This is a genomic window from Nostoc sp. DedQUE07, from assembly GCF_034530975.2.
GTDB lineage: Bacteria > Cyanobacteriota > Cyanobacteriia > Cyanobacteriales > Nostocaceae > Nostoc.
In genome coordinates, this window is the sequence record NZ_JAVRCC020000027.1 from 57,672 (window position 1) to 106,207 (window position 48,536).

A 48,536-nucleotide genomic window follows, 5' to 3' on the forward strand; every position below is an offset into this window, starting at 1 on the left:
TAACTGTCGAACTACTTCAATGACACTGGGTATTGGAATTCGTTTCGTTCCAACGGAGCGAACAAGAGTGTCATCGACATCAACAAAAATGACCACAGTTGAGTTTTCCGTGCTAAAGCTTGATTTTACTTAAATTTAATCGCCTAATCGAAGAATAACTATAACTGACCAATTCGGCATGATATCCAGAAAGAATAATAATGCTCCCAGTGCGATCGGTTCTTCAAAATTAAAGACAGTTTCAAATAGCTTGCTTTGTTCAAGATAACGGCTAAGATGATCGGCAGCAGATATTCTTTGCATCCACACCAACGGCTTTTGGCTGCTTTACCAGGGTAGATACTGAACTTGACCTTCTAGTTCTCCCTCTTGGCTACACTCTACAAGTACAAGAATATCTTCAATGACTCGCCCGATCGGTGCATCTAGGCTGACTTCGATAACTCCCGGCATCGTCTGACTTTGCCTAACTCGATCGTATGCATAGCGAGTAATTGTAGAAACGTCATGGGTAAGCAGAATACGTCTTTCTTGGGCTGCCCAATCTAGGATAGTTGGATCATCTTTGCCTGATAACCCAACGTCTTGTACACGAACGATGTCGATTTTCGGGCTACGGCGGAATAATCCTCTAACAACTGTATTATCGAAATTTTCATCAGCAAGGAATTTTAACATGCTTCCTGTGCTGCTTTGCGGGCAAGCAAGCGATCGCGTAAGCCTTGTGGGTCAAAATTCGCTTGATTTATTGCCCGAATCTCTTGTGATTGCTGCTGTCGCTGTTGCAAGTAGGCTTCTACTTCCGGTTGATGATTGAGGTAGAAGGCGATCGTAGCGTAAACGTCAGCCAAATTCAGCGACGGATAGCGATAAACAATTTCCTCTGCTGTCGCGCCTTGCTTAAAGACAGCAACCACAGTGTCCAATGTAACGCGGGTTTTACTGACGAGAACTACCCCATCCTCATTCGATTTTAGAGGAGCAACTTCAGGCATAATTGATAGTGTCATGAACGTCTTGCAATTCCATAAATTAATCAAAATAGCTGATTTCGATGTAGACGGCTTCGCTCATATTTTCAACCTACGCTAACACCAAAATGCTTTCTACTTCGCTATCTCCAAACTGGCTGATTATACCAAAGTTATCTCGCAGGATTTGGACAACTTTAGAAGTTGGGCTGTTGCCAATACGGAGATAAATAAATTTAGGTGGATGACCATATAGAAGACTGCGCTGATGAAAATCAGAATCTTTGGAAGCAATTACAAAATCGTGTACTTTAGCGTACTCCCAGATAACCACATCGTCTGTGTTGATTAACCCTAAAGTTTTAACGTGTACTGAATCAGGATACAAATCTACAATCCGTGAAATAATTCGATCAGACAAATTTTCGTCTAGAAGCAGTTTCACAGGGATACCACAAATAACTTCTTCTCACGATCAGCAGCAAAAGCTAGACACGCTTTAATGTCTTCGGAAGTTAATTCCGAAAAATCCTCTAGGATTTCTGCTTCAGTCATTCCACCAGCAAGATATTCCAAAATATCATAAACAGTGATTCGCATTCCCCGGATACAGGGTTTACCACTGCGTTTTCCAGGTTCGATCGTAATAATGTCGTGATAATTCATAAAAAAGTACATAACCTTTCTTTGGCTTTCACAGATCACTCTTGGTCCGTCGGCTCCAACGCAGTATTAGTCTGCTGAAAGAACATCGTTAAACTGCCCATACAAATACCCGATACACTAATCCATTACTGAGAATATATAGCGAACCTCCTCTGCCTACAACACTTTCTGCAATAATTGTTTGTCCTGCCTCATCTGTAAACTTGAGTTGTTTGAGTAGTTTGACCTTGCCATTGTTGTTCAGAGAAAACAAGTCATACGTATCTCGATCGCTATATCCTCCACGAAATAAGGCTCGATTACCAGAAACAGCAAAACCATCACTGCCCGAAATAGGCATATTCCACACTGACTGAATTTTATTATGATGTAAATGAACGAGTGGAAATTCTGTGTAATAGTACAACCAGACATCTGTATCAGATTCCACATTTAATGCATAACAATCACAAATGGAATCTAAGCCATCCGTTGGCTGAAAATCGTATATTTTATTTCCCGTTGAATCCCATGCAACAAGCCCAGACGATCCAATTGGCTCATCCCAACCAAAATTCCCGAAAACTCCTTCATCAAAAAAACTAGTCCAAATGGTTCCGTTTGAAGTTGCTTGAACAGATTGGATGCCATCGCCAAGCAGGATTTCTCGACTAAATTTTCCACCAAGGCTATAAATACGACCGTTTCTTTCAAAATCATTCGGACTTTTGTAATGAGAACGGGCACATACAAGCAGTATCTCTTTTGCAGGAAGAGGTTGAATATCGTGAATGTTAAATTGTTCTTCTGCAATATCGATGTCGAGTGTTAGCCTATCTTCTTGAAAGGCAATTATGCGGTAACGCTGCGGAGTATCTGGAGTCGTTTTTGCAAAGCTTGCCCATCCTGGCTGTTCAGTCCGGTAATCGAGTGGTTTAACAGCAAGCACGACATAGACCATTTCATCGAAACCAACATTGAATGCAACAATGTTTCCGTCGGTTACAACGGAATTCAATTCAGCAATAGGTGATAGCGGAAGCATTTTTTGCAACTGGCGATGGTCACTGAACTAAAATAATGACAGAATTGAGTAAGTCTTTCGGCAAAATTAAGAATTACGAATTAGTAATTAGTCAAACATCTACTTCTGATAATAGAGCTTCCATCGCTTCCCAAGAAATTCCTTGTTGAATATAACGGGGTGCTTCAGGATTATAAGGACTGGCTACTCGGTCAATATTGAGGATGTTTGCCCCATCTGGTAGGACTGGTACATCTGCATCAAATGCTGTAGGGCGCATCAAAGAACTGGAAAAGCCTTTGAAAATAGCAATTGTATCTTGCTCATCGGCAATTTCCACCGTTACAATTAGGACTTCTTGAGGGCGTTTAGCGGTGTATTGTTCCAGTCGCTTACCAATGGAATTCATGTTTTTAAGAGTAGGTTAAGTGGCACAGCGATAGTTACTGTGGTGTGGCTGAACGTCCCTGTTTGCCCAGCTTAATCAGAACAAAATAGCTCAAGTAAAGCACATAAATTACTAAACTAGTTATGCCAAGAAAACCTAAAAACTCAGCCTTGCTGTTAGCATGAAAATATTCTTTGAATAGTAACGGAGCCTCAAACCAGACACGACAATAGGGAGTCTTCAGCATATTGCCAGAAAAAGCACAACCCAAAAAAGGTATAAATGCTAATGCGCCCAAAAAGCAATAAACAGTTGTCGCCCAGCGCCAAGAAGTAAAAATCAATTTCAAAGAACCACTGGTTTGATACTCAATTTCATCGTTGATATCCACCCAAAACCACAGCGATATCGGGATCAAAATCTGAGCTATTAACCCAGAGATAAAGCTAACTGGATACTGGGCAATCATTAAGTAAACCGTGATTGCCACCAAGCTTGATACTCGCCAGTATATAGCCAATAAGCGTTGTATGCCTTCTGCTTTTTGTACAAATGCCCAAATCAGCAGAATTAGCGGAATAATTACCAAGAATAATACTGCCAGTCGGTAATCAATCCAGACGAAAGGTCGAAACCAAATATCATAGTCCATATTTTTTCTCAAACAATAGATAAAAAGAAGTCAGGAGTATGAATAAATTAAGTGCGATTTTATACCACTACCTGAATGTAGACTGCTAAATAAGGCAGGGGTATTAAACCCTTTTATTCAGGAGTCAGTCGGACTCCAATTCATCCTGAATTCTTCTTGATAATAGTTTATTGAATCTCGTATGACTAGAAGTCACGAGTATTACAAAAAATTTATAGGGGCGTACATCTGTACGCCCCTAGTGCCAATTAATTGGTTGTTTAATTTATGAAAATCGCAACTTATCCCTTTGGAAGAAGCCTATTGATTCAAATAAGGAATTTATTTTTTGTTTCCACGACTAAAATCCGTAGCTCCAAATAAAACGCTTGCGAGTGGAGGACATTGGTGAGTTTCCACGTCCTCTACTCTGGGCGTCTTCTTTAGTCAATGCTGGTTGTTTGCTAACCAAGCAACATAAAATCCAGTTACCTCAATTTCTAGTCGTCGTAAACGCGGCATTCAATGGCATCTGGGTTGTCATCACAATACTGTTCTAGAGAATTTTTTGGCTTGCTTTGGCGCTTGTGGGAAGCTTCGGCTTGTAATTCTTCTACTGCATCCCAAGCAGCAGCACACTCTGGTGAGTTGCTACCGTTAATATCACAGACAGTACGCGCTTGTTCCACTTCTTGTTGGATTTGCTCTTGGATGTCGCTTTTTGCTGTTTCTTGGATGTTGGTCATTGCTTTAGTCTCGTTATGTGTTGTTAATACTAGTATAGAAAATGGCAGTTTTTCGCTTGATTAATAACCATTCTAACCATTTAGCCGATGGTAAGTTAGTTTTTTAGCCATTGATTTATAACCAATACAGCAAGCTACTCTATCTATAATGCATTTATCTTTATTTTTTAAGATTTTGTGGAATTAGTAGCATAGATAAATAATCATACAATATATTTAGATGCCTATATTAGGGAATGACAACTCCAGCTTCTTGGGATGGAGGAGACTAAGGGCTGGCATCAATTATTGTAAGATGCAATTCTTCCCAAAATAAAAAGTCAAAATCTACTAGCCCAAAAAGAGAAAGAAGCTCAAAATTCATGGCAGACCAAATGCAGTGGGCAAATGCCCTATCAACCCGTCATTCTCTGGAAGCCGCTGTTACAGATGTGGTAGAACGAGCTGTTTCATCGTTAACAGCACCTGCGGATTTAGGACTGGTATTCATTTCGTCTGCTTTTACGAGCGAGTATTCCCGACTGTTACCCTTGTTAGCTGAGAAACTTTCTGTGCCTGTGCTAATTGGCTGTAGTGGTGGTGGTGTAATTGGGACGACAGTTAGCGGAGAAACCCAAGAATTAGAAGCTGAACCAGCTATTAGCTTGACTTTAGCACACCTTCCAGGGGTGAAGATTCAAGTTTTTCATGTTGTTGCTGAAGAATTACCTGATTTAGATAGTTCGCCAGATGCTTGGGTTGATTTGATCGGTGTGCCAGCATCACCGACACCGCAGTTTATTTTGCTGTCTAGTTCTTTCGCCTCTGGAATCAACGATTTGTTGCAGGGGCTGGATTTTGCTTATCCAGGATCGACGATCGTCGGGGGACAGGCTAGTGGTGGAGGTATGGGTGGTCGTGTTGCCCTTTTTTGTAACGATACTAACGGTGAGGAACAGCAAAACTTGTATCGTGAGGGCACTGTTGGTATAGCTTTGACTGGCAATATTGTTTTGGAAACGATTGTCGCCCAAGGATGCCGACCGATTGGCAAGCCATTGCAAGTTACAAAAGCCGATCGCAATATCATTCTAGAGTTAGATGAGCAAGTGCCTCTAGTGGTGTTGCGAGATTTGATTGCTAGTCTCAGCGAACAAGAACGGATTTTAGCACAGCATTCTCTGTTTGTTGGTGTGGCAATGGATGAATTTAAGCTGGCTTTGCAGCAAGGAGACTTTTTAATACGTGGTATTCTTGGAGTCGATCCAAATGCTGGGGCGATCGCAATTGGCGATCGCGTTCGTCCTGGTCAAAGGCTGCAATTCCATCTACGCGATGCCCAAGCCTCTGCTGAAGACCTCGAATTACTCCTCCAAAGTTATCAACACCAACGAGAATCTGAACCCTCGGCTGTAGCTGCTTTGATGTTTTCTTGTCTGGGACGAGGTGAAGGACTCTATGGTAAACCTAACTTCGATTCTGAATTATTTCAGCGCTACCTTAACGATATTCCTATAGGTGGCTTTTTCTGTGGCGGTGAAATCGGCCCTGTTGGTGGCAGAACCTTTTTACACGCCTACACCTCAGCATTTGGAATTTGTCGCCAAAATCAGTAATGAGTTTGTCATTTGTCATTGGGCGTTGGTTATTAATTATTCCCTTCTGCCTTGCGTCAGCCCTAATAATTACGTGTTCAACCGGACTTGATATAACTCCTCACTCCTAATTCGGCAATTTGAGATTTTGGCCGCACCTTTGGTATGCTGACAGTGCAATGCCGGATTTTAGATTGCCTTTCTTTGTAAAAATCTAAAATCTAAAATCCAAAATTGAATGACTTCTAACTCTTATTCAGTACAAGTGTGCTGTTATTATCAATCATCGTCAAATTTCCAGCAGTGGCTATGCCTGGATGGGGTTGTAATGCACTATATGTCTGAATGTAGCGCCGCACTTCTGGAGGAAAATGAGGGTAATCTAACACCGCATCCCCATCGGCAATAGTTGCCCAGAAGTCGCGCAAACCAGGAGCTAATTCTTTTGCTTGTGATAATGGTAAGTTTAATGGAGAGTGAGTTAGTAGCTTAATTAGAAAAGGGAAAGAGCGATCGCCCATCCACTGCCTTGATAACTGTTGCAAGTTAGGGAACTCAGGCACTGACTCTACGCGATGGGATAAAATCTGCAACGATTCTTTACCTTGGTTATCCCGATGAAACTCTAACACTCGATAAGGGTGAGGATAGCTAACTAAAGAACCAGTGGTAATATCATATACCCCATCTGAGTAAGCAATGTCCTGAACGTGCAAATGCCCTGTAAATACTAACTTGACTCCGTAGCGCCTCAACAGCTGCAATAGTTCTGTTGAATTGGACAACATATAGCGATTTGCCAGTGGATGGTTCGATTGATTGGGCAGATGTTCCACTACATTATGATGCACCATCACCAAAACTAAGTCATCACCAGATGCCGCTAGCACCTCTTCTAACCACCGTAGCTGTTTGGCATCCAAACACCCCACTTGCTCTCCCCGGTCGTTAAAGGAGTTAGAATTTAGTCCAATCAGCTTAACTCCAGGCAATAACTGACGAATGTAGTAAATCTGCTGCGGATCTTCGTAGCCAAACTTTGTGTAATAGTAGGGAAAATCGGCAAAAGCAATCGATTGCCGATCGGCCAACAGCACAGGAACGTCATGATTACCAGGAACAACATAGACGGGAAAAGGTAGCTGGGCTAAACATTGTTGTAACCAGGCGTGGTTTTCTGGTTCGCCGTGCTGGGTTAAATCTCCTGGCAACAACAAGAAATCTAAATCGAGTTGTGTTAAATGTTCTAGTACACTTTTAAATGCTGAGATACTTACTTCCACCAGATGAAATCGGCTGGGATGATCCCAGATTGTGTGAGGAAGTGCCAGGTGTAAGTCGCTGACTACCGCAAAGCGAAAATTGAGACTCATTGATTTATGAAAATGTTAAAAGCAGGGGTTAAAATAAGCCTTTTCCCAAAAGTATAACGCTTGCTTTGTTTCCCTGCGTAGAAGTGCGTATATTTAATATTTATATACATTAAATATTGATTACACACTATGGTGACGATTAACTTAAGGGCTAATGATAACCATTAATCTCCAAAAATTATCAGAAATTTGATTGCTCAAAATTATTAATTAACCCTCGAATAACTGGGTGATGATTTCTATCTGCACCTAAACAAACAATTAATGGGTAATAATTCAATAGTGTTAGCGGCACGAAATGCGATCGCATAGCTCATTGTAGACATCGCTTTGTTTTCTGCTACTCCCCTTTTCGATAAAATAACTGAGCAGATCGGTAAAGAACAGGTTCAGAATCATGGCTCAAGCTAGTATTGGGATTATAGGTGGTAGCGGTCTTTACAAAATGGATGCGCTCAAAGATATCGAAGAAGTGCGAGTCGAGACTCCTTTTGGTTCACCATCTGATGCTTTGATTCTAGGGACTTTGGATGGTACACGGGTAGCCTTTTTAGCGCGTCATGGCCGCAATCACACGCTTTTACCCTCTGAATTACCGTTTCGCGCTAATATCTATGCAATGAAGCAATTGGGTGTGAAATATTTAATTTCAGCTAGTGCTGTGGGTTCCTTGAAGTCAGAGGCGAAACCACTGGATATGGTGGTGCCAGATCAGTTTATCGACAGGACAAAAAATCGGATTTCAACGTTTTTTGGTGAGGGAATTGTAGCTCACATTGCCTTTGGCGATCCGATTTGTCAGAATTTGGCGACTGTGTTGGCAGATGCGATCGCATCTCTCAATTTACCAGAAGTTACTCTCCATCGCGGCGGCACTTATGTATGCATGGAAGGGCCAGCTTTTTCTACTAAGGCAGAATCGAATCTTTACCGCAGCTGGGGTGCAACAATCATTGGGATGACGAATTTACCAGAGGCGAAGTTGGCAAGGGAAGCGGAAATTGCTTATGCAACCTTAGCGCTGGTGACAGATTACGATTGTTGGCATCCAGACCATGACAATGTGACAGTGGAGATGGTGATTGGCAATTTGCTGCGGAATGCTGTGAATGCTCAAAAGGTGATTCAAGAAACTGTGCGGCGCTTGAGTGAAAATCCACCACCGAGTGAAGCGCATTCGGCGTTGCAATATGCAATTTTGACTCAATTGGATAAAGCACCACCAGCGACAAAGGAAAAGTTAGGGTTATTGTTGCAGAAGTATTTGTAGTATTGCTGATGAATGAGCGATGTTTATGACGGGCTACGCTTACGCAGTTTCTTAATACAGTTTTGCGTAAAAGCGTAGCGTTTTTAATGCAAGGGAACGCATTGACAATGCAAGCCGACGCATTAACAAGGCGGCCACCGCATTAACAAGGCAGGGTATTGCCTTTCATTAATTCGCTAGGAATTAATGAAATGCTGTATTTAGATTAAAACAAGAGCGATCGCTACGAAGAGCTATTCGGTGAGGTAACATCATCATGAAATTATAGAGGCGATCGTTCATTACTAAAATCTAATCAAAAGACCTCTCCCTGGTTTTACTACGCAAAACCGTCCCTCTCCGAGTCGGAGAGGGACAGACTTGAACTAAAGTTCAAGGCAGGAAGAGGTTCATCGAACTCACGCGATCTTAAATCCTGTCCACATAAAACTAAAATAAAGCCTGCATAAGCAGGCTTTATTTTAGTAACCCCAGACTTTAATCTGTGGGCGCTTTTATATTTTTACAAGAGATTAAATGACTAAGCTGTTACGCATTTAAGTTGTATATTAAAGGAGCGATCCTGGTCATTAGTTATTTGTTTTCAAATGACAGATGACCAATTGACTTAGGACAGTCTTAACGTCAAAATGTACAATTTAGAAGCGCATCAGCTTAATTTCAATCGACTGTGTTCTTAACTGCTTTGCCTGCATCCTCAGCTGTGCGCTTAACATTTTTACCAGCATCCTCAGCTCCACGCTGAACATTTGTCGTCACGTCTTCAGCAGCATTCTGGGTATTACCCTTGATATTTTCAATTCCTCGCTGAGTTCCTTTAACAAGACCTTTGCCAAGTTCTTCAGCTGAACTACCTATATCTTCACCCAGGTTCTTGACTCTTCCACCAAGAGATGTCCCTTGTTTGTAATTTTCGCCATATTGCTCTGGGCTGTCAATTCCCTTCCGATCGATATTCTTTTGAGCATTTTTTACTAGGGCCTTAGCTCTATCATTAGCTGCCTTTTCATCTTGCGCTCTGGGATCTACATCACTAAAGTTATTTATTCCACCAGTAGGAGAATTCAGAGGATAATCTTTTGTGGCATCGTATCGTTCAATATTAGGTGCTTGAGCACCAGGTTGTGGTGGCTGTGTTGCTATTCCTGGAGCACCACAAGCCTGTGTCATAAATAGAAAGATTCCTGCTAAAAAAACAGTTGCAACTTTCAAGGGACGAATATTTTTCAGCCAATTCATTGCTTTTCTCATACTTCTAAGTCCTTGCATTTTTGTGACTAAGTTAAACTTCAACCAAGATGGCATTTGGAATTAATTTTACATCCAAAGCATTCAGAAAAAACAAGATTTTTATCTGTTTACTGCTGGATTTCGCTGTAATTCAGGTCTTGCTTTAGCTTCATCTGCCTTGTTATTCAAAAAGCCGGAAGCTTCTTCAACAGCTTCTTTTACAGTCTCAAGCCGATCTTTAACCCGCTCTCCTACATTTGATTCATTCTGAATCAAACCACCGGGTTCAGGCTGGCGGAAGTCTTTATCTGTGATCAATGGCAGTTCTGCTTCTTTCTGGATTCGACCTGCTGGTGTCTCGCCACCAGGATAAAGGATCTCAGATTCTGTATTTGTAGCAATCAACAATTGCGAACTTGGTTGTAAGCTAGCTTGGTCACGTCCCTGATTGGCTTTTGGGTTTGCTATTTTCGGATCGGTAGACATTCTATAGTTGCTATACTTGTCTCCACCATTCTTATAAGGGTTGTTTGCTCCACCGGCTTGTACAGCAGGATTTTGTGGATTTGCACCTTGAGCATTTGCCCCACTACAAGCAGTGCTAACTATCAACAATAGTCCAGCTAAAAAGATAGTTAATATCTGGCGCAATCTTATTTTTTTCAAGAATACTCTCACTGCGTTCACTTAGTCCTCCTTACCAAAATATTAATAAACTAAGAATTTGCTGAATCATTGGATTGGTCAGCAAGTTATTGTGCTTGTTTTGGTTCGCTCACTTTTGATAACCTGTATTCAGCATATGAATAATAAAATGCTCTTTACCTCTAGCGCAGGCTACATTTTAAGGAGTACAAAAATAATATTTTTATCTAACTCTAGAGAGATATAAAATAAAGTAATATACTTTTCGTAAAAAGAACTACATGAAGCTGTCTGATACTTCAAAATATTTGGATATATAGCTGATACACCATAAAACTTAAGTATTCAGCCCTTGTTGCTCTCAACGTTAAATGACTAAATTCATGAAGCAATTTTTACGCTGGATAATTTTGGGAGGAACGCTGTTTTTTTTAGGGAAAGCTCTGAAGGACAATTGGATTGAGGTAACTGCTATCCGCATTGATGATGTAGGATGGGCAATTATGGCGATCGCAACAGGGGTAACTTTACTAGCTCATACTTGGGCAGGCTGGATCTGGACTTGGATTCTGCAAGAGTTAAATCAACCTGTATCATCTCCTCAATTCATCCAAGTTTACTTAAAAACGAACATCGCAAAGTATTTACCAGGCAATATCTGGCATCACTACGGACGAATTGTCGCCGCCAAAAATGCCAATATTCCTACAGGTGCAGCCACCTTAAGCGTTTTGCTAGAACCGCTACTCATGCTAGCGGCTGCTTTAATCATCATTGTCTTATGTAGTAGCCAATTTGCAGCAGCTAATACTACCCTTGTTATCCAAATACTACAATTTCTGAGTTTAGCTGTAGTCCTTAGTGCGATTCATCCGTGGTTTTTGAACCCCGTTATTCGTTTTTTGTATAAATTAAAAGCAAAAAAGTCTGCTGCTACAACTCAATCAACTGTTCCCTTCAGTCTTAAAAACTACCCTTTGCGCCCTTTGTTAGGAGAAGTGGGCTTTATGGGACTACGCGCCACTGGGTTTATACTAACTATGTTCGCCTTGGGTTCGTTGAATGCGAATCAAATTCCTTTGTTATTCGGGGCTTTTAGTTGCGCTTGGTTGTTGGGGTTTGTTATACCTGGTGCGCCTGGTGGGTTAGGTGTGTTTGAAGCGACTGCGTATGAACTTTTACGACACCACTTTCCATCTGCTTTAGTATTTAGTGCGATCGCTCTATATCGCCTCATCAGTATTTTAGCTGAAACTGCGGGTGCTGCCTTAGCTTGGTTAGATGAACGCCTTGGGAAATCCTGAATCAGGCAAAACTCATTTTTATCTATCTACTTTCATCTGTGAAAAAACACGATAACTATCCAGATTTAATTGCTGATTACTACTTTGTTCTTCTTTCATCTTAATCAAGTTATATTCTACATTTTCTGCATAAATTGCGAAAGTGATATTAAAAATCTCGATAAAATTTATTACCCCTTTGCATTCCTCTTCGGAATAGTTTTCGTAAAAACGAATCAAATGAGCAATCCGGGTTTCTAAATGTCTCCGAGAATTTTTACAAATCAAAATAATCTTTAATAATATAATTACTAGGGTGAGAGCATGACCTTGACCAATTAATAAAATAAATAATTGCGAAGGTTCTTTAGAGTTTTCGGTTGTAAAGTAATCAATCACTCGATTACAGGTTCTCAAGAACAATTCTTTAGTGATAATTTCTTGATTATAATCTGTCTTCCATAACGATAAACTATGTGCAAACTGCCGCCGCCAAGTTTCGACTGATTCTTGATTTTCTACAGGAAAAAATAGGTATTTTTCTAGGCTTGTTTTAAATTCTTTCAGAGTTTGATTTTCCGTTTGCTTGATAAATATATGGGCAATATTATCATGGCTAAATACGCCTTTTTTTAAGACAATTGCTTTTATTAAGCGCAAAGCTTGATCTCCCAAAATACTGGGATTTTTATAGCGTGTTGTGCTTGAGACAGCAGATTGAGAACGAGCAATATACATTGCTAGTTCAAACTTAAATTTGTCTTTAATCTGTTTAGAAAGCCTTCTAGCAGCTTCTTGTTGCTCTTTAGGGTTCTTATTATTAACAGATTGATCGATCAATAAATAGGAAGTGTAGCGATTAGCCCAATGACCTTTAGATGATTCTTCATATTTAGTAGCAAATAATTTCAGATCCTTGTAATCTTTGCTGTTAGCAAACTTCTCTAACCAGATTTTACAAGTTTTTACTACTGGAGGATTATTGTCTTGAATTTTCAGATTTTCATGAACAAATAAATTAATTAAGTCTTGGATATATTTGTCTTTTCGGTTAGTTTTCCAATTATTAACTATGATGTAGCAACACCGCTTAAGTGTATTGTATAATTCTTCCTCGTTATCATCTAAAAAAACACTATATATTCCAGGTATATAATCGGAATCTTCGCAATCAAGACCGTCTATAAATAAATTTTTGAATTCTCGTAAAACATCTTCCGGTGGCAATTTATTGACAATTCCCATAAAGAAGCTATAAACCTCTTCTTGGGCAGTTTGTACATCTAATTGTCTAGAGTTAGACGTAACACAATGAGAATTTTCCTGACTAATTGATAAACGATTAGCGGTCATTTCAGTTATCAGGACAAAAAGACTTCCTGTTCATATTATTACCAGCTTAACCTTGGCGAACAGGAGCATCAATCTATTCTTCAGAAATTCAGTCATCTTTTTACATAAATTTGATTAACTAGGGCTATAAATAAAGTATTAAAGATAAATTGTTTAATTCTTCATCAAATGGTTCAGTAAAATTACTTATTTATCGCTAGAAAAAACCACACATAAATATATGTATATGGGCGAGTTTATCTATAAATTTAGATATAACCCGCCCATACTGTACAGTGACTAATTATTTGTCGTCGTGACAAATTAATGTCATCCATTAAATCCTTACTCAGTATAGGTTCTAGCGGTTTAGAAGAATATGGGTTGTAAACAATGACAGAAGCTCAAGCGATCGCCATATAAAAATCTGGGTGTCTTTGCTACATCGGGAAAGTTAGCGGGAAGCTCAATAGATGCGTCTGGGCATTTGAGGTTAACCCTGAGCGTTCGCGCAGCGTCTTTGTTAGGAGAAGCCGAAGGGTTAATCAAGCTTGGGACTATATCTTGGTTACTGTGCCGGATGAGATTCAGATAAGCGGCAATCAACTTACCATTGAGGTTGTAAGTTAATTGAGAAATCAGAATCGCAGCTAGACTTTCTATTTCTTGCTGCTGGAGTTGCATCCAGGCACTATCAAAGTCAGCATCAGAGTAGTTGTTGAGCTTTGCCAGTAATTCTGTGATGCCGAAATCATCTAAAGCTTGTTGATAAGCTCTGTGTTGATCTGTTTTGTAGCTAACAGGCTTTAACATGGAAAATGTCTCCTGTGATATGGGGGCCAAAAGCCAGCATCCGCCCTGAGAAAGTTGATGGCTGGCTTTTGACTTATCAGTAATTATACGCTAAAATAAAGTGTTTTTATGTTAAACAGTGTGCTTTAATGTGTTTAAATTAAAAACGCACTAAATTGCTTATGATGCTGATATGGGAAAAGTAACTGTAACTCTTTATATGGAAGAAGAAGACAAAGAAGCCCTGCAATTTTTGGCTGATGCAGAGGAGCGTTCTTTGTCTCAAATGGCGGTGTTAATTGTGAAACGAGCGATTAAACAAGCTCAGAATGACGGAAAAATTCCACCAAAATCGTAATTTGTTAACGAAGCGATCGCATTTTGATGGATTTTGAAGATGCGAGTAACTGCTGTATGAATTCTGGCAGTTTGTTAGGGCAATGCTTACCTAGTTATAAGTTTGCCTTGATTTGTAGCTGCGGCGATCGCTCCTGGATTAGCTGTAAATACCTGAATTACTGGCACTGTTACATAATCGCCATCATCAGTAATAATCTTGTTGACTGACTCCTGTTTCATAGATTGCAAAATGAACAGGTCATAGCCATCCAAACACTGAGTACTGAACTGAGTTAGAGCATTATCTATAGTGTGTTCATCAAGTTGAACACTAATTTGAAGAGCAAAGGTGTTCTTGACTTGATTCCAAGCAGCTTTTACTTGAGAAACAACTTTAGCTCTTTCTGAAGGGTAGTTATGGCGGTATTCTTTATTGTTAATTCTGCTAGAACTGTAAGATGATAGCTTTTTTTCTTCTCTTTCAATAATATGAGCTAATTCAGCCAGCGATAAACCAGAGCAGCAAAGAGTAGCACCTGCTGTAAAGGTATCTGTGATGTAGTTTGAATAGATGCTTTGAGATGCAGTCAAAGATAAACTTGCTGGAGGATACGTCAGCCAGTACCAGACATTCGTATCAACCAAAAAAATATCCCCCTTTTGGGGGGAATCAGTCGTAATGTCAATGACATCTGCCTTTACGGTGTAGTTAACTGACATGACTAACAGGCAGATTGTTCAAGAACCATCTCATCTACGGCTTCACGATATTGCTCATCTGAGTAATAACGCTTTGCATTCTCAATCACATTATCGTAGGTCTGTTGACCAAGAGGACTGAGGTTAGATACAACTAGAAGTCGATCTAGGTCTTCAGCTTTGATATCGCGCAATAACTGACCAATGGCAATGTTGAAAAACACGGACAAAAATCTTCTAACGTCAGCAAAGTCTAGCTCTACTAACTTTCCTGCTTGCAGTTGAGGATAAATTAAATCATAGATTTGTTGCCCGGACTGCTGGCTCATGCAGTTTTCGCCAATTAGCTCATAGACTTTGTATTTCATGGCTCTAAAACCTCTATTAGAACCTTTGTACTAAAATAATACTTCATTTTCTGTAAAGTTATGGTAATTTACGTCGCATTTAATAGTGATATTTATTAAAGTTCCCTCAAAGAAGGTGGGTGCGCTTTGGTAAATCTCTTGAGTTTCGTCAATTAAACCGTAAGCTCGTTTTAGTTGCTTTGTATAATAATTACAAAGTGTATTATTAGCGACATGAATTTTTCACCGCTAAACTAGCGACATCTAATTTGTCACGATGACAGATAATCTGACTCAACGACATTAATCTGTCACTGACGACAAATAATTAGTCACTGTACAGGTAAAGTCACAATTGAAGCCTTTAGGTATTTTAAATTTTTAGTGGGGGTGGAGGGACTTGAACCCACACGACCTTTTACGGTCAACGGATTTTCATTCTCCCGCAGTTTTCACTGCACCTGATGACAGTAGCCTGCTCAGATTTTGAGAATTGGACTCTCCCTTTACCCTCGACTTAACGTTAGGGTAGCTCCCGTCGGGTCTCTGCACCTTCCGAACAGTTCATGAGTTAGGAGTTAGCAGTTATGAGTTTAAATTTACTCACCACTTGACACGGGCTAAACGCCTCGCTACCGCTAACATGACTCAGGACTTTTTTCGGCTTGGCTCAGGATTGCCATGTCTGTCACCAGATTTAGGTTTCCCTGAGTTTGAGAGCTTCCACTTGAAGGATTTCTCTTTCAAGGCTCAATTATTTAAGTCCGTAGCGTCTACCATTCCGCCACACCCCCAAAGGTATTTGGCAACTAGTGTAACTAGTTATTTTTTAGAGGTAGCAAATACCTCCTTATCTATTCCACCATCAATTGTGTCTTTTGTCCAACTAGATTGAAAATATTTTTTCCAGATTAGGCGATCGCTTCAGAGAGTTGAAAGTCTTCTTAGTTTTCTCGTAATCATCTGGATGAGTTTTCGATTTTGTCTAACTAGAGCATTTTTTGTTAGTGGATTCACATAATAGCATGATATTAGCTTTTGTCATGAAATCCGTTGAATCGTCCTCAGTAAAAGTACTCCAGCCCGCCAAAGCTGCGCTTTCGCCTCTTCGTTAGCGGTTTCGAGGAATTCTGGCGCAGTTATGTTGAAAGCATTATGACTATACTTCTCTCTTGTCTGTCTCTTCAGCCTATGATGGAAAACAGATGCTTAAGACTTGAAAGTTATGATTGTCGCCCTGCTATATCTGATTTTGGCTGGAGCTTACCTTCTGGTAATCCCCATTGCTGTTTTGCTGTACCTGAAGCAGCGTTGGTATGTAGCTAGCTCTATTGAGCGTGTCTTTATGTACTTTTTGGTGTTTTTCTTCTTTCCGGGTCTGTTGGTTCTATCGCCGTTTGCAAATTTTCGACCCCAACGGCGACAAGTTCAAGTTTAACGAGATTGGTAGGTCATAACTCTCATGCGACGGATTGACGCGATTGGAATTGGCTTGGGTGTTTTTATTGCCGGCGGTTTGGCATACTTAGGATTGCAGCTAGTCGGTTTGGATAATCAAAAAGCTGGTATATGGAGCCAAGTTTTGCTAGTCAGTGCCTTAGTTGGCTGGTTAGCCACCTATTTTTTCCGTGCGGTGGGACAAAAAATGACCTACCACCAACAGCGGGAACAGTATGAGCAAGACTTTCTGCAAAAGCGGCTAGACGAGCTTACTCCCGAAGAACTAGCACGAATTCAAGCCGAAATAGAACAAGAAGAGCAATCTCAGGTGTAAAGTTATCATTGGTCAGTTGTTATTTGTCCTTTGTCATTAGTCATTTGTCCTTTACTAATGACCAATGACCAATGACCAATGACCAATGACCACTGACCACTGACTATTGACACTTGACTAAATGACTGCGATTTCTGATTGCTTTAAAACTCTTGGGCACAATCGTGAGTGCGCTCTGATTCCGTTTATCACTGCTGGCGATCCAGATTTAGAAACAACAGCAAAAGCCTTGCAGGTTTTAGATCGTAGTGGAGCCGACATTATAGAAGTGGGTATACCCTACTCCGATCCTCTGGCTGATGGGCCAGTCATTCAAGCTGCTGCTACCCGTGCTTTGCAAAGAGGTACGAAGTTAGAGCAAGTGCTAGAAATGCTGCAAGGGATTACTCCCAAATTGCGATCGCCGATTATTCTGTTAATCTATTACAACTCAATTTTGCACCGGGGAATTGAAAAATTTCTTGGGCAAATTGCTGCTGCTGGAGTCGCAGGATTGGTAATACCTGACTTGCCTTTAGAAGAAGCAGCAGGATTGCTCCAAGCAGCTAGTGAGATGGGAATTGACGTAATCTTGTTGGTAGCTCCCACTAGTTCTGCCCAACGGATCGAAGCGATCGCTCGTTCTTCTCAAGGATTTATTTATTTAGTCAGTGTGACTGGGGTTACAGGGGTGCGATCGCAACTGGAAAACCGCGTGTCCGATTTACTCAAACAAATTCGTAGTGTTACTGATAAACCGATCGCAGTCGGCTTTGGCATATCTGAAGCCGAACAAGCCCGACAGGTAAGGGAATGGGGCGCAGATGGCGCGATCGTGGGTAGCGCTGTTGTTAAACGGTTAGCCCAAGGCACACCAGAGCAAGGACTTTCGGCGATCGCCCAATTTTGCCAAAGTCTCAAGGCAGCCATCCAGACCACCAGCACCAGCACAAATACTTCTCTTGATTAGACGGAGAAAGTAGATTAAAAAAGTATAACAGTGCAGTTTTTGTATGCTTGTTTGGTAGACAATTTGACCGTTATGGTCTTGAATATTAACATTAGATATCATGATGTAAAAAAACTAGCCGATCCGGTCGCTTATAGTTTGAGTATTATGTGAAATTAAGTAGGCATAATTTATGAGTGTGAGAGTGAGTCAGTCACAAATAGTTATAATTAGGTCGCAATTGAGGAGCAAAGGCGATGAGTGAGAGTATGGCGTTTATCGGTGGGGTTGCTGTAGCTGGGCTGGCGGCTCTGGTATTGCTCAAAGGAACAAATACCCCTCTACAGCCTAACTTTGCTGTTGCTCCGCAAATGCCAGGGACTGTAGTAGCGCCGGGAATGCAGCCACAAATGTATCCTTATGGGCCTTATGGGCAACCAATGTATCCCGGTCAAGTTCAGCCACCGACTACTCCCAATACTGACCAGCGTCTGGAGATGGAGAAACTGAACACGCAGATGCAGTTGGAGCGTTTAAAAAACGACAATGAACAGCTGAAGGTGCAAAATCAACAACTCCAAGGTCAAGTTCAAAATTTCAATACTCAGCAGCAGTGGCAACAAGCCCAGCAGTATAACCAACAAAAAGTAACAGCATTCCAGCCTCAAAGTTCTTGGTGGTCTTCACCTGTGCTTTGGGCTGTGGGAGGTGCAACTCTAACTATTGGTGGTGGTGTTGTCGTCGCTGGTGTATTGGCTTTGTTCTCGCCACGGCAGCGTCCAGCCCGTACTGTACAAGTGATTCACCCTTACCCAGGAAATACACCGCCCTTGGTTCCAGTCCGTCGTGCTGAGTTTCTGCCTGCTTCGCGGATGGAAGCAAGACGAGTTGAAGCCCAAGAATACGACGAGATGCACGGATAGGGAAAATAAAACCACAGATAAATATCGTTTCCAGATTATATCTGGAAACGATATTTATTGGGCTGCTGCTGCGAATTCGGGCTGCCATCGCCCGAATTTAGTTGTTCCCAGTTTCTGGCTGGGAACGATATAAACTGTGTTTACTGATAACTTTTAAAAGCTGCTTTTAGGAGTTTGTGTGCTATTGGGACTCTCTGTGGTTTAAGGTTGCTTAGTATCGGGAAGTTTCTGTTGGGTATTTTTCTGATTACCTTGATTTTCTAGCTGAGTTAGTGCTTGTTTTGCCAGATTTTCGGCTGCTTGTTTAAATAATGGTTCTATTCTATTTCGCCAGTATTTAGTATTAGGTAACTTTTCTGGATGGTTTCTATAATCTAAAACTTTATCCCATTTACCATCATCTATTGCTTTATTAATTTCATTAGATACTGCCTCTGCCTTTGCCCAATCTGACTGCCACTGGGCAATCATTTTGCTCGTCTCTTGGATACCAGAAGCAGCATTTGCCGGAACCGATCTTAAAAGTGCGATCGCTCCAATTATATCCCCGGAATCATACTTCTTTTTTGCTTGTTCTACAATATTGGCACTGTTATCATTAGGCTGCGATCGTTGTGATTTCTCAGCATCGTCAGTTGACTTCTTCGGCTTTTCTGGTATTGGAGTTACCACATCCTTAGATTTTGGTTTTGGCTGCGGAATAGTTCGAGTCGCAATCAAGCTACTATCATCTACAATCCTAGTTGCAATGCCCTTTTCGCGTAGGCAAGAACCCCATTCCTGATTATTAGTTATCACGGTCGGGTGTGCCCAAGCCAAACGACCAGATTTAAGCTTAACTTCTATCCAACCTGCTTTTGTTCGCTTGCCAGTCACCTCGAAATTGGTGTTATTAGCAACAGTTTGCACAATATTATTAGAATTTATCGAACTAGGTTCAGAACGGATATTAGAATTTCCGACAACAACAGCCGAGCATTTGTTTGCTAAAGCCGTATCCTTACCTGTAAGATTTAAAGCAAAATTTTTCACATTTGGATATACATTTGCTACCAAGGCAGCTGCACCACCCGCTAGTAATATGCCAATTAATATCGGCCAGGGGTCGGATTTACTAGAGTCTTTACGCTCAGGTTTGGCAGGGATAGGATTTGCTGGTGCAACTGCAATAGTTTGCAGCCGAGATACTTGAGGCTGAGATTTGGCTGCTTGGTAACTAAAATTGTTGGCGGCTTCTTGAGGTGTGGAAAGTGCAGGTACTGGATTAATCGCGTCTTTACACGCTTGCAGTGCTTCCGTAGCATTTTGATAGCGGTCTTTGAAGTGATAACGCACCATCTTGGACAATACTGCCGCCAGTTGATGGTTCACAGTTACTGAATGCTGCCAGATAACTTCCCCTGTTTCCGGGTCTTCTTGCAATTCTGTTGGCTGTAATCCTGTTAATGCTTGAATGGCGATGATGCCAAGGGAATAGATATCGCTGTTAGGACGGGGTTTACCTTGCCCTTGTTCTGTAGGCATATAGCCAGGAGTACCGATAACCACTGTCGCAGATGCTTGTCCGCCCACTGTTACCAGTTGTGTACGCAGTTGTTTCACTGCTCCAAAATCAACTAAAACTAACTTATTATCTGAGGCACGGCGAATGATATTATCCGGTTTGATGTCGCGGTGAATCACGCCTTGGCGATGGACAAATTCCAGAATTTCTAGAACTTCTTGCAACAGTTGAATTACTTGGCTTTCACTCCAGCGCTTACCAGGTATAAGTTCCTCAGCTAGGGTATGTCCTTCAATATATTCTTGTACTAGATAGAATTCTTGGTTTTCGTCAAAGTACGCCAGCAACCTGGGTATTTGGTCATGGTTGCCCAGTTTTTCTAAAGTTTCGGCTTCACTGCTGAACAAGCGTTTAGCAGTATCAAAAACTCTGGGGTCAGTTCCGGGTTTGAGATGCTTGACAACGCAGATAGGATTGCCTGGTCGCCTAGTATCTTGGGCAATGTATGTTTGACCAAATCCTCCCATCGCGAGGACTCTAATTACTTGGTAACGATGGTCTAGTAGCTTGCCGATCATATTCTCTCCCCAGAGTTATTACCTAATTTTCCAGCTGGTAATAAATATCTCCAAATTTTCTTCATTGAAATCCGCTATCTTGAGAAAAGATTTAGATTAAAAACGCAGCTTTTTAATAAACGCAGACTGTTTATTTTTCTTTTAGTGCCCCTGTGTATTACCAATGCCACCTAAAATAACAAATCCAGTTGCATGGCAGCAGGCTGAAATCCTCATGCAACCTGCTTTCATTCGCGTTATCGACAATATCCGCAAGCAGCTCGATCAATCTTCTTGGACGGGAACTTACCATGATGTCCTGATTTGGCCGCCTAGCACCACTGATGAAATCAAAGCATTGGTGACTGAACTGTTGCAAGCAATCGAAACTGCAACACCCCAAGAAGCAGATGAAATCAGAGGAACTCTGGCTCGTCTGCCGATGCCCCATCCAGGATATCATCTACGTTTGCAGCGTCAACAGCAAGAAGCGAGTATCGATTTGTGGGAACTGTGTTATCAGGTGTGTTTTATTGAATACACCCCACAGAAGGAAGTTGCTGATATTGATACTAGTTTAATCGATGAATTCGGTGAAGTCGATTGGCTGCGTTTGGATGCTAAGTCAAAGAAGTTAGTTGAGCAGGCGTTTGCTAAATTGCCAGAGGGTTGAAGCCCTGACAATAGAATACACGAACAAAGCCCACACAAGTGGGCTTATAAGATAAGGCGATGCCTATATCATTGAAGAAGAATTTTTCTTCGATAGGATAGCAGGAAGATTCTTAATATTACTCGGTAAAGAGGATTTATTTTTGGATTCACTTAATCCTAAATACTGGAATCCCTTAGAAATTGAAAGAAAAACAGTAGGTTTATTGCTCGTAGTTTATCTAGAACGCAGTAGGCGAACACGTATTATTTCTGCCCGTCCAGCTACCAACATAGAAAGAAAGTTATATGAACAAGGATGATGAAGAACTCGAACTATACTTAAAGCCCCGTAGTACAGAAACAGTATCAATAAAAATACCAACAGATGCGTTAGAATCGCTCAAAAAAGTTGCAGCTAATCGAGATATGACACTTGAAGCGTTACTCAAGTTTTACATTGGGCAGAATTTGCGGCAAGATTTAGCTAAATTCTTTTCTGAGCGGCTACTGGAATCAACCGCTGAAGTTCTAGCAAAGCACATCGAATCCAAAGAGGAAATTTTAAGCATCATTCAAGAAATTCAAGCTGAAGCAACTCTTTAGTTACCTGCCAGCAAAGAGTAACAGATAAATTAAGGAACAAAAAATGTCTAATAAAACAAACTACACCGAAGCTTGCAATAATTTTGAAAAAATTTACGAAGAAGCAATTAGCACTCGTGAACCTGTAGTTGTTAATCGTGAAGGTGCAGAAAGTGTATCCGTCATACCTACTGCGGAACTTAATAGCATTATAGAGACAGCATATTTGTTCCAATCACCTGAGAATGCAGCACGTCTTTTAGATGCTTTACAACGTGTTAAGGCTAAGACTAATATGCCTCAAACTATAGACGAGTTGCGTAAAGAGTTCTCGCTTTACGAAGAAGAGTAAATAAATTTAATGTCGGATAATTTAGAACCAGATGCACTTCCCCAATCTGAAGTTTCTCAAGCGGATAATTTAGAACGCAACCTCGTTTTTGACCGGAAGTTTCTGGAAGACCTTACCTACTGGGTAGAAACAAATAGAAAAACTGCACTCCGCGTCTTATCTTTAGTTGAAGAGATTAGGCGGAATCCCTTTGAAGGTACAGGCAATCCTGAAAGATTGAGATACTATGATGCAAATGTATGGTCGCGCCGAATCACTCAAACTGACCGGATTGTTTACGTAGTAAGTGATGACCGAATCGAGTTTATTCAGGCACGATACCATTATAGCGATCGCTAATTTCATCATTAAATAATCTAATCTTAAAAAAGAGCGATCGCCATGAATCGCCGTTATCACTCTTATAACGACAGGTTTAATGTTCTTAACAAAATAATGATTTTACTAACGACAGCTTTAACGTTCTTCACAAAATCACGATTTTCATCAACAAAAGAATGATTTTGCTAACGACAGCTTTAATGTTTTTCACAAAATCGCGATGTTGATAAGATTTTGATTAACGTTAGAAGAAAACCAGAGGTAGATTGAAGCCGCAAACGCTTATTTGCTAAGATTTCCAGTGCGACAACATTCAAACAGGGCAATTTCTGATCGCTATGCCAACATCTACACTTGACGATAAAGACGCAGCAGCTATCCAAGCCGCCAAAGTTGGGATTGCAATATGCGATCGCACCGCTTGGGGACGGATTAAAGTAGCTGGCGACGATCGCCTCAATTTCTTACACAACCAAAGTACTAACAATTTCCAAATACTCAAGCCAGGACAAGGTTGTGATACGGTTTTTGTTACTTCCACAGCCAGGACAATTGATTTAGTAACCGCATACGTTAGAGAAGATGCGGTAATCCTGCTGGTTTCACCTAACCGCCGCCAGTTTTTGATGGAATGGCTAGATAAATATATTTTCTATGCCGATAAGGTGGAATTATCTGATATTACACAATACACCAACACCTTCAGCCTGATTGGGCCAGGAAGCGATGCTGTTTTAGAAAAGTTGGGTATTAGCGAACTCATCGGGCAACCTTACGGTAATCACCAAGTATACACCATTGCTCCCGCCGAGGGAGTGCGGATTGCTGTAGGTAGCGGGTTAGCTGCGCCCGGATACACCTTAACTTTCCCTTATACTGACAAAGAAACAGTGTGGAACAAACTGTTAGAAGCAGGAGCAGTAGAAATGAGCGATCGCGCTTGGGATGCTTTGCGAATTTTACAAGGCCGCCCCGCCCCAGATGCAGAACTCACAGATGATTACAATCCTCTAGAAGTGGGTTTGTGGCAAACAATTTCTTTTACTAAAGGTTGCTATATTGGGCAAGAAACTATTGCTCGGTTAAATACATATAAAGGTGTAAAACAACACCTTTTAGGTATCCGCCTCAATGCCCCTGTGGAAGTTGGAAGTGCGATCGCAGTTGCAGATGAAAAGGTTGGCAAACTTACTAGTTACACCCAAACCGCTGATGGTTACTTTGGACTAGGTTACATTCGCACCAAAGCTGGTGGTGTAGGTTTAAAAGTCAAAGTGGGAGAAACTGAGGGTGAAGTCATAGAAATCCCGTTTGTTTCTCACGAATATCCGTAAGTAATTCAAATCAAGATATCTTTCTCTTTCTCCCCAGCACCGTAACAAAATTCATCTACCCAAGAAGCTATACTACGGGCATTTGTAGTTGGTAAATTTATTTTGCTCTTAACCTCTTGTGGTTGAATATTCGGTTGTTTGCCGTTACTTTTAACCTCAGTAGTAATTGCTAGCGATCGCACTGGTTTGCTGTTACTAGAAATCCCAGTGGTAATTGCCAACGATGCACCCACAGGGATTCGGACAGGTGGCGCGTTGCTTTTAACCTCAGTAGCTAACGCCACAGATGGCATAGTTTTGGCTTTGCTGTTCACCTCACTAGTCATTGTCGCCGATTCTCGTGAAGGTAACTGACCAGAGTGCCAGCGTACTGGTTGATATTTCCTTAGTAAACTGGAGGATGGCGTTTTTGCCGGAGTATCTGGAGCAATTTTAGTTCCATTTGCTACTATCAACTCAAGTTTGCGTGTGCGAACTACTTCAGTGGTAGCTGTAATTGATGGCACAAGTTCATCGGCGCGTGACAAGTTGGAATCTAGAGTCTTAGCAAGAGAATGAAGCGCAATCTTGCTGGCAGTTACAGCAGATGATAGATGTTTATCCTCAGAATACTTCTCATCTGGCGGCTCGCTTTCAACTTGGCTTATAGCCATAGAATGCTCTGATTTGATTAAACGTAACTCTTCATCGGGATTGAAGTTAAGACCTAAAGCAGCGACTATTTTATCTGGATCGTTATTCAGATCCACCATAAAAGAAAGTATTTCATCAAACTGGGGTTCTAAAACAGACAGTGTTGCCAAAATAAAACCGGATAAAGGGCGGCGCAGACCATCGTAAGTGGCCCAAATTCGCATTTTGACCAGCCAGGAAATATTTTGCTTGTAGTAAATAAGCCACTTTTGTTTTAAGGATTGACGCAGCTGCTGGATATTCATTGGATGCCTCACTTCAGTCAAAAAGATTGCAGAGCTTAATATTAAAAATTTAGCTTTCTTTCTGGGGATGAAACCGATAATAGAGCATCTGTTTGACTCTTTGACCACCTAGCAAATGATTTTCTATCAGTAGAGATACTTCATCAGAGTGAACGCCGCTATACCAGACCATATCAGGTAATATCAGCACCATTGGGCCATTGCCACATTGTCCTAAACAGCTGCTAGCCGTTACAGTTACACCAGGGATTGGCAAAGCTGTAAAAGCGGCTAAAACCTTGGCTGCACCTTGCTTTTTGCAAGTACGATTTTGACAAACCCGCACACATTTAGGAGAAGAGGGTTGGTCTATTGTGGGGAAGTTTGATGGTTGAGTTGTCATTTGTCCTTTGTCATTTGTCATTTGTCATTTGTCCTTTGTCAAAAGTTGGAAGCTAATGACCAATAAACTCTTGGAGAGGCTGCGCCAACGACTAGGCTCAGTACAAGTGACTAATGCCTAATAACTAATGACAAATGACTAATGACTAATGACTAATAACTAATTTATTGAAAGTCCTTTTGAGGCTAGCCATTCCGGGTTGAATATCCGCGACTGATACCGAGAACCACTATCACACAAGATGGTGACAATGGTATGTCCTGGCCCCAATTGCTTCGCTAAGGCAACAGCTGCCGCAACATTAATACCTGTTGAGCCGCCCATTAGCAACCCATCTTTCCTCAGCAGTTGGTAAACTACTCGCAAAGCTTCTTGGTCATCGATTTGAATGGCATCATCAGCAGGTGCGCCTTCCATATTGGCTGTGACACGACCGTTACCGATGCCTTCAGTGATGGAATTTCCTTCTATCTTGATTTCGCCAGTTTTGACATAGCTATAAAGTCCACTACCTAGCGGATCGGCTACAACACATTTAATTGCTGGATTTTGTTCTTTTAAGTACAATGCTACACCAGCATAAGTACCACCAGTACCGGTTGCAGTTGTCCATGCATCTATTTTACCATCTGTCTGCGTCCAAATTTCTGGCCCTGTGGTTTCGTAGTGGGCGAGGCGGTTAGCTAAATTATCAAACTGATTTGCCCAAATGGCATTTTCCAACTCAGCAGCTACTCTGCCCGATAGCTTGACGTAGTTGTTCGGGTCTTTGTAAGGTACGGCGGGGACGGGACGAACTTCTGCTCCTAATGCTGTCAGCGCGTCTATCTTTTCTTGTGACTGGGTATCGGGAATAATAATTAGGCATTTGTAACCTTTGGCGTTGCAAATATGTGCTAATCCAATGCCAGTATTACCAGCGGTTCCTTCTACAACCGTGCCACCAGGTTTAAGTAAACCTTTCTTTTGGGCATCTTCGATGATGTAAAGTGCGGCGCGGTCTTTGACGGAACCTCCAGGATTGAGAAATTCTGCTTTCGCAAGGATTTCACACCCTGTTTCTTCGCTAAAACTGTTTAAGCGAATTAAAGGGGTGTTGCCAACAGCGCCAACGAAGCCATTCTTTATATCCATTTTGACTGTACTTGTATGAGTCTTTATAAAAATCTTGGCTGATAGCTGTAGTATGATTTACAACTGATTTGCCTAAAATTCTATAATACTTACATTGGAGCGCTTGCCGTTGGTGTACTTCCCTCACTCCTAACTCCTCACTTATTTACTTTCCGTAGTAAACTCTGGCATTACCGTATCCGATATTTCGGATATATTTGTTCCATTCCTCAGCTTGAAATCGATTTTGGAAAGGCCCGACTGCTACGTGCGGGCCTCGTGGTTGCGTCCTTTCGAGGACTCCGCCAGATCGTCCTAAATCTTGCGTAAATTGGCCTAAATTCTGCCTAAGTTGTGCTGCGATCGCAGGTAATTGTTCGGAAGTGGTGGGAATGGCGACATAATATCTAGAGACTCGCCTATTAGAATTTATATTATTACGATCGTCTCTATAGTTATAGTTGCCATTGTCTGCATTTATTTCCTGTCCATTACCAAAGCTGATAATTCGGGCGTTATATATGCCTCGTGACTGTAGCTCATTCACCCGTTGTTGGGCGTTGGCGACTCTGTTAAAAACACCTGACTGAATTACAGTCCGGCCTTGGAACTGGCGAATGTAAGCACTGGGTTCAATCTGACGTATGGCTTGTAGTGTCTGGAAATCACTACCATCAACGTAAACTAAATAGCGCTCAAAGTTCTGGTTATATTGACTAAACTGTGAAGGTTGAGAGGGCTGAAAATTCTGCTCAAATTGATTGTTTTGTACTGGTTGGGTAGGCTGAAAGTTCTGCTCAAATTGATTGTTTGGTAATGGTTGAGAGGGTTGAAAATTCTGCTCAAATTGATTGTTTTGTACTGGTTGGGTAGGCTGAAAGTTGACTTCCGGTTGATTGAAGTTCTCTGCTTGACTTGGTTGTAACTGCGGTGATGGTTGTTGACCAAAGGGAATTGGCGGTGGCGGTAAAATCTCACCAGTTTCTTGAGCCAGTAGCACGTTGCGGTTGGAGATTTGTGCCTGTGCTGGGGTAGAGTCGGGAATCAGTACTAACCACCCTCCCACTAACAAAAAGAGAAGTCTAATAGTGGGCTTCCAACCCTCAGAGCTTCGGCACAGCATCTGAAATGGGATAAATTTACTTGATATTCCTCTCGACATAATAGTTAGAAAGCAGTCAAAGTATTTTTAGGTAATTTCCATCAAGAACTAATTAGTTCACCGTTGTAGCAACTATATAGCGTTAACGTAAAGTTACCTCATCTACGTGGCAAAAAATACATCTGTAATTAATCTTAGATGAAAGCTGTTTACGGACGCGATCGCTTCCGTTATGGATGGAAGAAACAAATCAAATTCTCTTCCCTCCTGCCTCCTACCTCCTGCCTTTAAAACTGAAGCGCTTTAGTAGCAAGGCTTTGAAGAGTATATGCTACAATTGGACAACCACGCATATCGTGTCGTGCTTTGTATGAAAAAAGTCGTCGTTGGTCTTTCTGGTGGCGTTGACAGTTCTACCGCCGCAGCTATCCTGCACCATCAGGGCTATGAAGTGATTGGTTTGACTCTTTGGCTAATGAAAGGCAAAGGTCAATGTTGCTCTGAAGGTATGATCGACGCGGCCGAACTCTGCGAACAATTGGGTGTTCCCCATCAAGTTGTGGATATTCGAGATGTCTTTCAGACGCATATTGTCGATTACCTGGTGACTGGTTACAGTGCGGGTATTACACCTTTGCCTTGCTCCCAGTGCAATAAAACGGTGAAGTTTGGGCCAATGGTGCAATATGCTCGTGAAGAATTGGGGTGCGATCGCATTGCCACCGGTCATTATGCCCGAATTAGCTATGACGAAGCAACTGGACGTTACCAGTTATTAAGGGCTGTTGACCGCAATAAAGATCAGTCATACTTCCTCTATGATTTGTCTCAAGATTTACTAAGAGCAACGGTATTTCCTCTAGGGGAACTAGAAAAAACTGACACGCGCCGCATTGCAACTGAATACGGACTGAAAACTGCTGATAAACCAGAAAGTCAAGACTTATGCTTAGTGGAAAGTAACGGTTCCATGCGGGCATTTTTGGATAAATATTTAGCTCCCAAAACAGGTGATATTGTCGATGTTACAGGCAAAGTTTTGGGACAGCATGATGGTGTGCATCATTACACCATTGGCCAGCGCAAAGGCTTGGGAATTGCTGCTGCCGAACCCCTGTATGTGATTGAATTAGATGCGGAAAATAATAAAGTAGTAGTAGGCGATCGCACCAAGGTAACTCAGCCAGAATGCACTGTAAATCGGGTAAATTGGGTTTCCATTGCCGAACCATCTACCCCAATTCATGCCGAAGTGCAAATTCGCTATCGTTCAACGGCTACACCAGCGACGGTGATTCCGTTGGAAAACTCCCGTGTGCGTTTGGTGTTTGATGAACCCCAAATCAGCATTACCCCCGGACAAGCGGCGGTATGGTACGACGGCGAGAAAGTGTTAGGTGGCGGAATTATTGAACAGTTTAGTTAAGAATCACCCCTTTGTAGAGACGTCGATTTATCGCGTCTCTTCCCTTAACCGAACCGTCTTGGATGATACACCCTTTTCATCAACAAAACCATAATTTTCGTAATAATTGCCTTTTATAGAATTGCCAAAGGCTTAACCTCACTTCTTGCGGTATTTGGAAAACCTCTCTCTAAATCTGTCTCCTAAAAGGCTACGGTGTACACACAGTGTATTAAGGCGATCGCTTTCCGATTAACGATCCCAATCTACCCCTACGCTTGTCACCACGCCCAAATAATCCAGTAGAATTTTTGCATGGGTTGTTAGAAAGCATTGCCCGCATAGAAGCGCGAGGGTATGAATTATTACAAGAAATGCGAGCAATTATTGGTGTGAGTTCTGAGAGATTAAGAGAAAAAGGTTTTTTAAGAAGGTTTGACCTGCGCGATCGAGATTATCATCTAGGGAAAAGGTGAGGCTGCGGACTCGGATTTGATCGCTTTTAACATCTAGTGGCTGTGTCAAGTCTTTGGGGTATATCAAAAAGGCTTGCTTGCATTTTGTTGTGTTGGCGTAGCTGATCATTTGATGAATATCTGTATATCCTGCCTGTTCAGGAGCTTTATACTTTGTATCCAAAACCGCTATTGTTTTGCCAGTAGCAGCATCACACAGTAATATATCTATATTGAAGTGCCGATTTTGACTAATTTCTATTGGATGTTGCTGTTTGAAAAAATAGCCTTGCGGCGTGTTTTTCTTAAGCCATTCTGCAACAAAAAGTTCATATAAATGTGCCATATCGACGAGAAAGGGTAGGGTTTTGTAATTTCCCTTTTCATGACTGGGACTACTATTTTCTAAAAAGAATCGACATAAATTATGTAACAGTTCATAGTCTGGATTGAGGCGATTATACTGTCTGGCGATACAATCTTCTGCACTACAAGGTTGCAGCGTTACTAATCCTTGTAGAGCGTGATAAGCTTTTCGTATTGTTGGTGATACTCTTTCTGAACATAAACTGCTATGACCAATGATATAAAGTGTCCATGCCAAGATTTGATTTTCTTTAACATCAGCCGTATGTTCTTCGTAATTGCATTTAAGTTTAACATTCCACGGCTTTTGAATTATCTGTTGCACATCTAGCCTTCCCCGCATATAAGAAAGCTGCTGTGTTTTAGACAAGTAAGTACGATATAATCCTTTGCGACACCGTTCTAAAACTTTATCGGCTAAGATATGAGCCAGATTATTATAAAAATTCTCTAGAGATTCACAATCCATTAGCCCTTCAAGAAAGCGAAACCCTTTTAAATTGTAGGCATATTCCAGCATTCCGAAAAGGTTTTGGATAGGCACTTTCGGATTTATTTTTAGATGCAATTCAGGAGTGACAGGAATGTAACCTACCCATCCTTTAGCTTTCAGTTTCCAACGATTTCTCGTTGTATAAGTAGGAAATTCTATATCTAGTTGTGTTTTGTATTTTTCATATAACTCGACCCCGGCTGAATCGGTTATTTCATCACGCTGAAATAATTTATTTTCGTATTCTGTAAGTTCAATCATTCTTGGTTTTGCTGGGTTTATATCCATAGTTTATTTTTTATTTCATCCCAGCGAAACTTATCTACTTTTTCTAGTTGGTTAAAAAAGTATTCTTCTAAATATGGTTCAATTTCCATGCGCCATATATCTTCTATATCTTCACGTAGGTTGTCTGTTAAAAAGAATGAAATACCAATTTCGTAATTTTTATCTGCGATCGCCTGATTTAATTGCTGTAAAATGTTAATTAATCCCTCTACTGCAAAACCTCTTCTTCGGTGATAATTTCGCAGCACCTCATAGTTTGAGCTAAGTTCAATAAATGCAAAGCGGCGGCGTAGGGCATGATCTATATTGGCAATAGACCTATCTGCTGTATTCATTGTCCCAATAATGCGGACATTTTTTGGGATGCGAAAGTTGTTACCGCCAGCTAATGGAATTTCTTTATCTCGGTACTCAAGTAAGTACATTAGTTCGCCAAAAACTTGAGCTAAATTTGCACGGTTTATTTCATCAATAATTAAAACACAAGTATCTTCACGAGATTCAGCTTTTTTACAAAATTCTAAAAATCTTCCTGGAACAAGTGGATATGCTAATATTCCATTTTGGCTTTGAGGACGAATGCCTTGTATGAAATCTTCATAAGAGTATGCTGGATGAAATTGTACCAATTCTAAGAAACCGTCACCACCACCGATTAAGTGTTGAGCAAGTTTTTCAGCAAGATAGGTTTTTCCTGTTCCAGGTGAACCATATAAAACTGCTTGAACTTTACGATTGATTGTGCATATCCAGCGTTCTAGTACTGGTTGGGAAACTCCAGTATCTTCAGTGCATTGTCCTAAGCTATATATGGGTTGACTAACAGCAGGTATTGGCTTATTAGATACTGCTTGTAAAAAGAAGGGAAGATAATATTGAAACCATTTTTTAAATTTATTAATTAGTTCTTCTTGGGAAGAGTTTAATATTTCTTTTTGATTAAAATAACAACTATCACCATTATATGCAAAATCAAACGCTTTAACATTCTCCGCAATTATATTTGCTATCATTACAGGGTTTTTTTCTCCAATATTTCTGGCTAAAAATGCCCCTGCACTATCTATAAATTTTATTCTTATACTTGTATCTATTAATTCTATATATAATAATGAAAATATATCTAAATACTTATGCAAACTGATTTTATAAGGGGATACTAATATATTAAAATCTATATCAATTAATTTATCTAGTGTTATTTTATAAAAATTATTAGCAGCAATTTCAGATGGTATTTGTTGATATATAAAGTAACAAAAATTAGTAAAAGGCTGGTTTACTGTGTTTTGAAAATTTTTGTATTCTTGAGAATTATAAATGTTATTATCCTTACCCTTATGCTTATTTTTGTATTGTTTAATTACTTCAAAGGGATTACAAGAAAAAATTGTTTTTAAATTTTGATTATTCTCCATAAAAAATCCAAATATTAAAAATAAAAATTTTTACCAATTTATCTCAGTAGTTATTTCATCGTACTGAGCTTGATAAATAAAATGCTAGCGTACAAACACGTAAAGATATGATATGTGGTTGCTTAGTAGCTAAAGGCGGGCAAGATGCCCACCCTACAAGATTGAATAATTTATTTGTTAGAAGTCCTTTACTGTAAATGCAGCTTTTACTGGGTGTATTAAGGCGATCGCAACAAACTTTCACTGCTAAAAGAACGCCAAATCGTGGGTTGAAAGTAACCGGATGCTGCGGCGCTATAGTGTAGAAGCTAATGACAGCAAGCGGAACACGGAGACAAAAAAGTGCAAATCACTAAGCGCAATGTTGAGTTAAGAGTAGATGGCAGCTTAATGCGTGTTTATGTAGCAGCTCCCAAAGCAGCAGGAAAATACCCTGGTATTGTCTTCTACAGTGATATTTATCAGTTAGGTGATGCAATGATTCGTCTAGCTAACTACTTAGCAGGATACGGCTATGTAGTAGCAGCGCCAGAAATTTTTCACCGAATTGAGCCAGTTGGTTTAGTAATTGAGCCAGACGATCTGGGACGGATGCGGGGTAATGACGATGCGCGTCGAACCTCGGTAGCTGATTATGATGCCGATTGCCTTGCTGTGATTGAATTTCTGAAAACAGAGAGTGCGGTTTCTTCAAATAAAATAGGCACTCTCGGCTTTTGTATAGGTGGACATTTAGCATTCCGCGCCGCATTTCAAAGCGAAATTCGGGCTGCCGTTTGCTGTTACCCTACTGGTATTCCCAGTGGTAAACTGGGTAAAGAGGTAGCAGATACAATCCAGAGGGTAAGTGAAATCAAAGGCGATATGCTAATGGTATTCGGTACTCTTGACCCTCATATACCAGAGAGCGATCGCCAAACCATAATCAAAGCAATTGAAAATGCTAACATACCTCACCAAGTTTTCTCGTATGAAGCAGAACATACATTCATGCGCGATGACGGTTATCGTTATGATTCTAGTGCTACCACCGCAGCTTGGTCAGAAATAGTAACTTTTTTGGAGCGCATATTTGCAGACTGAAAACTTATATTATTGCTTTCTTCGCGTCAATTTTGAGTTGTCTGCAACGCTAATAACCCAGCACCATAAGCAGGTTCATACCTCGGAAAAATCACCTTTACATTAGGAAACTTCTTAACAAGAGACGCTGCAAATCTTTCATGGATCTTGCATCTACCGCGCCATACACTTCCCGTTGTGACTACTTCTAAAACTGAGTCAGCAGTAAAAATTGCATCAATTACTGTAGATGTAGCTTTTACTAACTCTTTTACAGCATCATCAATTATGATATTCGCTACTATATCACCTAACGCTGCTGCAAAATCTACAACTGGTGCTAAAGCAGCTATCTGTTTAACTCCCCATTCTCGGCGATATACTACTTCTATTAAATCTTCTATACTTTCCAAATCAAGATGCTGTTTGAAACCCTCTATCAAACTCGTTGATATTTCCCGTCCATCATAAGATTTTAATGCTGCATTCATGCCTGCGATCGCAATTTTATAGGCGCTACCTTCATCTCCTAAAATATACCCCCAGCCACCGACTCGCTTAGTATGTCCTTCATGATTTCGTCCGAAAACTATCGAACCAGTACCGGCTGCAACCACAATTCCTACGGGCTGACCAATTCCACCAACTAAAGCAATTAAAGCATCGTTACAAATTACAATATTCGCTGGTTGTAGTGCCCAATTAATAGGCAATTTGTTATTCTGTAACTCTTTAACTAAACCTTTCACTACTTCGATATCTGTTGCACGGCCTACACCTGCTAAACCCAGACATATCGCGTCAATATTCACAGAATTTGTAATTATTGCTCCCTCAACCGCATTGTGAATTGCTGTTTGAATAGATTGTAAAGTTGCTTCGATACCTATACTTTGATAGTTAGATGGCCCTGCTTCAGCACGACCTAGCACTAAATGCAAATCATCCATTAAGACACAAACAGTCTTGCTACCGCCGCCATCTATTCCTAAAACATAACTCATCAACTGTAATAATGTTAATTATTTTGACGTTTTGGTTCTTCTTTTAAAGGAATAAAAAATAGAGCAATCATCCCAGGAATTGTGAGAAAACAGATCAAGACAAAAAATAATGGATAGCCAAGTGCTTTTTGCAAATAACCGCTAACTAATCCGGGTAACATCATTCCTAAAGCCATAATGCCAGTAGATATGGCAAAATGAGAAGTTTTATATTCACCTTGGCAAATATACATTAAATAAACACTAAAAGCTGTAAATCCAAAACCATAGCCAAATTGCTCCAAGGAAACCAAGGGATACACTAATGTTAGTGAAGGCTTAGTATAAGCCATATACACATAAAATACATCAGGTAAATTCAATGCTAAAGCCATAGGAAATAAACATTTTTTTAATCCATATCTAGAAATTAGCAAGCCTCCTAAAATTCCTCCACAGATTAAGGATATTACCCCAAATGTCCCGTAGACTAGCCCGACATCTGATGTTGATAACCCTAAGCCTCCTACTTCCAATTTGTCCAATAAAAATAAAGAGGCTATCTTTACAAGCATTGCTTCACCAAGTCTGTAAAGAAATATAAATGCTAAAATATTTATAATTTTATCTTGAGCAAAATATGAGCTAATAATTGACCAAAAAGGTATATTTTTCCTAGCTTGTATTTGTCGTTGGTTATCTGATTCAGGTAAGGGTAAAATTAGGCGATGAAAAATAAACAGGATTGCTAAAATTAAAGCTGAGAAACCAATAGTTATAGTCCAGCTTAAAGGAATATTATTCAGAGACACTTCAAGCTGACCTGCTAAGACTACTAATATTCCAGAGCCAAAAATGACAGCCATTCTATAAAATAGTGAGCGAATACCAACAAATAAGGCTTGTTGTTCTGGAGATAAAGCCAGCAGATAGAAGCCATCTGTGGCAATGTCATAAGTCGCAGAAATAAATGCTCCTATTGTTAATGTCGCAAGGGAGATAAAAAAGAAATTTTGCAGTTGCAAGGAAAAAGCTATCAAACCCAAACAAGCGAACATGGCAAATTGGGTATAAAGTATCCATTGACGTTTGGTAGAATAAATATCGACAATTGGCCCCCAAAACATTTTGATAACCCAAGGTAGATAGAGAAAACTTGTCCACAAGGCAATTTGAGTATTATCTATTCCGAGCTTTTTGTAAAAGATTACGGAAACTGTATTGATGATGATGTAAGGTATGCCAGAAGCAAAGTAGAGGGTGGGTATGTATGTCCAGGGGGAAGGGGTAGTAGTTTGAGGTTTCATATTTGCCTCTAATTATCGGTGTTATTAAAATTAGCATCCAATAGGACACCAATAGGATAAGTTATCTGTAATTTCCCCTTCAGAAAGGCGGATTCCTACACCTCCAGATATAAACTTGTCATTACCATTGTTATATAGCCAAGCTCCCCAAACCTGAGTCATTGACTTGCCATCAATTTCTAATTTAGGAAATTCTAATAACTCTTGATAGACATAATTCTGTTGTGTATACCAAGGGTCATTATTACTACTACGCACAGAAATATTTCCTGAATTAACTGCAAATCCTCCTTCACCTTCTCTTCCTAAAATAGGTTTGGCAAAGTAGGAATTACCTATTGCTGTTGCACTCAGTGATGTTTTAGGAAAATATTCCCAGACTGTCCCAGTATCTTTCCCAGAAAAAAAGTCATATCCCAAATCTGTAATTAGAGCAAATATACTTTTTGGTTGCAGTGCAAAGGCAGAACCAAAGTTCACAATCACAATTTTATTCTCAAAAATTAGTTGCTCTAGAGCCGGCCATAATCTTTCACCTTTTTCATCAGTATCATGGATTAGCCATTCCACTGGATACCACATAAAAAGTATATCTATTGTTTTTTTTGTTCTCTGGTCAAATAGATACTCACCATCTTTGATCCCAAGATATTCTAAGGGTAAAATGGTACTTTTAGACTCCAAGTGATTTCTTAGCCATCGCATAGTACCTAAATCTTCCGCATTATTCAAAGCTGTAAATGCTACGCAACAATCTCTAACTGGTTTACCCAAATTTAATGCGGCTCTATTTACATGCTGATTAAGTGTTATTTTTAAGAGTTTTTGAGCATTTAAATCTGGTTCTTGCAATCCAAAATGTCTGGCGACTTTATTATTGCCATCCGTACACTCAAACCAAAAACTAGGAGTTTGGGGATTAGTTTCTACTACCTTTTTTATCCCCTTTTCTTGATTCCAGCACCAGTCAAGACGCATACAAAATGGTGCAAGAAAGTCATATTTAATTAACTTGATAGTAGCTTCCGGAAATCCATAGTAAAGTAGTGTATCCTCATCAAGAGTGCGAATAATTTGCCACGCTTGGGTTAAAACACTACCGACTAATTCCGATGCTTGCTGGATTTCTTGTATCGTCTGCGGTAAAACTTTATGGCAATAATAAAGAGCGTAAGGTGTTTCTTGGTCAGTTAGAGGTATACCTGTTCCTTCTTCAATAGGAGCAAAGTTATACCAACCCATTTTCATTGACTGAAATAGACGCTTTCGTTGAGGACTGTTGAAAATATTCATAACTCTCTTATCCACCCGCATGACCACCGCGACCGAAACTACCAAAACCACTACGTCCCTTGGCAGAACCTCTGGAAGTCCCGGCCTCCGATGAATCACCAAAACCGGGTCTTGTAATGCTACTCCCACCAGAGTAACCACTCGAGCTGCCGCTACTATTAGATGAGGGTGAACAGTTATTGGGTTGTTGTTTAGCGTTCGGCGACGTTGTGGAGATGCAATCTGACTGTCTTGCTTCTGGGGTTGTCGCACAAGAAGCAAGTAGCGATACAGTCATAACGAACACTATGAGTTGAAATAAACCTGGTTTCAATTTCATGAGTCTTTCTGGATGAATATACAGATGTCAGTTACGGAATTTATGCAAGATAACTACAAGGGTCAAAAATAGATTTCGCATTTCCAGATAGATTTTTTAAGGGTATATCCACGATTTAGAGAATTGCTAAACAAACCCTCTCCAACCCTGTGGCAAAATTTATTAGAGTCCTTCCATAGTTAGTTTGCCCAGCATGACCGCAACTATTCCCAATCTCCCCAGTCTCTACGACCCCTTTTCCACTGAAGCCAAGTGGCAAAAATTCTGGGAAGACAACCAAGTTTACAAAGCTGACCCCAACAAAGGCGGCGAACCCTACTGCATCGTCATTCCACCGCCGAATGTCACTGGCAGTTTGCACATGGGTCACGCTTTTGAAAGTTCCTTGATTGATACCCTCGTGCGCTACCACCGGATGCAGGGACGTAATACCCTGTGGCTACCCGGAACTGACCACGCCAGCATCGCTGTGCATACTATGCTGGAAAAGCAACTCAAAAAAGAGGGTAAGACTCGCTACGAATTGGGGCGCGAAAAATTCCTAGAACGCGCTTGGCAATGGAAAGCGGAGTCTGAGGGAACGATTCTGAATCAGCTACGACGCTTGGGTGTCTCGGTGGACTGGTCACGGGAAAGGTTTACCCTGGATGAGGGTTTATCTAAGGCTGTTGTGGAGGCGTTTACTCGTCTTTACGAGGAAGGCTTAATTTATCGTGGTGAATATTTAGTTAACTGGTGTCCTGCTTCTCAGTCGGCTGTGTCTGACGTGGAAGTAGAAAATCAAGAGGTGAATGGAAATCTCTGGCACTTCCGCTATCCCCTCACCGATGGTTCTGGTTTTGTAGAGGTGGCGACAACTCGACCAGAAACGATGCTGGGTGATACGGCTGTAGCGGTTAATCCCAATGACGATCGCTACAAACATCTCATTGGTAAAACTCTAACTCTGCCAATTCTACAACGAGAAATTCCGATCATTGGCGATGAATATGTTGATCCCACTTTCGGCACAGGCTGCGTGAAAATAACTCCCGCCCATGACCCGAACGATTTTGACATGGGTAAGCGTCACAATCTGCCGTTTATCAACATTATGAACAAAGACGGCACTCTCAACGCCAACGCTGGGGAGTTTCAAGGACAAGACCGCTTTGTTGCTAGAAAAAATGTGGTTTCTCGCCTAGAAGCAGATGGCTTTTTGGTGAAGATAGAAGATTATAAACATACCGTTCCCTACAGCGATCGCGGTAAAGTACCTATTGAACCCCTCCTCTCAACTCAGTGGTTCGTCAAAATTCGCCCCCTAGCTGACAACACTCTCGAATTCCTCGACCAGCAAACTTCCCCAGAGTTTGTCCCCCAACGCTGGACAAAGGTTTATCGTGATTGGCTAGTAAAACTGACTGATTGGTGTATCTCTCGCCAATTATGGTGGGGACACCAAATTCCGGCTTGGTACGCTATCAGTGAAACGGATGGACAAATTACCGAGAATACGCCCTTTGTCGTAGCGAAATCAGAAACCGAAGCTTGGGAAAAAGCAAAATCACAATTTGGCGAAAATGTCAAGCTAGAACAAGACCCAGATGTGCTGGATACTTGGTTTTCTTCTGGACTTTGGCCGTTTTCGACTTTGGGCTGGCCGGAACAAACTCAAGATTTAGCAACTTACTACCCGACTACTACTTTGGTAACAGGCTTTGATATCATCTTTTTCTGGGTAGCCAGAATGACAATGATGGCTGGGCATTTTACGCAGCAAATGCCTTTCCAAACAGTTTACATTCATGGCTTGGTGCTGGATGAAAAAGGCCAGAAGATGTCAAAGACCAAAGGTAATGGCATTGACCCATTGTTACTGATTGACAAATATGGTACTGATGCCCTGCGCTATACCTTAATTAGAGAAGTAGCTGGCGCTGGTCAAGATATCCGCTTAGAATACGATCGCAAAAAGGATGAATCAGCATCGGTTGAGGCATCGCGCAACTTTGCAAATAAGTTGTGGAACGCAGCCCGATTTGTGATGATGAATTTGGATGGACAAACGCCGCAACAATTGGGGAACCCAGCCGCTACCGAATTGAGCGATCGCTGGATTATCTCGCGGTATCATCAAGTTATTAAACAAACCACGAATTACATCGATAATTATGGTTTAGGCGAAGCAGCAAAAGGACTCTACGAGTTTATTTGGGGTGATTTCTGCGATCAGTATATTGAATTAGCGAAATCCAGATTGCAAGCAGATGCCGATCCAGCATCGCGGCGTGTAGCACAACAAACCCTTGGCTATGTGCTGGAAGGAATTTTAAAACTGCTTCATCCTTTCATGCCTCATATTACCGAAGAAATTTGGCAGACTCTCACCCAACAACCAGCAGATTCGCCGCAAACTTTACCATTACAACTATATCCTCAGATAGATGCAAATTTGATTGATTTAGGTTTAGAAGAACAGTTTGAATTGCTAATTGCTACTATCCGCACAATTCGGAATTTGCGGGCTGAAGCAGATATTAAACCAGGGGTTAAAGTAACAGCAAATTTGCAAACTGAAAGCGAAAAGGAGCGGAAAGTTCTCACTGCTGGACAGTCTTATATTAAAGATTTGGCGAAGGTTGAGACTTTAACTATTACCGACAAGCAAGAAAACCAAACTGTTGCTGCGAAAAAACCTCAAAGAGGTTTGAAGACAATTGGCTTAATTATCGTGGCCATTGTCTTTGGTAGAGTGGCTTTAGCTGCGGGAAATGCCATTGATGACATTCCCATCATCGGAACTTTCTTTGAACTAGTTGGTTTTAGTTACACAGCGTGGTTTGTTAGCCAAAATTTACTCACTGCTCAAGCTAGACAAAAGTTATGGAGACAGTTTTTTCCGCAGAAAGAATTAGAACAATCACAAGAACCAGAAAATGCGATCGCAGGTGTAATTGGTACAATACAGGTGCTAATTCCTCTAAGCGGTGTGGTAGATATTGAAGCTGTACGTGCCAAGCTAGAAAAAAGCTTGAGTAAAGCTGAAGCCGAAGTTCAATCTCTGAGTACTAGATTAAACAATCCTAGTTTCGTAGATAGAGCTAGGGCTGATGTGGTACAAGGGGCGCGGGATGCCTTAGTAGAAGCACAGAAGCAAGCTGAAATTTTGCGCGAGCGTCTGAAGGGGTTGTCGTAGCGATCGCCTGCGTGGCTTAGGATAACTGTAATGGGTAATCGGATTATTAATTCCCAATTACCCGTTACCAATTAACAAGATCCAAATCTCAATTCTAGGACTTATTATTTTATTAAAATTTTTTAATTTTTAATTTTGAATTGGAGCAAAGCGACTCTCATGCTATATCTAGCCCAGGTGCGTAAAAACGATTTTTTAGACCAGCACCAGTTACGCTTGTTGGCGCGTCAAGAAGCTGATAACTTGTGGGCGATAATTCCAGAAGAGGCTTTCATTCTGCTAGGGAAGGGAAAGATTATGAGTGAGAACTTGCTTGTTTTAGTAGAACTTTCCCCTACAGGCGATATTGAAAGAATAGAAGACGCTACTAACTGGGTACTCCATCTGGTACAAAGCTACCTCACCATCGGCATTACCCCAGAATTTTTGCAGCACGAAGCCGAACGAGCAGAACATTGGCGACAATCCCTGACATTACAAAATCAAGACTTAGCGCGGCGTTCCTTAGAGTTGGAAGCTCGTCGCGAACAAATTCAAGCCTTAGAAGAAAGCCTCAAACGCGAGAAAAACGGTTATTCCCAAGAAGAAAGTTAAAAGTTTGCAATTGTATTGGCTATAAAGCCACAGTACCGCCAAAGTATAGGGACGCGAAATTTCGCGTCCCTACGTCGGTTGATACTAGGTTAATTGTCTTAGCTTTCGTTAGACAATCACAGTAATATTTGTATTACTAAGCAGTGCTTTATTCGATAACTGGGCTATTTGAACTTGTACTGTACCACCCAATCCATCTTTATCAAAGAATAGGTTGCCCGTACTTTGATTGTAGATGAAGCGATCGCTTGCAGCTGTAGCGATCGTACCAAGTCGGAACAAGCCCGAATCAAGTGCCGTATTCTGAGATTGGGTCAGCCCGAATTCCGCCTTAGAAATGAAGATAGTATCATCTCCAACAGTAAAATCAGCAATAGTATCATAGCCTCCAGTGCGGGTATCAGTCAGATATAAGCTATCTTGTCCACCTCCACCAGTCAGCGTATCTTTACCAATTCCACCAAAGAGGCTATCGTTTCCTACACCGCCTAATAAGCTGTCATTACCTGAACCACCAAAGAGGTTATCATTACCATCTCCTCCTGATAACGTATTAGCACCAGTATTTCCAATCAGGATGTTATTAAGGCCGTTACCAGTAGCAGTGATTGCCCCAGTTCCAATCAGGGTCAAATTCTCTAGGTTATCTCCCAAGACCCAATTTACCGAAGAGTTAACTAAATCTGTGCCTGCATTTAAGCCTTCAACAATAATATCGCTAACATTGTCTACGATATAAGTGTCATTGCCGACTCCACCATTGAGACTATCAATTCCTGTACCTCCATCCAAGGTGTCATCGCTTGTACCACCCAACAAGGTGTCATTGCCTGAGCTACCAAAAAGGCTATCGTTACCATCTCCTCCGGTCAAGGTGTTCGCAGCAGCATTTCCAACCAGGATGTTATCAAGGCTGTTACCAGTACCAATTGTCGCGCTTCCAGTCAGGGTCAAGTTCTCAAAGTTCTCTCCTAATACCCAATTTACAGCAGACTTGACTAAATCTGTGCCTGAATTTAAGCCTTCGGTAATAATATCGCTAACATTGTCTACTGTGTAGATATCATTACCGACTCCACCATTGAGAGTATCAATCCCTGCACCTCCATCCAAAGTATCATCGCCTGCACCGCCTAACAAAATGTCATTACCTGAACTACCAAAGAGGCTATCGTTGCCATCTCCTCCGCTCAACTTATTAGCACCAGTATTTCCAATCAGGATGTTATTAAGGCTGTTACCAGTACCATCGATTGCTCCGGTTCCAGTCAGGGTCAAGTTCTCCACGTTATCTGCTAACACAAAACTCACGGAAGACTTAACTAAATCTGTGCCTGCATTTAAGCCTTCAGTAATAGAATCGTTCAGGTTATCTACAGTATAAATGTCATTGCCGGCTCCAGCATCAAAACTGTCAGTTCCTAAACCTCCATCCAAGGTGTCATTACCTGCACCGCCCAATAATGTGTCATTGCCTGAGCTACCAAAGAGACTATCGTTACCATCTCCTCCGCTCAACTTATTAGCACCAGTATTTCCAATCAGGATGTTATTAAGGCTGTTACCAGTACCATCGATTGCTCCGGTTCCAGTCAGGGTCAAGTTCTCCACGTTATCTGCTAACACAAAACTCACGGAAGACTTAACTAAATCTGTGCCTGCATTTAAGCCTTCAGTAATCGTATCACCGAGGTTGTCTACGATATAAATGTCATTGCCGACTCCACCATTAAGACTATCAGCTCCTGTACCTCCATCCAAGATGTCGTTGCCTACACCGCCCAATAATGTGTCATTGCCTGCATCACCGAATAAGGTGTCATTGCCAACTTCTCCGCTCAAGATGTTAGCACTAGTATTTCCGGTCAGAATATTATTAAGGCTGTTACCAGTACCATTTATTGCGTCGGTTCCAATCAGAGTCAAGTTTTCCAGGTTAACTCCCAACACCCAACTCAGCGAAGACTTGACTAAATCTGTGCCCGCATTTAAGCCTTCAGTAATGGTGTCGTCGATGCTGTCCACAATATAAGTATCATTGCCTTTACCACCGATGAGGCTATCAGTTCCTGTACCACCATCTAAGGAATCATTGCCATCACCGCCATCAAGTGTGTCACTATCACCTAATCCTTGGAGCGTGTCATTGCCTAGCAATCCTAAGATGCTATCGCTGTTCACTGTACCAGTCAGCTTATCTGCACCTGAAGTGCCATTAATCGGAGGGGTGATTTCACTAATGGTCAAGTTGACAGTAGCAGTGCTACTGCCTCCATGCCCATCACTTATGGTGTAAGTAAAGCCGTCAGAGCCATAATAGTTTTGGCCAGGTGTATAAGTGTAAGTACCGTTGTTGTTGTTAACTAAGCTTCCTTGGCTAGGTTGGGTGAAGCCAGTAATGCTCAATACCTCACTAATATCAACATCTGTATCATTGCTTAACAGGCTTGTAGCGCTAATGATAACGGGTGTGTTTTTGTTTGTGGTGATTTTGTCGTTAACAGCAACAGGAGCATCATTCACCGCCGTAATATTAATACTGCGGGTAACTGTGGCACTATTAGCAGTCCCATCATTGACGACAAAGCTAACGGTACGAGGTGTAGTACTGGGGTTATCACTGCTGTTGGTATAAGTAATGGAACGCAGTGCAGTTTGATAGTTAGCAACGGTGGCACTGCCAGTTAAGGTTAGAACGCCTGTGCTACTGTTGTAGCTGCCTGTAATCCCATTTTGGTTGGTGAAGGCGAGAGTATCTTGAGCAGAAGCAAAACCATTGGTAATGCTGACGGTGGCACTAACCAGGTTGGCGGAGTCTACGTCGCTAACGGTGATACCTGAGTCAATGACTGTAGTGGCGTTCTCGGTGTATGCCAGGGCAGAATTGGTAGCAGTAGCAATGGGCGCATTGTTCACTGCCGTAATATTAATATTCCGGATAACAGCAGTACTATTAGCAGTCCCATCATTAACTATAAAGCTGACGGTACGAGGTGTAAGACTGGGGTTATCACTGCTGTTGGTATAAGTAATGGAACGTAGTGCGGCTTGATAGTTAGCAACGGTGGAACTGCCGATTAAGGTTAAAACACCTGTGCTACTGTTGTAGTTGCCGATAATCCCATTTTGGTTAGTGAAAGCGAGGATGTCTTCGCCAGAGGCAAAACCAGTGGTAATACTGACGGTGGCACTAGCCAGGTTGGGGGAGTCTACATCGCTGACGGTAATGCCTGAGTCAAGTACTGTAGTTGCGCTCTCAGTATATGATAAGGCAGAACTCGTGGCAGTAGCGATGGCTACATCATTTACCGACGTAATATTAATATTGCGGGTAACGGCAGTACTATTAGCAGTCCCATCATTAACTAAAAAGCTAACGGTACGAGGTGTAGTACTGGGGTTATCACTGCTGTTGTTATAAGTAATGGAACGCAGTGCGGTTTGATAATTAGCAACGGTGGAACTGCCAGTTAAGGTTAAAACACCTGTGGTGCTGTTGTAGCTGCCGGTAATTCCATTTTGGTTGGTGAAGGCTAGTATGTCTTCAGCAGAGACAAAACCACTGGTAATCCTGACGGTGGCACTAGCCAGGTTGGGAGAGTCTGTGTCGCTGACGGTGATGCCTGAGTCGATAGCTATAGTAGTGTTCTCAGTGTATGTTAGAACAGAGGCAGAACCAGAGGTGACTGTTGGAGGAACTCCACTGTTGTTGTTTAGTTGGGCATATATGCCATCCCCAGATCCGTCCTGACCATAACTTTGCCAGGAAATTACAAAATCTCCAGTAGCATCCATTGCTACTGTGGGGTTAGTTTGACTGTTGTTGGTGTGGGTATTGACCAGAAATTCGCCTCCAATAGCTACCCCAGAACTGTTGTAGCGTTGGGCATATATGCCCTCCCCAGATCCGTCCTGCCCATTGCTAGTCCAGGAAATGATAAAGTCCCCATCTGCATCCATCGCTATGGTGGGGTTAATTTGATTCCCGTTGGTGTAGGTATTGACTTTGAATTCGGCGCCAATAGCTGCCCCAGCACTGGTGTAGCGTTGGGCATATATTCCATAACCAGATCCGTCCTGACCATAGCTTTGCCAAGAAATTACAAAGTCCCCAGTACCATCCATTGCTACTGTAGGGTTACTTTGAAAGCTGTTAGTGTGGGTATTGACCAGAAATTCGCCCCCAATAGCTGCCCCAGCACTGTTATAGCGTTGGGCATATATGCCTAAGTAAGACCCGTCCTGATAATAGCTTTGCCAGGAAATAACAAAGTCCCCATCAGCATCCATCGCTATTGTGGGGTTATATTGAGAGTTTCCGGTCTGGGTATTGACTTTGAATTCGGTGCCAACAGCTGCCCCAGAACTGTTGTAGCGTTGGGCATATACCCCATAGCCAGATCCGTCCTGACCACTGCTTTGCCAGGAAACGACAAAGTTCCCATTGGTATCCATCGCTACTGTGGGGTTAACTTGCTCGTTGTTAGTGGAGGTATTGACCTGAAATTCGCCCCCAATAGCTGCCCCAGAACTGTTGTAGCGTTGGGCATATATCCCACTGCCAGACGCATCTTGGCTTTGCCAGGAAATAACAAAGTCACCATCGGCATCGATCGCTACTGTAGAGTTAAGTTGATTGCCGCTGGTGTTGGTATTGACTTGGAATGTGCCCCCAACAGCCACACCAGTCCTGTTGTACCGTTGGGCATATATCCCACTGCCAGAAACGTCCTGACCATCGCTAGTCCAGGAAATAATGAAATCCCCATCAGCATCCATTGCTACTACTGAGTCGTATTGATTACTAGTAGTGAAAGTATTGACTTTAAATTCATTCATGAAAAAACCTCTGAAAAAACTAAAAATTTGATTTCAACAATTACGGCCTGATTAAACAGATTTCTTAGTCATTAGGAATCACTGCACTCGGTCGCAGCCAATAATTCAACTCTGGTGCAGTAAATGCTTGGCGGATTTCTTTTCGTTCCTGATTCAAAACCATCGGACGCTGTACACCAGCAAGAAACTGTACATCATAAAGTTCTTGACAGCCTGCGGTGAACTTCAGCATTCCTACCTGTTGCCCATTTCGTAAATCCACGACTGCCACACCACAGAGCAACTGCTCAAATCGTTGCGTTATGGGCAAACCTCCAAAAATATGCCGTTCCCGAATCTGGCATAGTCCGACTAGGGCGTAATATCCTACGCAGCACAACCCCCGCAGAAATCCAGGGAGTACACAAACTACTTGTTTGTCTCCTGATTCTGGATGAATGCGCCATATTTCCCCTGCTCCAGAGTTGAGTAACCACAAAAACCCGTCATGCCAAATTGGGGAATGGGGCATTGATAATCCATTTACAATAATTTCATTGCTCTCTACTTCCACTACGACTCCACCGTTGGCTTTGCCCGGTCGCCATCCTCCAACGGTATCTGTCGCACCGAGGGCAGTCACATACTTGGGTTTGCCATCCACCATCGCTAATCCATTCAGGTGACATCGGTCTTCTGGCACTACTTCAGAAATAAATTTCGGATGCCAGCGCGGTACAAAGCTAAAGTCTGGACTCAAAGCAGAAAGACACGAAAAGCGAGTGTTGACGATCCACAGCCCTTCTCTGCCAAATTCCAGGTCGTGAATATTAAGGTCGCCTGTAAAATATGTCATCCGTGGCAGATAAAGGGCATCGTAGCGTCCGGGCTGGTCTTCTAAAAACTCATAAGCTAAGGCGGGGGCATTGGCTAATAAACAGACTTCGTGATGGGTAGCCAGTGCCAGTCGTGAACCATTCACTGCCAATCCCATTGGTTTAGAAAATTGGCGTAACAGCATGGTTATCTGTTCTCCATTCCAGCCTACTAGTGCCAGTTTTCCAGCTTGGTAGGTGGTGATGGCAATTGAACCTCCGGTTTGACTTAGCCAGGAAATAAATCCCCCATCGGCATCACATTGAATTAAGTTATTCTCTTCTGGCGCAGTAGTAGGAAAAGTGGACAACATAAATCAGTTGAATTAAATTTCAAATTTTGTTGAAGAACTTTAGACTTAGTTAAATACAAAATATACTCAGTGGCTCCAGCCCTTTAAATTGAGCTGTAAATCACCAACTACGAACCCCGAAAATTACTGGCACAAAGCACTAGTACAGCATGGCGTAAATCGAGCTATCACCTCAATTAAGCAGACAAGTTGCTCAAAGCAACTGATTAAAGGTGAACAAATTTATGCCAAAGTGTACTAGTGATTGATGTCATTAGTTTTGATGAGTTGTGAAAGTTTGTAGTCAGGGCTAAAACCCTTGAAATTGACTGATAAATCGTTCACTACGAAACTTTCAGAATTGATGACACAGACCACTAAGCGTGCCATCATTGTCAATAAACAAGCTTGTACCAGAAACAGTACTTAAAGGAATCGACCCCAGAAAATAGGTCGCGCCGCCATAAAGCTCCACTGGATCTAACTTTGCAGATATTTTGAACTTAGTTTTTTATAATGTCCTAGCGGTAAATATTGTTTGGTAATCTACTGTTATAATAAAGACTTTTTTATTTAAAAATAAACTGTATATATACTGAATGTAAAAATTAGTTAAAACTTCAATAATTTAAAAACTCGATCGGCAAGTTTTGTTACTATAACGGCAAATTACGTTGTTAGGGTAGAGAAAATGCGTAGATGTAGCTTGTCGTATATATCGCCATCCTTCGTATTAAATATTTAGCCTAAATACGTATAACTATGCGATTTTTCACTCGAAATCAGTAGAGGTAAAAGTAGCAAGGTTGACATAGGGTGCCTTGCAATTGCTGAAATTATTGCTAAAAAGGATTATAAAAATAAAATTACTATTTGACTCACAATTACTTAAAAAAGTTTTTTTAGTGTGCCATTTAAAATTTACGACGAAAGTAGGATGAGACAACAAGAGTGTGGTGTGACAGTATGGTTCACTGGTTTGAGTGGTGCAGGTAAAACTACTATCTGTCAATTCGTGGAAAAGGAACTGCGGATACAGGGATATAGAGTTGAAGTTCTAGACGGTGATGCGGTACGTCAAAACCTATGCAAAGGATTGGGTTTCAGTAAAGAGGATCGAAAAGAGAATATTCGGCGCATTGGCTTTGTAGCTCAACTTCTTGCCAGAAATAATGTCATTGTATTGGTTTCGGCAATTTCACCGTATCGGGAAATTCGGGAAGAAGTGCGCCAAATGACTCCATTTTTCATTGAAGTTTACGTCAACGCATCATTGGCAGTTTGTGAACAGCGAGACGTAAAAGGGTTATATAAAAAAGCAAGAGCAGGAGAAATTAAGCACTTTACTGGTATTGACGATCCTTATGAAATACCACTCTGCCCTGAAGTCGAATGTAAAACTAACCAGGAAAGCGTTGCTCAAAGTGCAACTAAGGTCTTAGAAAAGCTAGAAGAGTTGGGTTATATAGTTGCTAGAGCATCGATTCAGTAATCAAAAACCTAATCCCCCAGCCCCCTTCCCCACTAGCGTTGGGAGAGCTAAACTCCCCTCTCCTTGTAGGCTACCGTGTATACACAAGTCGAGTTGGCAATCAAATCAACAAAAAACAACAGAAAATTTTTTTTAAAATCTTTG

At 41.4% G+C, this 48,536-nt stretch carries 49 protein-coding genes and 1 pseudogene (1 of these 50 only partly in view); 20 read left to right on the forward strand and 30 right to left on the reverse strand.

What is annotated here, in order from left to right; genetic code table 11:
• The 10 genes from RMZ95_RS20325 to RMZ95_RS20370 form a co-directional block, all read right to left on the reverse strand.
• On the reverse strand, window positions 1-96 hold the 5' end (the start) of the coding sequence (locus RMZ95_RS20325; RefSeq protein WP_322682312.1) for a DUF705 domain-containing protein. Its footprint begins 204 nt before the window's first position; the window shows 96 of its 300 coding nt (coding positions 1-96); the start codon lies at window positions 94-96; its stop codon lies beyond the left edge, outside the window.
• Between the two features lie 39 nt (window positions 97-135).
• The gene (locus RMZ95_RS20330; protein WP_322682311.1) at window positions 136-303 is read right to left on the reverse strand and encodes a hypothetical protein; all 168 of its coding nucleotides are present in this window, start codon (window positions 301-303) and stop codon (window positions 136-138) included.
• Window positions 304-327: 24 nt separating this feature from the next.
• Window positions 328-678 carry a DUF5615 family PIN-like protein gene (locus RMZ95_RS20335; RefSeq protein WP_322682310.1) on the reverse strand — a complete coding sequence of 117 codons (351 nt, stop codon included), beginning with the start codon at window positions 676-678 and terminating at the stop codon, window positions 328-330.
• Window positions 672-1,010, reverse strand: a complete 339-nt coding sequence (locus tag RMZ95_RS20340) for a DUF433 domain-containing protein (RefSeq protein ID WP_322682309.1) — start codon at window positions 1,008-1,010, stop codon at window positions 672-674. Before RMZ95_RS20340 ends, RMZ95_RS20335 begins: the two co-directional genes overlap by 7 nt.
• Before the next feature lie 73 nt (window positions 1,011-1,083).
• Complete coding sequence (locus tag RMZ95_RS20345) at window positions 1,084-1,416, reverse strand: DUF5615 family PIN-like protein (protein ID WP_322682308.1); 333 nt, start codon at window positions 1,414-1,416, stop codon at window positions 1,084-1,086.
• The gene (locus tag RMZ95_RS20350; RefSeq protein ID WP_292867582.1) at window positions 1,413-1,637 is read right to left on the reverse strand and encodes a DUF433 domain-containing protein; all 225 of its coding nucleotides are present in this window, start codon (window positions 1,635-1,637) and stop codon (window positions 1,413-1,415) included. Before RMZ95_RS20350 ends, RMZ95_RS20345 begins: the two co-directional genes overlap by 4 nt.
• Before the next feature lie 88 nt (window positions 1,638-1,725).
• Complete coding sequence (locus RMZ95_RS20355; protein ID WP_322682307.1) at window positions 1,726-2,661, reverse strand: hypothetical protein; 936 nt, start codon at window positions 2,659-2,661, stop codon at window positions 1,726-1,728.
• A gap of 91 nt (window positions 2,662-2,752) precedes the next feature.
• Window positions 2,753-3,049 (reverse strand): hypothetical protein, encoded by a 297-nt coding sequence (locus RMZ95_RS20360; RefSeq protein WP_322682306.1) that lies wholly within the window; start codon window positions 3,047-3,049, stop codon window positions 2,753-2,755.
• Window positions 3,050-3,083: 34 nt separating this feature from the next.
• A complete protein-coding gene (locus RMZ95_RS20365; protein WP_322673383.1) occupies window positions 3,084-3,680 on the reverse strand; it encodes a DUF3177 family protein in 597 nt (198 codons plus the stop codon).
• A gap of 479 nt (window positions 3,681-4,159) precedes the next feature.
• Window positions 4,160-4,405, reverse strand: a complete 246-nt coding sequence (locus RMZ95_RS20370) for a Calvin cycle protein CP12 (RefSeq protein WP_322673382.1) — start codon at window positions 4,403-4,405, stop codon at window positions 4,160-4,162.
• 362 nt (window positions 4,406-4,767) lie between these two features.
• Between RMZ95_RS20370 and RMZ95_RS20375 the strand changes: the two genes are divergently transcribed.
• Window positions 4,768-6,000, forward strand: coding sequence for an FIST N-terminal domain-containing protein (locus RMZ95_RS20375; protein ID WP_322682305.1), 1,233 nt, complete (start codon window positions 4,768-4,770; stop codon window positions 5,998-6,000).
• Window positions 6,001-6,224: 224 nt separating this feature from the next.
• Here RMZ95_RS20375 and RMZ95_RS20380 read toward each other — a convergent pair whose 3' ends face one another.
• A complete protein-coding gene (locus RMZ95_RS20380) occupies window positions 6,225-7,352 on the reverse strand; it encodes a metallophosphoesterase family protein (RefSeq protein ID WP_322682304.1) in 1,128 nt (375 codons plus the stop codon).
• A 397-nt stretch (window positions 7,353-7,749) separates the two neighbouring features.
• On the opposite strand from RMZ95_RS20380, the gene RMZ95_RS20385 reads away from it, so the two are divergent.
• The gene (locus RMZ95_RS20385; protein ID WP_322682303.1) at window positions 7,750-8,622 is read left to right on the forward strand and encodes an S-methyl-5'-thioadenosine phosphorylase; all 873 of its coding nucleotides are present in this window, start codon (window positions 7,750-7,752) and stop codon (window positions 8,620-8,622) included.
• Window positions 8,623-9,282: 660 nt separating this feature from the next.
• On the opposite strand, the gene RMZ95_RS20390 is transcribed toward RMZ95_RS20385, so the two are convergent.
• Both RMZ95_RS20390 and RMZ95_RS20395 read right to left on the reverse strand, forming a co-directional pair.
• The gene (locus RMZ95_RS20390; RefSeq protein WP_322682302.1) at window positions 9,283-9,873 is read right to left on the reverse strand and encodes a hypothetical protein; all 591 of its coding nucleotides are present in this window, start codon (window positions 9,871-9,873) and stop codon (window positions 9,283-9,285) included.
• Between the two features lie 99 nt (window positions 9,874-9,972).
• A complete protein-coding gene (locus tag RMZ95_RS20395) occupies window positions 9,973-10,539 on the reverse strand; it encodes a DUF6658 family protein (protein WP_322682301.1) in 567 nt (188 codons plus the stop codon).
• 341 nt (window positions 10,540-10,880) lie between these two features.
• Here RMZ95_RS20395 and RMZ95_RS20400 point away from each other — a divergent pair, with 341 nt between their 5' ends.
• A complete protein-coding gene (locus RMZ95_RS20400) occupies window positions 10,881-11,801 on the forward strand; it encodes a lysylphosphatidylglycerol synthase domain-containing protein (protein ID WP_322682300.1) in 921 nt (306 codons plus the stop codon).
• A gap of 18 nt (window positions 11,802-11,819) precedes the next feature.
• On the opposite strand, the gene RMZ95_RS20405 is transcribed toward RMZ95_RS20400, so the two are convergent.
• Window positions 11,820-13,133, reverse strand: coding sequence for a hypothetical protein (locus RMZ95_RS20405; protein WP_322682299.1), 1,314 nt, complete (start codon window positions 13,131-13,133; stop codon window positions 11,820-11,822).
• Between the two features lie 348 nt (window positions 13,134-13,481).
• Complete coding sequence (locus tag RMZ95_RS20410) at window positions 13,482-13,925, reverse strand: hypothetical protein (RefSeq protein ID WP_322682298.1); 444 nt, start codon at window positions 13,923-13,925, stop codon at window positions 13,482-13,484.
• Between the two features lie 172 nt (window positions 13,926-14,097).
• On the opposite strand from RMZ95_RS20410, the gene RMZ95_RS20415 reads away from it, so the two are divergent.
• On the forward strand, window positions 14,098-14,262 hold the full coding sequence (locus tag RMZ95_RS20415) for a ribbon-helix-helix domain-containing protein (RefSeq protein WP_072022197.1): 165 nt from the start codon (window positions 14,098-14,100) through the stop codon (window positions 14,260-14,262).
• An 86-nt stretch (window positions 14,263-14,348) separates the two neighbouring features.
• On the opposite strand, the gene RMZ95_RS20420 is transcribed toward RMZ95_RS20415, so the two are convergent.
• Together RMZ95_RS20420 and RMZ95_RS20425 are read right to left on the reverse strand one after the other, a co-directional pair.
• Window positions 14,349-14,963 carry a PIN domain-containing protein gene (locus RMZ95_RS20420; RefSeq protein WP_322682297.1) on the reverse strand — a complete coding sequence of 205 codons (615 nt, stop codon included), beginning with the start codon at window positions 14,961-14,963 and terminating at the stop codon, window positions 14,349-14,351.
• Between the two features lie 2 nt (window positions 14,964-14,965).
• Entirely contained in the window at window positions 14,966-15,310 is a 345-nt protein-coding gene (locus tag RMZ95_RS20425; RefSeq protein WP_322682296.1) for an STAS-like domain-containing protein, read from the reverse strand.
• A gap of 1,204 nt (window positions 15,311-16,514) precedes the next feature.
• Here RMZ95_RS20425 and ndhL point away from each other — a divergent pair.
• The 4 genes from ndhL to RMZ95_RS20445 all read left to right on the forward strand — a co-directional run bounded on the left by ndhL (window position 16,515) and on the right by RMZ95_RS20445 (window position 18,914).
• A complete protein-coding gene (ndhL, locus tag RMZ95_RS20430; protein ID WP_094347179.1) occupies window positions 16,515-16,727 on the forward strand; it encodes an NAD(P)H-quinone oxidoreductase subunit L in 213 nt (70 codons plus the stop codon).
• A gap of 24 nt (window positions 16,728-16,751) precedes the next feature.
• Window positions 16,752-17,063 carry a DUF3007 family protein gene (locus RMZ95_RS20435; protein ID WP_094347180.1) on the forward strand — a complete coding sequence of 104 codons (312 nt, stop codon included), beginning with the start codon at window positions 16,752-16,754 and terminating at the stop codon, window positions 17,061-17,063.
• Between the two features lie 121 nt (window positions 17,064-17,184).
• The gene (gene trpA, locus RMZ95_RS20440) at window positions 17,185-18,012 is read left to right on the forward strand and encodes a tryptophan synthase subunit alpha (RefSeq protein ID WP_322673374.1); all 828 of its coding nucleotides are present in this window, start codon (window positions 17,185-17,187) and stop codon (window positions 18,010-18,012) included.
• A gap of 236 nt (window positions 18,013-18,248) precedes the next feature.
• The gene (locus tag RMZ95_RS20445) at window positions 18,249-18,914 is read left to right on the forward strand and encodes a heterocyst differentiation related protein (RefSeq protein ID WP_322673373.1); all 666 of its coding nucleotides are present in this window, start codon (window positions 18,249-18,251) and stop codon (window positions 18,912-18,914) included.
• A gap of 201 nt (window positions 18,915-19,115) precedes the next feature.
• Here the strand turns inward: RMZ95_RS20445 and RMZ95_RS20450 are convergent, their stop codons facing one another.
• Window positions 19,116-20,996 (reverse strand): serine/threonine protein kinase, encoded by a 1,881-nt coding sequence (locus RMZ95_RS20450; RefSeq protein WP_322682295.1) that lies wholly within the window; start codon window positions 20,994-20,996, stop codon window positions 19,116-19,118.
• 163 nt (window positions 20,997-21,159) lie between these two features.
• Between RMZ95_RS20450 and RMZ95_RS20455 the strand changes: the two genes are divergently transcribed.
• From RMZ95_RS20455 to RMZ95_RS20480, 6 genes are all read left to right on the forward strand, one after another.
• Complete coding sequence (locus tag RMZ95_RS20455) at window positions 21,160-21,648, forward strand: hypothetical protein (protein WP_322682294.1); 489 nt, start codon at window positions 21,160-21,162, stop codon at window positions 21,646-21,648.
• Window positions 21,649-21,790: 142 nt separating this feature from the next.
• Complete coding sequence (locus tag RMZ95_RS20460; protein WP_322682293.1) at window positions 21,791-21,949, forward strand: hypothetical protein; 159 nt, start codon at window positions 21,791-21,793, stop codon at window positions 21,947-21,949.
• Entirely contained in the window at window positions 21,936-22,232 is a 297-nt protein-coding gene (locus RMZ95_RS20465; RefSeq protein ID WP_322682292.1) for a hypothetical protein, read from the forward strand. Before RMZ95_RS20460 ends, RMZ95_RS20465 begins: the two co-directional genes overlap by 14 nt.
• Before the next feature lie 43 nt (window positions 22,233-22,275).
• On the forward strand, window positions 22,276-22,563 hold the full coding sequence (locus RMZ95_RS20470; RefSeq protein ID WP_094347188.1) for a type II toxin-antitoxin system Phd/YefM family antitoxin: 288 nt from the start codon (window positions 22,276-22,278) through the stop codon (window positions 22,561-22,563).
• A 9-nt stretch (window positions 22,564-22,572) separates the two neighbouring features.
• Window positions 22,573-22,902, forward strand: coding sequence for a Txe/YoeB family addiction module toxin (locus RMZ95_RS20475; RefSeq protein WP_322682291.1), 330 nt, complete (start codon window positions 22,573-22,575; stop codon window positions 22,900-22,902).
• Between the two features lie 320 nt (window positions 22,903-23,222).
• Window positions 23,223-24,218, forward strand: a complete 996-nt coding sequence (locus RMZ95_RS20480; RefSeq protein ID WP_322673365.1) for a folate-binding protein — start codon at window positions 23,223-23,225, stop codon at window positions 24,216-24,218.
• 5 nt (window positions 24,219-24,223) lie between these two features.
• On the opposite strand, the gene RMZ95_RS20485 is transcribed toward RMZ95_RS20480, so the two are convergent.
• The 4 genes from RMZ95_RS20485 to RMZ95_RS20500 all read right to left on the reverse strand — a co-directional run bounded on the left by RMZ95_RS20485 (window position 24,224) and on the right by RMZ95_RS20500 (window position 27,717).
• A complete protein-coding gene (locus RMZ95_RS20485; protein ID WP_322673364.1) occupies window positions 24,224-25,156 on the reverse strand; it encodes a DUF5331 domain-containing protein in 933 nt (310 codons plus the stop codon).
• 49 nt (window positions 25,157-25,205) lie between these two features.
• On the reverse strand, window positions 25,206-25,538 hold the full coding sequence (locus tag RMZ95_RS20490) for a (2Fe-2S) ferredoxin domain-containing protein (RefSeq protein WP_322673410.1): 333 nt from the start codon (window positions 25,536-25,538) through the stop codon (window positions 25,206-25,208).
• 159 nt (window positions 25,539-25,697) lie between these two features.
• Window positions 25,698-26,672, reverse strand: a complete 975-nt coding sequence (locus RMZ95_RS20495) for a cysteine synthase A (RefSeq protein WP_322673363.1) — start codon at window positions 26,670-26,672, stop codon at window positions 25,698-25,700.
• A gap of 145 nt (window positions 26,673-26,817) precedes the next feature.
• Window positions 26,818-27,717, reverse strand: a complete 900-nt coding sequence (locus RMZ95_RS20500) for a hypothetical protein (RefSeq protein WP_409883300.1) — start codon at window positions 27,715-27,717, stop codon at window positions 26,818-26,820.
• A gap of 406 nt (window positions 27,718-28,123) precedes the next feature.
• Between RMZ95_RS20500 and mnmA the strand changes: the two genes are divergently transcribed.
• Window positions 28,124-29,179 (forward strand): tRNA 2-thiouridine(34) synthase MnmA, encoded by a 1,056-nt coding sequence (mnmA, locus tag RMZ95_RS20505; protein ID WP_322673361.1) that lies wholly within the window; start codon window positions 28,124-28,126, stop codon window positions 29,177-29,179.
• Window positions 29,180-29,394: 215 nt separating this feature from the next.
• Window positions 29,395-29,541, forward strand: a pseudogene (locus RMZ95_RS20510) (carbohydrate kinase); the annotation flags it as partial.
• Between the two features lies 1 nt (window position 29,542).
• Here RMZ95_RS20510 and RMZ95_RS20515 read toward each other — a convergent pair.
• Both RMZ95_RS20515 and RMZ95_RS20520 read right to left on the reverse strand, forming a co-directional pair.
• Window positions 29,543-30,733 (reverse strand): 5-methylcytosine restriction system specificity protein McrC, encoded by a 1,191-nt coding sequence (locus RMZ95_RS20515; protein WP_322682290.1) that lies wholly within the window; start codon window positions 30,731-30,733, stop codon window positions 29,543-29,545.
• A 17-nt stretch (window positions 30,734-30,750) separates the two neighbouring features.
• A complete protein-coding gene (locus RMZ95_RS20520; RefSeq protein WP_322682289.1) occupies window positions 30,751-32,178 on the reverse strand; it encodes an McrB family protein in 1,428 nt (475 codons plus the stop codon).
• Between the two features lie 342 nt (window positions 32,179-32,520).
• Here RMZ95_RS20520 and RMZ95_RS20525 point away from each other — a divergent pair, with 342 nt between their 5' ends.
• Window positions 32,521-33,261, forward strand: coding sequence for a dienelactone hydrolase family protein (locus tag RMZ95_RS20525; protein WP_322682288.1), 741 nt, complete (start codon window positions 32,521-32,523; stop codon window positions 33,259-33,261).
• A 26-nt stretch (window positions 33,262-33,287) separates the two neighbouring features.
• On the opposite strand, the gene RMZ95_RS20530 is transcribed toward RMZ95_RS20525, so the two are convergent.
• From RMZ95_RS20530 to RMZ95_RS20545, 4 genes are read right to left on the reverse strand one after another with little or no spacing between them, the layout of a single operon-like run.
• Complete coding sequence (locus RMZ95_RS20530; protein WP_322682287.1) at window positions 33,288-34,244, reverse strand: N-acetylglucosamine kinase; 957 nt, start codon at window positions 34,242-34,244, stop codon at window positions 33,288-33,290.
• Window positions 34,245-34,258: 14 nt separating this feature from the next.
• Entirely contained in the window at window positions 34,259-35,530 is a 1,272-nt protein-coding gene (locus RMZ95_RS20535) for an MFS transporter (protein WP_322682286.1), read from the reverse strand.
• Window positions 35,531-35,560: 30 nt separating this feature from the next.
• On the reverse strand, window positions 35,561-36,823 hold the full coding sequence (locus RMZ95_RS20540) for a glutathionylspermidine synthase family protein (RefSeq protein ID WP_322682285.1): 1,263 nt from the start codon (window positions 36,821-36,823) through the stop codon (window positions 35,561-35,563).
• Window positions 36,824-36,830: 7 nt separating this feature from the next.
• On the reverse strand, window positions 36,831-37,142 hold the full coding sequence (locus RMZ95_RS20545; protein ID WP_322682284.1) for a hypothetical protein: 312 nt from the start codon (window positions 37,140-37,142) through the stop codon (window positions 36,831-36,833).
• 193 nt (window positions 37,143-37,335) lie between these two features.
• Between RMZ95_RS20545 and RMZ95_RS20550 the strand changes: the two genes are divergently transcribed.
• Together RMZ95_RS20550 and RMZ95_RS20555 are read left to right on the forward strand one after the other, a co-directional pair.
• Entirely contained in the window at window positions 37,336-40,320 is a 2,985-nt protein-coding gene (locus RMZ95_RS20550) for a valine--tRNA ligase (protein ID WP_322682283.1), read from the forward strand.
• Between the two features lie 159 nt (window positions 40,321-40,479).
• Window positions 40,480-40,914, forward strand: coding sequence for a hypothetical protein (locus tag RMZ95_RS20555; protein WP_181930669.1), 435 nt, complete (start codon window positions 40,480-40,482; stop codon window positions 40,912-40,914).
• 108 nt (window positions 40,915-41,022) lie between these two features.
• Here the strand turns inward: RMZ95_RS20555 and RMZ95_RS20560 are convergent, their stop codons facing one another.
• Window positions 41,023-45,753 (reverse strand): beta strand repeat-containing protein, encoded by a 4,731-nt coding sequence (locus tag RMZ95_RS20560; protein WP_322682282.1) that lies wholly within the window; start codon window positions 45,751-45,753, stop codon window positions 41,023-41,025.
• Between the two features lie 64 nt (window positions 45,754-45,817).
• Complete coding sequence (locus RMZ95_RS20565; RefSeq protein ID WP_322682281.1) at window positions 45,818-46,921, reverse strand: TIGR03032 family protein; 1,104 nt, start codon at window positions 46,919-46,921, stop codon at window positions 45,818-45,820.
• 898 nt (window positions 46,922-47,819) lie between these two features.
• On the opposite strand from RMZ95_RS20565, the gene cysC reads away from it, so the two are divergent.
• Complete coding sequence (gene cysC, locus RMZ95_RS20570; protein WP_322682359.1) at window positions 47,820-48,392, forward strand: adenylyl-sulfate kinase; 573 nt, start codon at window positions 47,820-47,822, stop codon at window positions 48,390-48,392.
• Window positions 48,393-48,536: the final 144 nt, after the last annotated feature.

Coding starts and splice junctions, on each gene's coding strand:
- RMZ95_RS20400 (WP_322682300.1), top strand. CDS start 10,881: ATGAAGCAATTTTTACGCTGGATAATTTTGGGAGGAACGCTGTTTTTT.
- ndhL (WP_094347179.1), top strand. CDS start 16,515: ATGATTGTCGCCCTGCTATATCTGATTTTGGCTGGAGCTTACCTTCTG.
- RMZ95_RS20455 (WP_322682294.1), top strand. CDS start 21,160: ATGCCACCTAAAATAACAAATCCAGTTGCATGGCAGCAGGCTGAAATC.
- RMZ95_RS20425 (WP_322682296.1), bottom strand. CDS start 15,310: ATGAAATACAAAGTCTATGAGCTAATTGGCGAAAACTGCATGAGCCAG.
- trpA (WP_322673374.1), top strand. CDS start 17,185: ATGACTGCGATTTCTGATTGCTTTAAAACTCTTGGGCACAATCGTGAG.
- RMZ95_RS20565 (WP_322682281.1), bottom strand. CDS start 46,921: ATGTTGTCCACTTTTCCTACTACTGCGCCAGAAGAGAATAACTTAATT.
- RMZ95_RS20470 (WP_094347188.1), top strand. CDS start 22,276: ATGTCTAATAAAACAAACTACACCGAAGCTTGCAATAATTTTGAAAAA.
- RMZ95_RS20390 (WP_322682302.1), bottom strand. CDS start 9,873: ATGAGAAAAGCAATGAATTGGCTGAAAAATATTCGTCCCTTGAAAGTT.
- RMZ95_RS20530 (WP_322682287.1), bottom strand. CDS start 34,244: ATGAGTTATGTTTTAGGAATAGATGGCGGCGGTAGCAAGACTGTTTGT.
- RMZ95_RS20410 (WP_322682298.1), bottom strand. CDS start 13,925: ATGTTAAAGCCTGTTAGCTACAAAACAGATCAACACAGAGCTTATCAA.
- RMZ95_RS20340 (WP_322682309.1), bottom strand. CDS start 1,010: ATGACACTATCAATTATGCCTGAAGTTGCTCCTCTAAAATCGAATGAG.
- RMZ95_RS20435 (WP_094347180.1), top strand. CDS start 16,752: ATGCGACGGATTGACGCGATTGGAATTGGCTTGGGTGTTTTTATTGCC.
- RMZ95_RS20330 (WP_322682311.1), bottom strand. CDS start 303: ATGCAAAGAATATCTGCTGCCGATCATCTTAGCCGTTATCTTGAACAA.
- RMZ95_RS20335 (WP_322682310.1), bottom strand. CDS start 678: ATGTTAAAATTCCTTGCTGATGAAAATTTCGATAATACAGTTGTTAGA.
- RMZ95_RS20380 (WP_322682304.1), bottom strand. CDS start 7,352: ATGAGTCTCAATTTTCGCTTTGCGGTAGTCAGCGACTTACACCTGGCA.
- RMZ95_RS20355 (WP_322682307.1), bottom strand. CDS start 2,661: ATGCTTCCGCTATCACCTATTGCTGAATTGAATTCCGTTGTAACCGAC.
- RMZ95_RS20465 (WP_322682292.1), top strand. CDS start 21,936: ATGAACAAGGATGATGAAGAACTCGAACTATACTTAAAGCCCCGTAGT.
- RMZ95_RS20370 (WP_322673382.1), bottom strand. CDS start 4,405: ATGACCAACATCCAAGAAACAGCAAAAAGCGACATCCAAGAGCAAATC.
- RMZ95_RS20495 (WP_322673363.1), bottom strand. CDS start 26,672: ATGGATATAAAGAATGGCTTCGTTGGCGCTGTTGGCAACACCCCTTTA.
- RMZ95_RS20365 (WP_322673383.1), bottom strand. CDS start 3,680: ATGGACTATGATATTTGGTTTCGACCTTTCGTCTGGATTGATTACCGA.
- RMZ95_RS20385 (WP_322682303.1), top strand. CDS start 7,750: ATGGCTCAAGCTAGTATTGGGATTATAGGTGGTAGCGGTCTTTACAAA.
- RMZ95_RS20490 (WP_322673410.1), bottom strand. CDS start 25,538: ATGACAACTCAACCATCAAACTTCCCCACAATAGACCAACCCTCTTCT.
- RMZ95_RS20485 (WP_322673364.1), bottom strand. CDS start 25,156: ATGAATATCCAGCAGCTGCGTCAATCCTTAAAACAAAAGTGGCTTATT.
- RMZ95_RS20550 (WP_322682283.1), top strand. CDS start 37,336: ATGACCGCAACTATTCCCAATCTCCCCAGTCTCTACGACCCCTTTTCC.
- RMZ95_RS20405 (WP_322682299.1), bottom strand. CDS start 13,133: ATGACCGCTAATCGTTTATCAATTAGTCAGGAAAATTCTCATTGTGTT.
- RMZ95_RS20560 (WP_322682282.1), bottom strand. CDS start 45,753: ATGAATGAATTTAAAGTCAATACTTTCACTACTAGTAATCAATACGAC.
- RMZ95_RS20555 (WP_181930669.1), top strand. CDS start 40,480: ATGCTATATCTAGCCCAGGTGCGTAAAAACGATTTTTTAGACCAGCAC.
- RMZ95_RS20445 (WP_322673373.1), top strand. CDS start 18,249: ATGAGTGAGAGTATGGCGTTTATCGGTGGGGTTGCTGTAGCTGGGCTG.
- RMZ95_RS20540 (WP_322682285.1), bottom strand. CDS start 36,823: ATGAATATTTTCAACAGTCCTCAACGAAAGCGTCTATTTCAGTCAATG.
- RMZ95_RS20515 (WP_322682290.1), bottom strand. CDS start 30,733: ATGATTGAACTTACAGAATACGAAAATAAATTATTTCAGCGTGATGAA.
- RMZ95_RS20480 (WP_322673365.1), top strand. CDS start 23,223: ATGCCAACATCTACACTTGACGATAAAGACGCAGCAGCTATCCAAGCC.
- RMZ95_RS20375 (WP_322682305.1), top strand. CDS start 4,768: ATGGCAGACCAAATGCAGTGGGCAAATGCCCTATCAACCCGTCATTCT.
- RMZ95_RS20450 (WP_322682295.1), bottom strand. CDS start 20,996: ATGATCGGCAAGCTACTAGACCATCGTTACCAAGTAATTAGAGTCCTC.
- RMZ95_RS20535 (WP_322682286.1), bottom strand. CDS start 35,530: ATGAAACCTCAAACTACTACCCCTTCCCCCTGGACATACATACCCACC.
- RMZ95_RS20475 (WP_322682291.1), top strand. CDS start 22,573: ATGTCGGATAATTTAGAACCAGATGCACTTCCCCAATCTGAAGTTTCT.
- RMZ95_RS20360 (WP_322682306.1), bottom strand. CDS start 3,049: ATGAATTCCATTGGTAAGCGACTGGAACAATACACCGCTAAACGCCCT.
- RMZ95_RS20415 (WP_072022197.1), top strand. CDS start 14,098: ATGGGAAAAGTAACTGTAACTCTTTATATGGAAGAAGAAGACAAAGAA.
- RMZ95_RS20350 (WP_292867582.1), bottom strand. CDS start 1,637: ATGAATTATCACGACATTATTACGATCGAACCTGGAAAACGCAGTGGT.
- mnmA (WP_322673361.1), top strand. CDS start 28,124: ATGAAAAAAGTCGTCGTTGGTCTTTCTGGTGGCGTTGACAGTTCTACC.
- RMZ95_RS20545 (WP_322682284.1), bottom strand. CDS start 37,142: ATGAAATTGAAACCAGGTTTATTTCAACTCATAGTGTTCGTTATGACT.
- RMZ95_RS20520 (WP_322682289.1), bottom strand. CDS start 32,178: ATGGAGAATAATCAAAATTTAAAAACAATTTTTTCTTGTAATCCCTTT.
- RMZ95_RS20420 (WP_322682297.1), bottom strand. CDS start 14,963: ATGTCAGTTAACTACACCGTAAAGGCAGATGTCATTGACATTACGACT.